The organism is Paenibacillus sp. ATY16 (assembly GCF_003399985.2).
Taxonomy (GTDB): Bacteria; Bacillota; Bacilli; order Paenibacillales; family Paenibacillaceae; genus Pristimantibacillus; species Pristimantibacillus glycanilyticus.
Map to the genome: position 1 here is coordinate 287,623 of NZ_NMOK02000002.1, position 56,763 is coordinate 344,385.

The 56,763-nt window shown below is 50.7% G+C and carries 66 protein-coding genes (2 of these 66 cut by a window edge); 65 read left to right on the top strand and 1 reads right to left on the bottom strand.

The features are described from left to right. From rpsA to CFI03_RS02435, 50 genes are all read left to right on the top strand, one after another. Positions 1-734, top strand: the 3' portion of a protein-coding gene (gene rpsA, locus CFI03_RS02190) for a 30S ribosomal protein S1 (protein WP_248756330.1). The gene continues 505 nt to the left of window position 1, outside the view; only the last 734 of its 1,239 coding nucleotides appear in the window; the start codon falls outside the window, past its left edge; its stop codon occupies positions 732-734. A 177-nt stretch (positions 735-911) separates the two neighbouring features. Then, a complete protein-coding gene (locus CFI03_RS02195) occupies positions 912-1,520 on the top strand; it encodes a YphA family membrane protein (RefSeq protein WP_248756331.1) in 609 nt (202 codons plus the stop codon). After that, on the top strand, positions 1,517-2,431 hold the full coding sequence (locus tag CFI03_RS02200; protein WP_201003570.1) for a YIEGIA family protein: 915 nt from the start codon (positions 1,517-1,519) through the stop codon (positions 2,429-2,431). Before CFI03_RS02195 ends, CFI03_RS02200 begins: the two co-directional genes overlap by 4 nt. After that, complete coding sequence (locus CFI03_RS02205) at positions 2,424-2,603, top strand: capping complex subunit for YIEGIA (RefSeq protein ID WP_248756332.1); 180 nt, start codon at positions 2,424-2,426, stop codon at positions 2,601-2,603. The genes CFI03_RS02200 and CFI03_RS02205 overlap by 8 nt, the downstream gene beginning before the upstream one ends. A gap of 80 nt (positions 2,604-2,683) precedes the next feature. Next, positions 2,684-4,006 carry a ribosome biogenesis GTPase Der gene (gene der / locus CFI03_RS02210; protein ID WP_127494203.1) on the top strand — a complete coding sequence of 441 codons (1,323 nt, stop codon included), beginning with the start codon at positions 2,684-2,686 and terminating at the stop codon, positions 4,004-4,006. Positions 4,007-4,018: 12 nt separating this feature from the next. Then, complete coding sequence (plsY, locus tag CFI03_RS02215; RefSeq protein WP_127494200.1) at positions 4,019-4,624, top strand: glycerol-3-phosphate 1-O-acyltransferase PlsY; 606 nt, start codon at positions 4,019-4,021, stop codon at positions 4,622-4,624. Positions 4,625-4,632: 8 nt separating this feature from the next. Then, positions 4,633-5,667, top strand: coding sequence for an NAD(P)H-dependent glycerol-3-phosphate dehydrogenase (locus tag CFI03_RS02220; RefSeq protein ID WP_201003568.1), 1,035 nt, complete (start codon positions 4,633-4,635; stop codon positions 5,665-5,667). A 94-nt stretch (positions 5,668-5,761) separates the two neighbouring features. Then, complete coding sequence (locus tag CFI03_RS02225; protein ID WP_174806545.1) at positions 5,762-6,034, top strand: stage VI sporulation protein F; 273 nt, start codon at positions 5,762-5,764, stop codon at positions 6,032-6,034. A 124-nt stretch (positions 6,035-6,158) separates the two neighbouring features. Further along, a complete protein-coding gene (locus tag CFI03_RS02230) occupies positions 6,159-6,338 on the top strand; it encodes a DUF2768 family protein (protein WP_015843993.1) in 180 nt (59 codons plus the stop codon). Positions 6,339-6,383: 45 nt separating this feature from the next. Then, a complete protein-coding gene (locus CFI03_RS02235; protein ID WP_127494194.1) occupies positions 6,384-6,680 on the top strand; it encodes a 2Fe-2S iron-sulfur cluster-binding protein in 297 nt (98 codons plus the stop codon). Positions 6,681-6,705: 25 nt separating this feature from the next. Further along, positions 6,706-7,320: a nucleotidyltransferase family protein gene (locus CFI03_RS02240; protein ID WP_248756333.1), complete on the top strand. Its 615-nt coding sequence runs from the start codon at positions 6,706-6,708 to the stop codon at positions 7,318-7,320. Then, positions 7,317-7,664, top strand: coding sequence for a 2Fe-2S iron-sulfur cluster-binding protein (locus CFI03_RS02245; protein WP_127494190.1), 348 nt, complete (start codon positions 7,317-7,319; stop codon positions 7,662-7,664). Before CFI03_RS02240 ends, CFI03_RS02245 begins: the two co-directional genes overlap by 4 nt. Before the next feature lie 66 nt (positions 7,665-7,730). Further along, positions 7,731-8,450 carry a DUF3939 domain-containing protein gene (locus tag CFI03_RS02250; RefSeq protein ID WP_248756334.1) on the top strand — a complete coding sequence of 240 codons (720 nt, stop codon included), beginning with the start codon at positions 7,731-7,733 and terminating at the stop codon, positions 8,448-8,450. Positions 8,451-8,722: 272 nt separating this feature from the next. Further along, positions 8,723-10,201, top strand: a complete 1,479-nt coding sequence (gene spoIVA / locus CFI03_RS02255) for a stage IV sporulation protein A (protein WP_127494186.1) — start codon at positions 8,723-8,725, stop codon at positions 10,199-10,201. A gap of 300 nt (positions 10,202-10,501) precedes the next feature. Continuing rightward, complete coding sequence (locus CFI03_RS02260; RefSeq protein WP_248756335.1) at positions 10,502-11,623, top strand: sugar ABC transporter substrate-binding protein; 1,122 nt, start codon at positions 10,502-10,504, stop codon at positions 11,621-11,623. Positions 11,624-11,706: 83 nt separating this feature from the next. Next, entirely contained in the window at positions 11,707-13,221 is a 1,515-nt protein-coding gene (locus CFI03_RS02265; RefSeq protein ID WP_248756336.1) for a sugar ABC transporter ATP-binding protein, read from the top strand. Then, positions 13,218-14,207, top strand: coding sequence for an ABC transporter permease (locus tag CFI03_RS02270; RefSeq protein ID WP_201003558.1), 990 nt, complete (start codon positions 13,218-13,220; stop codon positions 14,205-14,207). Before CFI03_RS02265 ends, CFI03_RS02270 begins: the two co-directional genes overlap by 4 nt. A gap of 164 nt (positions 14,208-14,371) precedes the next feature. Beyond that, positions 14,372-14,647 (top strand): HU family DNA-binding protein, encoded by a 276-nt coding sequence (locus CFI03_RS02275; RefSeq protein WP_127494178.1) that lies wholly within the window; start codon positions 14,372-14,374, stop codon positions 14,645-14,647. A 215-nt stretch (positions 14,648-14,862) separates the two neighbouring features. Beyond that, on the top strand, positions 14,863-15,084 hold the full coding sequence (mtrB, locus tag CFI03_RS02280) for a trp RNA-binding attenuation protein MtrB (RefSeq protein ID WP_127494174.1): 222 nt from the start codon (positions 14,863-14,865) through the stop codon (positions 15,082-15,084). 135 nt (positions 15,085-15,219) lie between these two features. Continuing rightward, positions 15,220-15,777, top strand: coding sequence for a hypothetical protein (locus CFI03_RS02285; RefSeq protein ID WP_248756337.1), 558 nt, complete (start codon positions 15,220-15,222; stop codon positions 15,775-15,777). 123 nt (positions 15,778-15,900) lie between these two features. Continuing rightward, positions 15,901-16,752, top strand: coding sequence for a heptaprenyl diphosphate synthase component 1 (locus CFI03_RS02290; protein WP_248756338.1), 852 nt, complete (start codon positions 15,901-15,903; stop codon positions 16,750-16,752). A gap of 20 nt (positions 16,753-16,772) precedes the next feature. Next, positions 16,773-17,519, top strand: coding sequence for a demethylmenaquinone methyltransferase (locus CFI03_RS02295; protein ID WP_248756339.1), 747 nt, complete (start codon positions 16,773-16,775; stop codon positions 17,517-17,519). Continuing rightward, positions 17,516-18,391 (top strand): UbiA-like polyprenyltransferase, encoded by an 876-nt coding sequence (locus tag CFI03_RS02300; RefSeq protein WP_248756340.1) that lies wholly within the window; start codon positions 17,516-17,518, stop codon positions 18,389-18,391. Before CFI03_RS02295 ends, CFI03_RS02300 begins: the two co-directional genes overlap by 4 nt. Then, a complete protein-coding gene (locus CFI03_RS02305; protein WP_248756341.1) occupies positions 18,385-19,014 on the top strand; it encodes a UbiX family flavin prenyltransferase in 630 nt (209 codons plus the stop codon). The genes CFI03_RS02300 and CFI03_RS02305 overlap by 7 nt, the downstream gene beginning before the upstream one ends. Continuing rightward, positions 19,011-19,868 carry a menaquinone biosynthesis protein gene (locus CFI03_RS02310; RefSeq protein WP_248756342.1) on the top strand — a complete coding sequence of 286 codons (858 nt, stop codon included), beginning with the start codon at positions 19,011-19,013 and terminating at the stop codon, positions 19,866-19,868. The genes CFI03_RS02305 and CFI03_RS02310 overlap by 4 nt, the downstream gene beginning before the upstream one ends. A gap of 4 nt (positions 19,869-19,872) precedes the next feature. Beyond that, positions 19,873-20,847: a polyprenyl synthetase family protein gene (locus CFI03_RS02315; protein ID WP_248756343.1), complete on the top strand. Its 975-nt coding sequence runs from the start codon at positions 19,873-19,875 to the stop codon at positions 20,845-20,847. A 127-nt stretch (positions 20,848-20,974) separates the two neighbouring features. Then, positions 20,975-21,418 carry a nucleoside-diphosphate kinase gene (gene ndk / locus CFI03_RS02320; RefSeq protein WP_248756344.1) on the top strand — a complete coding sequence of 148 codons (444 nt, stop codon included), beginning with the start codon at positions 20,975-20,977 and terminating at the stop codon, positions 21,416-21,418. Between the two features lie 37 nt (positions 21,419-21,455). Continuing rightward, positions 21,456-22,241, top strand: coding sequence for a CheR family methyltransferase (locus CFI03_RS02325; RefSeq protein WP_283094377.1), 786 nt, complete (start codon positions 21,456-21,458; stop codon positions 22,239-22,241). 62 nt (positions 22,242-22,303) lie between these two features. Beyond that, the gene (locus CFI03_RS02330; protein ID WP_164775437.1) at positions 22,304-22,465 is read left to right on the top strand and encodes a hypothetical protein; all 162 of its coding nucleotides are present in this window, start codon (positions 22,304-22,306) and stop codon (positions 22,463-22,465) included. Positions 22,466-22,642: 177 nt separating this feature from the next. After that, positions 22,643-23,737 carry a 3-dehydroquinate synthase gene (gene aroB / locus CFI03_RS02335; protein WP_248756345.1) on the top strand — a complete coding sequence of 365 codons (1,095 nt, stop codon included), beginning with the start codon at positions 22,643-22,645 and terminating at the stop codon, positions 23,735-23,737. 5 nt (positions 23,738-23,742) lie between these two features. Further along, positions 23,743-24,111 carry a chorismate mutase gene (gene aroH, locus CFI03_RS02340; RefSeq protein WP_127494152.1) on the top strand — a complete coding sequence of 123 codons (369 nt, stop codon included), beginning with the start codon at positions 23,743-23,745 and terminating at the stop codon, positions 24,109-24,111. A 383-nt stretch (positions 24,112-24,494) separates the two neighbouring features. After that, positions 24,495-26,057: an anthranilate synthase component I gene (gene trpE, locus CFI03_RS02345; protein WP_248756346.1), complete on the top strand. Its 1,563-nt coding sequence runs from the start codon at positions 24,495-24,497 to the stop codon at positions 26,055-26,057. A gap of 1 nt (position 26,058) precedes the next feature. After that, positions 26,059-27,111 carry an anthranilate phosphoribosyltransferase gene (gene trpD / locus CFI03_RS02350; protein WP_248756347.1) on the top strand — a complete coding sequence of 351 codons (1,053 nt, stop codon included), beginning with the start codon at positions 26,059-26,061 and terminating at the stop codon, positions 27,109-27,111. After that, a complete protein-coding gene (trpC, locus tag CFI03_RS02355; protein WP_248756348.1) occupies positions 27,101-27,898 on the top strand; it encodes an indole-3-glycerol phosphate synthase TrpC in 798 nt (265 codons plus the stop codon). Before trpD ends, trpC begins: the two co-directional genes overlap by 11 nt. Then, entirely contained in the window at positions 27,895-28,557 is a 663-nt protein-coding gene (locus CFI03_RS02360) for a phosphoribosylanthranilate isomerase (RefSeq protein WP_248756349.1), read from the top strand. Before trpC ends, CFI03_RS02360 begins: the two co-directional genes overlap by 4 nt. Beyond that, positions 28,554-29,750 carry a tryptophan synthase subunit beta gene (trpB, locus tag CFI03_RS02365; protein ID WP_248756350.1) on the top strand — a complete coding sequence of 399 codons (1,197 nt, stop codon included), beginning with the start codon at positions 28,554-28,556 and terminating at the stop codon, positions 29,748-29,750. The genes CFI03_RS02360 and trpB overlap by 4 nt, the downstream gene beginning before the upstream one ends. Further along, positions 29,747-30,553: a tryptophan synthase subunit alpha gene (gene trpA, locus CFI03_RS02370; protein WP_248756351.1), complete on the top strand. Its 807-nt coding sequence runs from the start codon at positions 29,747-29,749 to the stop codon at positions 30,551-30,553. Before trpB ends, trpA begins: the two co-directional genes overlap by 4 nt. 203 nt (positions 30,554-30,756) lie before the next feature. Then, positions 30,757-31,854: a histidinol-phosphate transaminase gene (gene hisC / locus CFI03_RS02375; RefSeq protein ID WP_248756352.1), complete on the top strand. Its 1,098-nt coding sequence runs from the start codon at positions 30,757-30,759 to the stop codon at positions 31,852-31,854. A 4-nt stretch (positions 31,855-31,858) separates the two neighbouring features. After that, positions 31,859-32,950: a prephenate dehydrogenase gene (locus tag CFI03_RS02380; protein ID WP_248756353.1), complete on the top strand. Its 1,092-nt coding sequence runs from the start codon at positions 31,859-31,861 to the stop codon at positions 32,948-32,950. A gap of 513 nt (positions 32,951-33,463) precedes the next feature. Next, positions 33,464-34,060, top strand: a complete 597-nt coding sequence (locus CFI03_RS02385; RefSeq protein ID WP_127494133.1) for an RNA polymerase sigma factor — start codon at positions 33,464-33,466, stop codon at positions 34,058-34,060. Beyond that, positions 34,057-34,659, top strand: a complete 603-nt coding sequence (locus tag CFI03_RS02390; protein WP_248756354.1) for an anti-sigma factor — start codon at positions 34,057-34,059, stop codon at positions 34,657-34,659. Before CFI03_RS02385 ends, CFI03_RS02390 begins: the two co-directional genes overlap by 4 nt. 113 nt (positions 34,660-34,772) lie before the next feature. Then, positions 34,773-35,372 (top strand): histidine phosphatase family protein, encoded by a 600-nt coding sequence (locus CFI03_RS02395; RefSeq protein WP_248756355.1) that lies wholly within the window; start codon positions 34,773-34,775, stop codon positions 35,370-35,372. A 620-nt stretch (positions 35,373-35,992) separates the two neighbouring features. Next, entirely contained in the window at positions 35,993-37,174 is a 1,182-nt protein-coding gene (locus tag CFI03_RS02400; RefSeq protein WP_248756356.1) for a hypothetical protein, read from the top strand. Positions 37,175-37,387: 213 nt separating this feature from the next. Next, a complete protein-coding gene (locus tag CFI03_RS02405; RefSeq protein WP_127494125.1) occupies positions 37,388-37,570 on the top strand; it encodes an IDEAL domain-containing protein in 183 nt (60 codons plus the stop codon). Positions 37,571-37,720: 150 nt separating this feature from the next. Then, positions 37,721-38,140, top strand: a complete 420-nt coding sequence (locus CFI03_RS02410; RefSeq protein ID WP_244935561.1) for a DUF2487 family protein — start codon at positions 37,721-37,723, stop codon at positions 38,138-38,140. 265 nt (positions 38,141-38,405) lie between these two features. Next, positions 38,406-38,936 carry a Rieske (2Fe-2S) protein gene (locus CFI03_RS02415; RefSeq protein ID WP_127494121.1) on the top strand — a complete coding sequence of 177 codons (531 nt, stop codon included), beginning with the start codon at positions 38,406-38,408 and terminating at the stop codon, positions 38,934-38,936. A gap of 14 nt (positions 38,937-38,950) precedes the next feature. Next, positions 38,951-39,622, top strand: a complete 672-nt coding sequence (gene qcrB, locus CFI03_RS02420) for a menaquinol-cytochrome c reductase cytochrome b subunit (protein WP_127494112.1) — start codon at positions 38,951-38,953, stop codon at positions 39,620-39,622. Positions 39,623-39,640: 18 nt separating this feature from the next. After that, a complete protein-coding gene (locus tag CFI03_RS02425) occupies positions 39,641-40,513 on the top strand; it encodes a menaquinol-cytochrome c reductase cytochrome b/c subunit (protein WP_127494110.1) in 873 nt (290 codons plus the stop codon). Between the two features lie 82 nt (positions 40,514-40,595). Continuing rightward, complete coding sequence (locus CFI03_RS02430) at positions 40,596-41,234, top strand: DUF1405 domain-containing protein (protein ID WP_127494108.1); 639 nt, start codon at positions 40,596-40,598, stop codon at positions 41,232-41,234. A 181-nt stretch (positions 41,235-41,415) separates the two neighbouring features. After that, complete coding sequence (locus tag CFI03_RS02435) at positions 41,416-42,153, top strand: sporulation protein YpjB (RefSeq protein ID WP_373312727.1); 738 nt, start codon at positions 41,416-41,418, stop codon at positions 42,151-42,153. 3 nt (positions 42,154-42,156) lie between these two features. Here CFI03_RS02435 and CFI03_RS02440 read toward each other — a convergent pair whose 3' ends face one another. After that, complete coding sequence (locus CFI03_RS02440) at positions 42,157-43,023, bottom strand: YitT family protein (RefSeq protein ID WP_248756357.1); 867 nt, start codon at positions 43,021-43,023, stop codon at positions 42,157-42,159. 145 nt (positions 43,024-43,168) lie between these two features. On the opposite strand from CFI03_RS02440, the gene CFI03_RS02445 reads away from it, so the two are divergent. The 15 genes from CFI03_RS02445 to CFI03_RS02515 form a co-directional block, all read left to right on the top strand. Then, positions 43,169-43,504 (top strand): nucleotide pyrophosphohydrolase, encoded by a 336-nt coding sequence (locus CFI03_RS02445; protein ID WP_127494102.1) that lies wholly within the window; start codon positions 43,169-43,171, stop codon positions 43,502-43,504. Between the two features lie 54 nt (positions 43,505-43,558). Further along, positions 43,559-44,101, top strand: coding sequence for a tetratricopeptide repeat protein (locus CFI03_RS02450; RefSeq protein WP_164775435.1), 543 nt, complete (start codon positions 43,559-43,561; stop codon positions 44,099-44,101). 48 nt (positions 44,102-44,149) lie between these two features. After that, positions 44,150-44,908 carry a 4-hydroxy-tetrahydrodipicolinate reductase gene (gene dapB, locus CFI03_RS02455; protein WP_373312726.1) on the top strand — a complete coding sequence of 253 codons (759 nt, stop codon included), beginning with the start codon at positions 44,150-44,152 and terminating at the stop codon, positions 44,906-44,908. Positions 44,909-44,943: 35 nt separating this feature from the next. Beyond that, on the top strand, positions 44,944-45,369 hold the full coding sequence (gene mgsA, locus CFI03_RS02460) for a methylglyoxal synthase (protein WP_127494098.1): 426 nt from the start codon (positions 44,944-44,946) through the stop codon (positions 45,367-45,369). Then, positions 45,366-46,064 carry a bacillithiol biosynthesis deacetylase BshB1 gene (gene bshB1 / locus CFI03_RS02465; protein ID WP_248756358.1) on the top strand — a complete coding sequence of 233 codons (699 nt, stop codon included), beginning with the start codon at positions 45,366-45,368 and terminating at the stop codon, positions 46,062-46,064. The genes mgsA and bshB1 overlap by 4 nt, the downstream gene beginning before the upstream one ends. Before the next feature lie 82 nt (positions 46,065-46,146). Continuing rightward, the gene (gene bshA, locus CFI03_RS02470) at positions 46,147-47,310 is read left to right on the top strand and encodes an N-acetyl-alpha-D-glucosaminyl L-malate synthase BshA (RefSeq protein ID WP_127494094.1); all 1,164 of its coding nucleotides are present in this window, start codon (positions 46,147-46,149) and stop codon (positions 47,308-47,310) included. 24 nt (positions 47,311-47,334) lie between these two features. Then, positions 47,335-48,588 carry a CCA tRNA nucleotidyltransferase gene (locus tag CFI03_RS02475; protein ID WP_248756359.1) on the top strand — a complete coding sequence of 418 codons (1,254 nt, stop codon included), beginning with the start codon at positions 47,335-47,337 and terminating at the stop codon, positions 48,586-48,588. Between the two features lie 2 nt (positions 48,589-48,590). After that, positions 48,591-49,571 (top strand): biotin--[acetyl-CoA-carboxylase] ligase, encoded by a 981-nt coding sequence (locus CFI03_RS02480; protein ID WP_248756360.1) that lies wholly within the window; start codon positions 48,591-48,593, stop codon positions 49,569-49,571. Between the two features lie 246 nt (positions 49,572-49,817). Then, on the top strand, positions 49,818-50,738 hold the full coding sequence (gene panB / locus CFI03_RS02485; protein WP_248756361.1) for a 3-methyl-2-oxobutanoate hydroxymethyltransferase: 921 nt from the start codon (positions 49,818-49,820) through the stop codon (positions 50,736-50,738). Further along, positions 50,713-51,606 carry a pantoate--beta-alanine ligase gene (gene panC / locus CFI03_RS02490; RefSeq protein ID WP_248756362.1) on the top strand — a complete coding sequence of 298 codons (894 nt, stop codon included), beginning with the start codon at positions 50,713-50,715 and terminating at the stop codon, positions 51,604-51,606. Before panB ends, panC begins: the two co-directional genes overlap by 26 nt. Next, on the top strand, positions 51,599-51,982 hold the full coding sequence (gene panD, locus CFI03_RS02495; protein ID WP_015844046.1) for an aspartate 1-decarboxylase: 384 nt from the start codon (positions 51,599-51,601) through the stop codon (positions 51,980-51,982). Before panC ends, panD begins: the two co-directional genes overlap by 8 nt. A gap of 109 nt (positions 51,983-52,091) precedes the next feature. Continuing rightward, entirely contained in the window at positions 52,092-52,937 is an 846-nt protein-coding gene (locus tag CFI03_RS02500) for a tetratricopeptide repeat protein (protein ID WP_248756363.1), read from the top strand. Positions 52,938-52,952: 15 nt separating this feature from the next. Next, positions 52,953-55,814, top strand: a complete 2,862-nt coding sequence (gene dinG / locus CFI03_RS02505) for an ATP-dependent DNA helicase DinG (RefSeq protein WP_248756364.1) — start codon at positions 52,953-52,955, stop codon at positions 55,812-55,814. After that, positions 55,811-56,470 carry a redox-sensing transcriptional repressor Rex gene (locus CFI03_RS02510; protein WP_127494080.1) on the top strand — a complete coding sequence of 220 codons (660 nt, stop codon included), beginning with the start codon at positions 55,811-55,813 and terminating at the stop codon, positions 56,468-56,470. The genes dinG and CFI03_RS02510 overlap by 4 nt, the downstream gene beginning before the upstream one ends. Beyond that, positions 56,439-56,763 carry the beginning of an amidohydrolase gene (locus CFI03_RS02515; RefSeq protein ID WP_481857645.1) on the top strand. Its footprint extends 989 nt past the window's final position, so the window shows 325 of its 1,314 coding nt (coding positions 1-325); the start codon lies at positions 56,439-56,441; its stop codon lies off the right edge, out of view. Before CFI03_RS02510 ends, CFI03_RS02515 begins: the two co-directional genes overlap by 32 nt.

The window sequence follows — 56,763 nt, forward strand, 5'->3', positions numbered from 1 at the left end:
TGATCCTGTCTGCAAAAGACGTGCTGGACGCTGAGTTCGAGCAAAACAAACAACAAGTCATTGCAGGCCTGCAAGTTGGCGCGCAATTGGAAGGCACTGTGCAACGCCTGACGCCGTTTGGCGCTTTCGTGGATATCGGCGGCATCGACGGTCTGGTTCACGTATCCGAGCTGTCCTGGCAGCATGTTGCTCATCCGAAGGATGTTGTATCCGAAGGCCAAAAGGTTACCGTTAAAGTACTTAAAGTTGATCCAGCGGCAGGCAAAATCAGCCTGAGCATCAAAGCTGCTCAACCGGGTCCTTGGGAATCCGCTGCCGGCCAATTCAACGTTGGCGACATCGTAACGGGTACAGTTCGCCGCCTTGTTACTTTCGGCGCATTCGTTGAAATCGCTCCGGGCGTTGAAGGCCTTGTGCACATCTCGCAAATCGCTCACCGTCACATCGCAACTCCTTTCGAAGTTCTGAAAGAGGGCCAAGAAGTGCAAGCGAAAGTGCTTGATTTCAACCCAGCTGAAAAACGCGTAAGCCTGAGCATCAAAGAAACGGAAGAAGCTCCAGAGCAGCCGGCTGCTGCTGAGCAAGCTCCTAAATCGGGCAGACCTCAACGCGAGCGTACTCCTCAGGTTAAGCCGGAAGATCTGGGCAATAACCCGAATGTCAGCTTGAACAGCTCCAGCATGAGCTACTCGCTGGCTGAGCGTTTCGGCGATAAGCTGAGCAAATTGAAATAATTTAATATCGATGTAATAGAGAGGCTGTTCCTGATGAAGTGTTAATCAGGAACAGCCTCTTTTTCTATTCCGGAATTGTCAAATACGGGAATAGCACCTTTTATTTGGAGCATAATAGGTCAACGAGAGGTGATTCTGCGAGTGAATGCCGGATATATTTCAATCTGGATTATGCTAATGGCTTTTATCTTACTATCAACGGGCTGGTCGGATTTTGTCGGATTAACGATTAAGCATAAAAGATGGGTCTTTGTCGCACTTGCCGCGTGTGCGGCGCTTCAGCCGATACAAGAAACCTTCCGGCTTGGACCCGTGCAGCTTCATGCTTTTGCGGGTACGATCCTGCTTATGCTAATCAGCCTGCTAGCGATGCGCGGGCCGCTTGTATGGGATTCGCGCGGCTATCTTCTTATCTGCGCCTTGCTGGCCGGGATGATCTGGGGGAGCGTAAGGAAGATGTACAGCGTTGATCCCGTGTTCTTCTGGCTTGATCCGATGCTTGACGGTCCCGTTGTTGCCGGCGTGCTGGCAGCGGCTTTCTCTTCGAAGGGGCAGCATCAATTAACCGTCCTGCTGTATGCCGGCGCTGCAGCAGAGCTTGTTCATGCCTTGCTGCAGCGCGGGGTTTACGAGGCGTCCGTCGGTTCGCTGCAGTGGTGGGACAGCATCTGGATTGCCTTTGTCGCTGCGCGCCTGATCAGCTTGCTGTTTATGCTCGTTCGCGCCGGCGTTACACGATTTATAGCCATCCCCTGGCGAAATAAAGGAGGAAGCTCACCCGAATGAATGCTTATCTTGTTGAGCACAAAATGCTGTTAGGCGTATTGCTCGGAATTGTATTCGGCATTGTATCACGGCTTCTTATGCTGACTACGGATTACAGGCAGTATCCGACTTATCCTCACGGGCGGATTATCCATATCTCCCTTGGCGTGATTGCCGCTGCGCTCGGTGCCGTTGCCGTTCCCGCCCTTTACAATAAGGACTATACGGCGATTACTTTCCTATCTCTTGCCGCCCAGCAATTCCGCGATGTGAGAAAGATGGAAAGAGAGACCTTGACCAAAATCGACGAACTGGAGCTTGTCAGCCGAGGCTCCACGTACATTGAAGGCATTGCCATGGTGTTCGAGGGACGGAACTATCTTGTTATTATGACGGCATTGGTAACAAGCCTGTTCTCAATCATCTGGAACATCTATTTAGGCTTTGCAGGCGGGATCCTATCCTTGCTCTTTGTCCGATTTCTGAAATCGGGCAAAACGATATCCCACATTTGCCGCACGGAGGGGGCGGAGGTTCGGGTTGACGGTCCGGACCTGTTCGTTGGCGACATCTATATCATGAACGTTGGCCTGCAGTCGAATCAGGAGATCATCAAAGAGCGGGGAATGGGCTTTATTCTGACTCCCTATAATCCGAATGGAAAAGTAACGATCGGCAACCTGGGCCAAAGACAGGCAATCCTGTACGATCTGTCCACGATTCTTGGCGTATACCGGGATGACGGAGAGCCGGCGCTTATTCCGATGGCCAAGCTGGATATGAAGGACGGACGTCTTGCCGTATTTTTCCTGCCGCAGGAGAGAGATATGTCCAAAGCGCTCCAGATTATCAACAAGGTGCCGATCCTGGAGTCAGCCGTCCGCATGCCTACGGAAGCTTCGGTTAATAAGGAGGCTCCGAACAATGGCTAAGATCATCGCGGTTGTAACCACTGAGCACGAGAAGGTTGGCGGAGGCGCGCCTATTTTCATTGAACCGGATGAGAAAGCGATGCAGCAGACCGCCTTCCTGCTCGAAAAAATATTGGATGCCAGCGCGCACGATTTGAAAAACGGCACGATTGTCATTGTAAACCATCATTAAAAGATGAAAAGTTCGCCAAGAACGTTGTTTTTTGCTATGATGATAGTCGTGAGTATTTCTGAAGGAGTGAGCATTGACCTATGGCAAGACCCGTTATTGCAATAGTTGGTCGCCCGAATGTGGGCAAATCCACCATTTTTAACCGGGTGGTTGGCGATCGGCTGGCAATCGTTGAAGATAAACCGGGCGTAACCCGGGACCGTCTTTATAGCCCAGGAGAATGGAATGGTAAAGCATTCAGCATCGTTGATACAGGCGGTATTGAAATCGATGGCGAAGATGAAATTATGAAATCCGTCCGCATGCAAGCGGAGCTTGCTATTGAGGAAGCGGACGTCATTATCTTTATGTGCGACGCGAAAGCAGGCGTTACGCATGCGGATGACGAAGTGGCGCAAATGCTGTTCCGTTCCCATAAGCCGGTCGTTCTCGCTGTCAACAAAGTGGACAACCTGAACCGGATGGACGAAATTTACGAATTTTACGGCTTGGGCTTCGGTACTCCGATTGCGGTATCCGGCTCGCATGGCCTCGGAATCGGCGACATGCTGGATGCGGCGATTGAGAAGCTTCCCGAGCTTGAGGATGACGGCTATGACGACGATGTTATCCGCGTAGCCTTGATCGGCCGCCCGAACGTCGGCAAATCGTCGCTTGTTAACGCGCTGCTTGGGGAAGAGCGTGTTATCGTCAGCAACGTTGCCGGAACTACCCGCGACGCGATCGATACGCCGTTCGAGCGCGACGGCCAGAAGTACGTGCTGATCGACACGGCCGGCATGCGCAAACGCGGCAAGGTTTACGAGTCTACGGAGAAATACAGCGTAATGCGCGCGTTAAAAGCAATCGAGCGTGCCGATGTTGTGCTCGTTCTGATTAATGGCGAGGAAGGCATCATCGAGCAGGATAAGCATATCGCCGGTTATGCGCATGAAGCGGGCAAGGCTTCGATCTTTGTCGTGAACAAATGGGATGTTGTCGAGAAGGATGACAAGACCATGCAGGAATTCACGCAAAATATCCGCGACCACTTCCTGTTCATGACTTACGCGCCAATCGTCTTTTTGTCTGCGAAGACAAAACAGCGCTTGCACAAGCTGCTTCCAGTCGTAAATCATGTATCGGAACAGCATGCCATGCGTATTCAGACCCATCTGCTTAACGATGTCGTGTCTGACGCGGTTGCTTACAATCCGCCTCCGACGGATAAAGGCAAGCGTCTCAAAATCAATTACGTGACTCAAGTGGCGACCAAGCCGCCTACCATCGTTATCTTCGTTAACAATCCGGAGATGATGCACTTCTCGTACGAGCGGTATCTCGAGAACAAGATCCGCGCGGCATTTGATTTTGAAGGAACGCCTGTCCGTTTGTTCACAAGAAAGAAATCGGATGAAGATTAGGGGAGAAGAAGCTTGATATACGCTGTAATCGCGGTTGTTCTGAGTTATTTGCTCGGCTCGGTATCGTTTAGCATCGTAATCGCAAGACTGGTGAAGGGCATAGATATCCGGGAGCATGGGAGCGGCAACGCAGGCGCTACCAATACGATCCGGGTTCTTGGAAAAGGGCCGGGGCTGCTTTGCTTCGTGCTTGATTTTGGTAAGGGGATTGCCGCGGTATTTATCGGTCGCTGGCTCGGATTGGACGGCGTTGACTGGACGCCCGCAATATGCGGCCTTGCGGCGATAATGGGACATAACTGGCCGATTTATTTCAACTTCAAAGGCGGCAAAGGAATTGCGACCACGATTGGCGCAATTGCGGCGCTTGCCTTTGTACCGGCTCTGATCGCCGGAGTAGTTACGATTATCGTCATTGCCATTACCCGTTACGTTTCGCTTGGATCGCTTATTTTCGCGGCTTTGACTCCCGTACTTATTTCGATTTTCTTCTATTCCGCGCCCGTATTAACAGTCAGTCTCATTCTATGCGTATTCGCGTTTGTACGGCATCGTACGAACATTGTTAAGCTGCTGCAAGGAACAGAGAACAAGCTTGGTGCTAAGAAAGGGTCGTGATCGGAAGGATGTCGCAAGTAAAGTCGGAACGTAAAGGGCGTGCGGCGGTATTGGTGGCAGGCAGCTGGGGAACCGCGCTTGCCGCCGTACTGGCCGGCAATGGTTACGATGTACAACTGTGGACACGGTCTGCCGAGCATGCGGACCAGATGAATGCCAGTCATAAGAACGAGAAGTATTTGCCTGGCGTTGCTCTGCCGGCGTCGCTCCATGCGACAACGGACATGCAGGAAGCTCTCAGGGATGTGGAGCTGGCTTTATTTGTCGCCCCTTCATCGGCAATGCGGGCCGTTGCGAAGCAAGCCGCTCCTTATTTGGCGAAAGAGACTTTGGTCGTTCATGCGACAAAAGGCTTTGAAGCAGAAACGCTGAAACGGATGACAACCGTATTGTCGGAAGAGCTGGACCGCCCTGCCGACAAGATTGTCGTGTTGTCGGGCCCAAGCCATGCCGAGGAAGTGATTCGCAAGCAGCCTACAACGGTGGTGGTTGCTTCCGCGGACATGAAAGCGGCGGAGCAGGCGCAGGACGCTTTCATGAGTACATATTTCCGCGTCTACACGAATCCGGATGTGGTTGGCGTGGAGGTGGCGGGCGCAATCAAAAATATTATCGCACTAGGAGCAGGCTTGTCAGACGGCCTTGGCTTTGGCGACAACGCGAAAGCGGCCTTGCTCACCCGGGGTCTTGCCGAGATCAGCCGTCTCGGAACGGCAATGGGCGCTAACCCGCTGACCTTTGCGGGTCTTGCGGGCGTTGGCGACCTGGTCGTAACCTGCACGAGTCAGCACAGCCGGAACTGGCGCGCAGGCTCCATGCTGGCGGACGGCACGCCGCTCGAGGAAGTGCTGGAGCGGATGGGCATGGTCGTGGAAGGCGTAAGAACGACCCGGGCAGCCAACGAGCTTGCAAAGCAATATGATGTGCAAATGCCCATTACGGCAGAGTTGTACAGCGTACTGTTTGCGAACAATTCTCCAAAGTCCGCGGTCGAGAATTTGATGGGCCGCTTAAAGACGCACGAAATTGAACAGTTAGGCTAAGACATGCGCCTATACCAAACATTTGCCCTCCTCATATGATGTTCCAAGGCTAACGCTTATGAGGTCTTCAGCGACATTGAAGGAGGGGAATGTAGTGGCAAAGGATCTTTCCAAAGATGTTCTTAATGCAATAAATAAAAAAACCGGAAAAAACATATCCGAGAATGCCGTAAAGAAACTGGCTAACGGTGTATCGGCTTCAACGATGCAGAACGAAGACGAGCTCCGGAAGCTGATTAAGAGTGTATCGGATATGGCGAAGGTTCCGGTATCGGACAAAACGATGAACGATATTGTTAAAGCCGTGAAAGCAAGCGGCATGAGTATAGGCGGTATCGAATCGTTGATCAAAATGATGATTAAGTAACGTAAGAGCCAAAAAATCTGCTTTCAACAAGCAGATTTTTTGGCTTTTTTTGTCCTTTTTTGAGCTTGATGTTATAATGAGTGTTGCATTTATTACCGTTTTCAACTAGGGAGTAGATTAGTTCATGGATCCAATGACGAAGATGTGGGTATCTTTAATCGGAATCGGACTTATGGCGATCGCCGCCGTAATCATTACGTTCGCCCGGTTAAAGACCAAAGGAATTATCAAGTTTACGTTATCCTTTGTTTCCTTTATTCTGCTTGTATTTGGTTTTCTATGCGGGCTGATTGCCATTGTCTAACAGAGAGGCCATACATATCGACAACGCGAAAGGAACCGTAGCCGCATGATTGAACTGAAGGGGCGAACAAAAACGGCGGTGGTTGAGCCAGAACTCGGGGCGACGCTCCTAAAGCTCGCGCTGAAAGCAAAGGTAGATTGGTCATCCAACTGCACCCGCGGAACATGCGCGAGATGCCGTTGCTTGATTGAAGAAGGGGCCGAAGCCCTTGAAGGAATTACGGATGCCGAATGGGACCGGATGGAGCCGGAGGAATTTGAAGACGGTTACCGGCTTGCCTGCCAAGCAGTCGTGAAGAACGGAGAGATCCCGGTAAAAGCCATAAACAAGCCGTATTTCTAGCTAAAACGCTGGGGGAGGATGTGCAGTGATGAACAAAGAAATATCCATAGAGAATTCTCTTGCTGCAATCGTCCGGCTGCTCGAGGGTACTCGTGCTGAATGGGTTCTTGGCGGAAGCGCAGGTCTAATGCTGCGTGGTCTGCCGCTACGGGATAAACCGAATGATATCGACTTGTATGCCGACGATGAAGATTACGATCTCATATACGAGCGGCTGAAGCCGTATGCTTCCGATACGAAGGAACTGAGCGAATGCGGTAATTACCGGTCCATCCTTAGTCATTTTGTCATTGAAGGCATTCCGGTAGAACTGGTCGGCGGCTTTGTCGTCCGTTCGGAAGGCTCGCGTTATATAACCGAAGTCCGTAAATTGCTGAAACCGTATTCGGAGCAATTTGTTGTCAAGAACGGGCAAGAGGAGCTGTATGTTCCGGTTGTTCCGCTTGCGCATGAGCTCTGGTTCAATAAACTGAGACAACGCGAAGACCGGCTGCAATTGATCGTGGATCATTACATTAAAGAGGAATCGCTGCATGAGGCCGCCCGATTGCTCCTTGAACAGCGGAATGTGTTTACTCTGGAGACCAAGAAGCAAATGAATCAACGGCTTTCCGGCAAACAGGCAGGTGCTCCCAAATGAGCGGAAGGATTACGTTCTGGCCTTCAGGCACTACGATTGAAGTAAAGCCGGGAACTCCGATCCTCTCGGCGGCGAGAAGGGCCGGCGTGCTCATTCAGACACGCTGCGGCGGTAACGCGGCCTGCTTTATGTGCAAGGTGAAAATACGTCCGGGAAGCGACCTGATGCCTATCGCGGATGAGGAGAAGCGTAAACTTGCCGGTCTGGAAGAAGAGGGCTACAGGCTTGCCTGCCAGGCTAAGGTAAGAGGAGTGGTTCAAGTCGACGTGCCGCTTGATCCGCTTCGAGCCGCCGTTCAGAAGCTTCTGGCGAAGCAGGCGGAAGAAAAAGACGAGTTGTGGTAGAACGAGGAGGAGCAGCAATTGATGCGGGTGAAAAAGAGAAATTCATTGTCTGGAGCTTCTGGCCGTATGGCAATGCTTACTATACTGATCGTGACCGTATTGTCACTAAGCGGCTGCATGTACCCCAAAAGCGAGCTTAAGCAAAATCAGGCCGCGCCAAAGGAAGCCGTCCGGAATGTCCAGGCGGCTATTGATCAATACCAGTCGGAGACCGGGATGCTGCCTATGAAAAACAGCAGCGCCGATACGCCGGTCTATGAAAAGTTCCAGGTTGATTTCACGCAGCTGAAGAACAAGGGATATCTAAGCTCGATACCAACCGCAGCTTTCGAGAATGGCGGCAATTATTATTTCCTGATCATTAACGAAGAGACTAAGCCGCAAATCAAGCTGATGAATCTGGTTACCTATCAGCAGATCAATGACATTCAAAGCTGGGTGAACGATTATAAGAAGAATCACGATAACGAGCTGCCGAAAGGCGAGGCCGCTTACCCAGGCTATTCTTATATCGATTATAAAGCGATGAACAAAAAGGCGCCGGAACTGCGCAGCGATTATTCCTTCCAGACGATATCGGCCATTATGGACGAGTCCGGCCAAGTGTATGCGGATTACGGAATCGACATTATGCAAGCCATGCAGAAGAAGGGCGACACGGGTATTTCGGCTGACACTGATCTACGTACCGTTCTGGTTGATTTCGATATGTTTGTACCGGTCAAGGCGCCGGTCTACCACTGGGTGAATAAAGAACCGCAGGCCGTTTCGGAGCAAGGCAAATAAGCGGAAAACACGAATCCTTATTACCATCCTATACGGACCGGTAGTGAGGATTTTTTGGTATAGAAATCTTTACATCTTCATATAACTCAATCTTGGAAGGGCAAGAGCGTGACTGACTTAAGGGAAAAATTGTGAAAGGAATCGGAATATTCGGTAGGCTAGGACAATATGATATTACTAGTCCAACAAGCTGTACGAGTTGCGTCGCTGGCCTGCCCTCTGAGTCCGGTGGAAGGCGGCGAACCGGAAAATCAATTGGGAGGGGATATTCAGTGGAGAAAGTGGACATTTTCAAGGATATAGCCGAACGTACCGGCGGGGATATTTACCTCGGGGTAGTAGGGGCTGTCCGTACGGGCAAATCAACGTTTATCAAGCGGTTTATGGAAACGGTCGTGCTTCCGAATATTGCAAGCGAAGCCGAACGCGTGAGAGCCGTTGATGAACTTCCTCAAAGCGCCGCGGGTAAAACAATCATGACAACTGAACCGAAGTTTGTACCGAATCAAGCGGTACAATTACGCGTCAGTGAAGGACTTGATGTAAACGTCAGGCTTGTGGACTGCGTTGGTTACGCCGTCGAAGGGGCGAAAGGCTATGAGGATGAGAACGGCCCTCGCATGATTACCACGCCTTGGTTCGACGAACCGATCCCGTTCCAAGAGGCGGCGGAGATCGGCACCAGAAAAGTGATTCAAGAGCATTCGACTCTTGGCGTTGTAGTGACAACGGATGGCTCCATCGCCGAAATCCCGCGCGCATCCTATGTAGAGGCAGAAGAGCGCGTGATCGGCGAATTGAAGGAAGTCGGCAAACCGTTCGTACTTATCATTAACTCCACACGTCCTCGCAGTGAAGAAGCGATTCAGCTTCGCGGGGAACTGCAGGCCAAATACGATATTCCGGTAATTACGATGAGCGTTGCGACTATGGGCGAAGAAGAAGTGATGTCCGTCCTGCGCGAAGTGCTCTACGAATTCCCGGTTCACGAAGTCAACGTTAATCTGCCAAGCTGGGTAATGGTTCTGAACGAGAACCATTGGCTGCGCAGCAACTACGAAAATTCCGTGCGCGATACAGTGAAAGATATTCGCAGACTGAGAGACGTCGACCGCGTTGTCTCGCAGTTCTCCGATTATGATTTCATTGCCAGAGCCGGCCTCAGCGGCATGAACATGGGCCAGGGCGTAGCGGAGATCGATCTCTTCGCGCCGGATGAACTGTATGACCGCATCCTGATGGAAGTAGTCGGAGTTGAAATCCGCGGCAAGGATCATCTGCTCCAGCTGATGCAGGAGTTCTCGCATGCGAAGCGGGAATACGACCGGTTCGCGGAAGCGCTCGAGATGGTTAAGGCTACAGGCTACGGGATTGCGGCGCCTACGCTTGCGGAGATGGCTCTGGATGAGCCGGAACTCATCCGTCAGGGCTCCCGCTTCGGCGTTAGGCTGAAAGCGACTGCGCCTTCGATACACATGATCCGCGTGGACGTTGAGTCCGAATTCGCGCCAATCATCGGGTCGGAGAAGCAGACCGAGGAGCTGGTCCGTTATTTGATGCAGGACTTCGAGGCAGATCCGATCAAGATCTGGGAGTCCGACATCTTCGGAAGATCGCTCCATTCCTTAGTTCGGGAAGGCATCCAGGGCAAGATCGCCATGATGCCGGACAATGCGCGCTACAAGCTGCAGGAGACCCTCGGAAGAATTATTAACGAAGGTTCCGGAGGACTCATTGCCATTATCCTTTAAAGCTAGATTAAGAGGACGGTTGAACCGGTGTAACGCCGGATCAGCCGTTCTTTTTGCGCTGTGCGGCGTTAAGCCGATGCTGTAACAAATTATTCATTGCAATTATCCGTTGTGATTAATATAATGGCAATTGTTGAACGTTTCGATCTTTTTCGACATTTTCATTCGTGTTTGTCGAGCTTTTCCCATTTTTATGAAAGTAATACTTAAATTCCGATTGACATACTTGGTAAAAATGATATGATTACAAATAGATCATTTCATCTATCATTTTGGTTAGATAAAAAGGGAGAGAAGAACATGAAAAAATGGGGTAAACTTTCTTTAACGCTGCTTGTTGCTATCGTTCTTGTCATTGCATCGGCATGCGGCAACAGCAAAAACAACAACTCTGCTAATTCCGAACCTAGCGGCAATGCGGCAGCTAACGCATCGGAAGCGCCTGCAGCATCGGGCAACAGCGAGCTTGACGCACTGAAAGGCAAGAAAGTAGCACTCGTTATGCAATTCAACACAGGCACATTTTCTTCGCAATACGTAGAAGGCGTGAAAGAGCAAGTTGAGAAGTTCGGCGGCTCTGTTCAAGTTTTCGCTTCCGATAATGACCTGGCTAAAATGTCTTCCAACCTTGACGCGGCTGTCAACCAAGGCTTCGACGGTATCCTGATCGACCATGGACAAGCAGGCGCTCTGGAACAAGGTATCAAGAAAGCACAAGAAAAAGGCATCAAAGTTGTCGTATTCGACGCAGACGTAAAAGTAGACGGCGTACCTGTTCTGCAGCAGGATGACCAATCGATGGCTAACCTTACGCTTGAACAGCTGGCTAAAGACGCTGGCGGCAAAGGCAACATCGTTAAAGTATGGGTAGCTGGCTTTGCTCCAATGGAACGCCGTGAAGTGGCTTACAAAGCGTTCCAAGAGAAATACCCTGACATTAAACAAATCGCGGCATTCGGCAACGCTAACAATCCTGCAATGGACACGCAAGCGCAAATGGAAGCGATTCTGAAGCAATATCCGAACAAAGGCGACATTACGGCTGTATGGGCGGCATGGGATGAATTCGCAAAAGGCGCCGCACGCGCAATTCAGCAAGCTGGCCGTACTGAAATCAAAGTATACGGTATCGACATGAGCGACGAGGATCTTCAAATGATCCAAGACAAGAACAGCCCTTGGATTGCTTCGGCTGCCGTAGATCCGAAAGATATCGGCCGCGTTCAAGTTCGTACCCTGTACAAAGAGTTTAAAGGCGAGGCTAACGATCCAATTACCGTGCTTAACGCCGTATACGTAAGTCGCGACGAGCTGCCAGCCGACAAAGTAAGCACAACTCAATTGTCCCAATATATCAATGGTTGGGGAAGCAGCACGCAAAACTATGAAGACTGGATGAAAGAGCTGGAAGGTTCGAAATAATCCAGAGGCTTAATGCTTGCGAAGCAAGAATGGCGACGCCATTCTTGCTTAGTCTTTAACGAAACGCTGGAGAGGTGCACAACATGAGTGTTGCAAAGCAATTGCAAATGAAGGGGATCCGGAAAGCCTTTTCCGGCGTCCCCGCCCTCCGCGACGTCGAATTTAACCTGCTAAGCGGCGAGGTTCACGCGCTGCTTGGTGCCAACGGCGCAGGTAAAAGTACCCTGATGAAAATTTTATCGGGTGCTTACAGCCAAGACGAAGGCACGATTACAATCGACGGGCGGCAAGTTCATATTGGTTCACCTGGGGATGCCAAACATTTGGGCATCCATTGTGTTTATCAGGAAGTCGACACGGCTCTTGTTCCGCAGCTGAGCGTGGCGGAGAACGTTATGCTTGACAGCATTTCCAGCAAAGGCAGCAGCCTATGGCTGAACTGGCGCAAGCTGGAGAAGCAGGCGGAAGCAACACTGGCGCGGCTTGGCGCATCGATTCCGGTCAAAAAGAAGGCAGGGGAGCTGACGCTCGCCGAGAAGCAGCTTGTGCTTATTGCCAGACTGCTGACGGAGAAAGCAAAATACGTTATTTTCGACGAACCGACCGCACCGCTGAGCCTGGAAGAAGCGGAGCGGTTATTCCGTGTTATCGGGCAGCTCAAAGAGGAAGGAATCGGTATCGTATTTATTTCCCACCGGCTTCCGGAAGTATTCCAGCTCTGCGATCGCATTACGGTTATGCGCGACGGTGAGCGCGTGTTGACCGAGTCCACTTCATCGTTAACGATTGATGACGTAGTCCAAGCTATGCTGGGCCGGGTATTCGAGGAAGAATTTCCGAAAACGGAGGTTCCGATCGGTGATCCGCTTCTTGAGGTGTCGGGCGTTACGCGCGCCCATCATGTCCGCAATGTAAGCTTTAATGCCCGCAGCGGTGAAGTCGTTGCCATTGTTGGTCTAGTCGGAGCAGGCAAGACAGAGCTGTCGAGAGTTTTGTTCGGCGCCGATAAGGCAGATAGGGGTAAAGTGACCATCGCGAAGAGGGCGGTTAACAACAGCGAACCGGCGGATGCCATAGCCGGCGGCATTGTGCTGGTGCCGGAGGAACGGCGGAAACAGGGCATTCTTGTAGGAGAATCGGTTCAGAACAACTTAAGCCTGCCGATTCTGAAGCTGCTGACGAGAAGCGGGTTCCTGTCGGGGAAGAAAGAGTCGAACAACGCTGCCGCGATTATCGGGAAGCTCGGGATCAAGACCTCTTCTCCCAATCAGAAAACCGGTCAGCTGAGCGGTGGCAACCAACAGAAAGTTTCCATAGGCAAGTGGCTTCCCACCGGTGCGGAGGTCTACCTGTTCGATGAGCCGACAAAAGGCGTGGATATCGGCGCAAAAAGCGATATTTTCCGGATTATCGGATCACTCGCCGAGCAAGGAAAAGCAATTGTTTACTTAACATGTGAATTTGCAGAAGCGATGGGTATCGCCGACCGAATCCTCGTCATGTGCGACGGCGCAATAGTGAAGGAATTTGGCCGGGGCGAAGCCACGCAAGAGCTGCTGATGCTTTATGCAAGCGGCGGCAAGGAGGAGCAGGCATGAGAGAGAAGTCACTAGATTTCATTTTTAAATTCGGATCATTACTTGTTATTGCCTTAGTCATCCTATTCTTCTCGATGTGGGATGAGCATTTCTTTACGTACGCGAATTTATCGGATATTTTACGGTCTATTTCGATTACGACCTTTGTTGCGATTGGCGTAACCTTCTCTCTGACGGTTGACGGCTTCGACTTGTCGGTAGGCTCTACCGTATCGTTGACGACGGTTGTCACGGCCGCCTTCATGGTCTGGTACGAGCAGCCGGTTGTCGTCGTTATTATTGTTGCTCTATTGATTGGCGCATTGGTAGGTTTGTTGAACGCGCTTCTGATCGTCAAAATCCGCATTCCGGACATGCTGGCCACATTGGCGGTCATGTACATCGTTGGCGGCATCCATAAGACCTATACAAAAGGTTATTCGATCTACAACAACATGCCGATGCCTGACGGATCTACCGCCCCGGGCAAGTTCAGCGAGTCGTTCCTGTGGCTTGGCCAAGGCAAGCTGCTTGGCATTCCGGTTCCGGTGGTGCTCATGATCATTGCCGTTATCGCGGTTCACCTGTTCTTTAAATACACCCGCTGGGGACGCCAGATGTATACAACGGGCGGCAACGAAGAAGCTGCTCGGCTGTCCGGCGTTCGTGTGCGCCGTATCCGTACGTTCGCTTACATCGCTTCCGGCATTTTTGCGGCTATCGGCGGCATTCTGTATGCGGCGCGTGTCGGCACGGGCCAGATTGATGCCGGCGCTCCGATGATGATGGAATCGGTCGCTGCCGTCTTTATCGGTTATTCCGTGCTTGGCGCGGGACGTCCTAACGTAATCGGTACGTTCTTTGGCGCGATCCTGATCGGCGTGCTTCTGAACGGCATGACGATGATGAAAGTACAGTACTATGCCAACGACATTGTCAAAGGCGTAGTTCTTGTCCTTGCGCTTGCCGTTACCTTTATTCATTTGTCCAGAAGACGAAGCGGCTAAAAAGAAAAATGGATGAAAGTACGCGGAACCTCTATAGGCTACTTGAAATTGGAAATCGGCTGTATTACTATAAGTTTGTTTGATGTTGAGGTATATTTTTCAAGTTTTCAGTAAATAAGAGGGATAAGATGACTCTTCATTTGCCTTTAGGGGAGGTGAAACAAATGAACAAGACCGATTTGATTAACAAAGTGGCTGAACTGTCCGATCTGTCGAAGAAGGATGCAACGAAAGCGGTTGATGCCGTATTCGAAGCCATCTCCGATGCCCTTCAAAGCGGAGACAAAGTACAACTGGTTGGCTTCGGTAACTTTGAAGTTCGCGAACGCCAAGCCCGTAAAGGACGCAATCCGCAAACAGGCGAAGAGATTGATATCGCTGCAAGCAAAATGCCTGCATTCAAGCCTGGCAAATCTCTTAAAGACCTCGTTTCCAATTAATTGCTTTCGTATAGCGCCCGAACGCCAACGCGTCCGGGCGCTTTCGTTTTTCGGTCGTATTGCCAAGTCTTGCATGTCGGAGCCGGTCTATAGTATAATCGAGCCCGATGCTAGAGCAGTCATCGCGGTGAGCGGCGAATGCTTACGAAGTAAGAATTATCACAATTGGCTGAAAGGAAGCAAATTGTGTGACAATTCTTTTTAGGAGGGTTAAGATGGAGCCGAATCAAGGCGATTACATCGTTATCAAAGCGAAGGATCAAGGCGTTCAGGTGATTGGCCTCACGCGTGGTCAGGATACCAAGTTCCATCATACGGAGAAGCTGGACAAGAATGAAATCTTGGTTGTTCAATTTACGGATCATACATCGGCAGTCAAAATCCGCGGCAAAGCTTCCGTCATGACCAAGCACGGTACGGTGGATACAGACCAGTAAAACATTGCTCGGACAAACTCCCTCGCGCATAATATGCGCGTTGGGAGTTTTTTTGTGCATAGCTTGGCAGCATCGGTTGTAAAATGGGATATAAGGGATTTTTGGAGCGTTTACTAGGATCGGAGGGATTCCGTTATGCGAAAGGCCTATTTGACGGCGCTGGGAGCGGCGCTTGCGGTAACGGCGGTGATTGGCCTAATGCCTCATTCCGGAATCGGTCCGGGTAAGGGAAAAGGCGAGGTGGCCGTCTTTCATCCCTCCGAGATGAAGAGGCTGACAAGCAGCAATCTGGTTGATGCCATCGTTGGCCTGCAGTTGACCGGAAGAGTAGGCAAGGTACAGTGGACCCAGGCCGTGCTGACCGTTGAAATGCGCGCGGACGACGAGAAGCAGACGGAGCGTTGGTACAGGGACATGGAGAAACTGATCAGACTGTCTTTCGACCAGATGGAAAACGTAAATCGGCTGCTGATCCGCTATGTCGACTCCAAATCGGACGGCCAGCTGCTGTTTGCGGCAGATGTCCGCAGAAATGACAATTGGCTTGGCGAGAACTTTAACGAGTTAAGCGACGCCGATCCTCTGCATGACGAGCTGTGGAGGAAGCGTCTGAGAATCGCGTATACCTCCTTGCTCGAGGAGAGGCTGGGACCAATTGATACCTATTCTACCGCACCCCTTCCAGCTTCCTGACGGAGTTGTAGCCAAATATTGAACAATTTGACCTTGGCGGCTTGTTTCGTATGCTCATGACCTAAAGTTGTGCTATAATAGTTTAGATTATTTAGCGGCAATATCTGTTCGGAGGCTTACCCCATGAAACCTTATCGTATCAACGAACTCGCATCCAAGTATGTCGAGTATGACATGATTCAAACTTACACCGAGCTGCCTGCTTTTCCCGACCCGAGGCTAAGGCTGCTTCATGCCGTGTTAAGCGAGCATGAATCCCTGGAGCCTAAGAGCGAACTCTACTCGCTTGTTGTATCGCTGGTACAGCTGGGGATGGATACGCATGACCTGATCGACACGGAGGAAACCCGGCGCTCAGAGAACGAGATGAGGTCAAGACAGCTGAAGGTACTGGCCGGCGATTACTTCAGCAGCCGTTTCTATCAGCTTTTGTCTCAAGCCGGGCAGATCGGAATGGTATCCAAGATCAGCGCCGCGGTATGCGAAGTAAACCGATTAAAGATGGATCTTTATACCAAGATGCAGAAATCCCAATTGAAGGCCGAAGAGTATTTGAACAAGCTGACGGAGCTGAGGAGCGAGATGTTCCAGCTGTTCAGCGGTATGATGGAAGGCGCGTTCGTGAAGCTTTGGCCGGAGATGCTGGAGGATGTAAGCCGTTGCGAGACGGTTTTGGATGAAATGAATCGCTTTGATTCACCATCCCGGTTTTATCAAAGCTGGGCTTATTGGCATGTCATGCAGGAAGGCACGCCGGAAGAACAGCAAAGCCTCTCCCGGAAGACGGAGCATTCGTTTATTCATGACCTGCGGGGCAAATACGAGCTTCAAAGCAGCCTGGTCTCCAAGCTGAAAGCCGCATCGGACAGTCTTCGCAGCACGGCGGCAAAGCTGGAGTCCGACCGGCTGAAGAACGTCATTCAGGAATTGGCGGATTCCTTCCTGGAGAAGATGGCAGCCCGCACCAGGGCTTAACGAAACGAGGGATATGACAGATGAATGCAAACACAAGCTCTGAATCAAGTTCAGGCTCCAGCTCGAAAGAACATGTGCATGCGCTATTCGAGAACATAGCGCCCAAATACGATATGATGAACGATCTGCTCAGCTTCCGCAGGCATAAGGCGTGGCGGAAATTTACGATGCGCAAGATGAGCGTGCAGCAAGGTCAGACCGCACTGGATTTGTGCTGCGGTACTTGCGACTGGACGATAGCGCTTGCGAAAGCAAGCGGCACGGGTCAGGTTACGGGACTCGACTTCAGCCAGAACATGCTGGACGTCGGTACCGTCAAGGTGAAGGGCGAAGGCTTGAATAAGCAGATCACGCTTGTGCAGGGCAACGCGATGGAGCTGCCTTTTGCCGATAATTCCTTCGATTTTGTTACGATCGGCTTTGGACTTCGCAACGTTCCGGATTACCTACAGGTGCTGAAGGAAATGGAACGGGTCGTGAAGCCGGGCGGCAAGGTGGTATGCCTCGAGCTTTCCAAGCCGTTGTGGCAGCCTTTCAAAGGCATGTATTACTTATACTTTGAACGGATGCTGCCGATGCTCGGCAAATGGGTGGCGAAGCGCTTTGACGAGTACAAGTGGCTTCCGGATTCCTTGAAGCTGTTCCCCGACGCCAACCAGTTATCCGAACTATTCCGGCAAGCCGGGCTTCGTGAAGTACAAGCCTATCCGCTTACTGGCGGAATCGCGGCACTTCACATCGGTACAAAGGAGAAATCGCAGCAATGATTCGCAAACTACGCATTATTTTGGAAATGATAAAATTTGAACATTCCGTATTTGCTCTTCCATTCGCTTTTCTGGGAGCCGTTCTCGGCACGTTAGCGGTTGAGAAGAGATTGCCTTCCTGGGGCGAGATTGGCTGGATTGCGCTTGCGATGGTTGGTGCCCGCAGCGCGGCCATGAGCCTGAACCGGGTTATCGACAAAGCAATCGACAAAGCCAACCCGAGAACGGCGCAGCGGGCATTGCCGGCAGGCTTATTGAAATCGTTCGAGGTTATCTTATTTATTATCGTCTCCTTTGCTTTGTTGTTTATAGCAGCGGCAAACCTGGATCCCATCGCGATGAAGCTGATGCCAATTGCGGTTGTGATGCTGGTTCTGTATTCTTATATGAAAAGAGTTACCTGGCTCTGCCATGTATTCCTTGGACTTACGATCGGCTTGTCTCCGCTTGGGGGCTGGGTTGCCGTAACGGGGTCGCTGAATGCCGCGGCATGGGTATTGTATTTCACCGTAGCCCTTTGGATCGCGGGCTTCGATATCGTATACGCAACGCAGGATTACGAGTATGACCGCGACAGCGGACTTCATTCGATTCCCGCACGATTTGGTCTCTCCGGCGCTTTGTGGATCGCTAGAGGCTTCCATGTAATAACGGCAATAGGGTTCTTCGCTTTGTTCTGGATGACCGAATTGAGCTGGGTGTACCTCATTGGCACGGTCGCATCGATTCTGATGCTCTTCTACCAGCACTGGCTGGTAAGACCAAATGATCTGTCCCGCGTGCAAATTGCCTTCTTCGGCATGAACGGAACGCTGAGCGTTGTGTTGTTCGTATTCGCGATGTTTGATCTGCTGGTGGTGCACCAATGGTAGAAGCAAGCGGCGCAACAAGACCTAAACGCTGGGTAGTCGGAATAACCGGGGCTAGCGGGGCTATCTACGGAATCCGGTTGATCGAAGAACTGCTTCAAGCGAATTACCTCGTTCATGTCATCGTGACGGAAGCGGGATGGCGGGTATTGAAAGAAGAACTCGGCTGGGATACATCTCGCCGCCAAGCTGCATTGGAGCATCGGTTCGGAGAAGCCGTAACGGCCGGCCGACTGGTCTTCCATCCGAATGCCGATATCGGCGCCAGCATCGCAAGCGGTTCCTTCCAGGTTGAAGGCATGGCGATTGTGCCTTGCTCGATGGGTTCTCTTGCCTCGATGGCGCGAGGCATTTCGGACGACTTGCTGACACGCGCGGCGGACGTCATGCTGAAGGAAGGTCGCAAGCTTATTATTGTTCCGCGCGAAACGCCTCTGCATGCTATACATTTGGAGAACATGCTTACGCTTGCCCGGCTTGGGGTAAGAATCATTCCGGCAATGCCGGCCTTTTATTATAAACCGCAATCGATGGATGAAATGATTAATTTCCTTGTCGGCAAAGTGCTCGATAGCATGTCGATCGAGCATCAATTATTCAGAAGATGGGGAGATGACCTTACATGACGGGCAGACTGAATCCACTCCGAGTAGGCCGGATTGATTATGCGAACGCATGGCCGCTTTTTCACTATTTAGAGGATTATACCGAGCATGCCGGCATCGATATCGTGCTGAAGGTGCCGGCGGAACTGAACCGGTTGCTGCGCGAAGGGGAGATCCAGGTTTCGGCCGTATCTTCCTTTGCTTACGGGATGAACGACAAGGATTATGTCCTTCTCCCGCATTTATCGGTAGGGTCGGAGGGTAAAGTAAATTCAATCCTTCTATTCCTTAAACAACCGATCGGGCAGTCGTCACCGCAGCGAATCGCTGTTACGACAACGTCGGCTACGTCGGTCAACCTGCTTAAAATATTAATGAAAAAGTATTACGAGCTTGATCCCGTATACGAACCGGCCGAGCCTGATCTTGACCGGATGCTGGAATGGGCCGACGGCGCTCTACTGATCGGCGATCCCGCTATCCGGGAGTCTTGGGAAGACAAAGGCTTGACCGTTATTGATCTCGGTGAAGTGTGGAATCAGTGGACGGGACTTGCGATGACGTACGCCGTTGTAGCTGCCCGCAAGGAAGCGGTGGAACAGTCGCCGGAAGCTTTCGAGCGATTGTTCCGGGCATTTACGGCTAGCAAGGAGAAAAGCGTAGGAGATCTTACGCCGCTTATCCAGAAGGCTATGGAACAGCTTGGCGGCGATCCGGCTTATTGGCAAATGTACTTCACTTGCCTAAATTACGACTTTGGACCAAAGCAGCAGGAAGGCCTTGCGTTGTATTTCCGCTATGCCAGCGAGCTTGGCTTGCTCGATCACGACGTGAACCTGCATTTTTATAAAGAAGAAACTCTGCCGAACAGGTGAAAGAATGAAACTATTAGACATTTTTGCAAAGTTGAAAGGCGATATGTCCCGAATCGAGCAAGAGCTGGAGCGAAGCATTTCGTTCGGCGACGAGCTGCTTAGCGAGACGTCTCTTCACCTGCTGAAGGCAGGGGGGAAACGGCTGCGCCCCGTATTTGTGCTTCTTGCGGGCAAATTCGGCCATTACGACCTTGATAAACTGACGAAGGTAGCCGTGCCGCTTGAACTCATCCATATGTCTTCCCTGGTGCATGACGATGTCATTGACGATGCATCCACTCGGCGCGGTCAGCTAACCGTCAAATCCAAATGGGATAACCGGATTGCCATGTATACGGGCGATTATATTTTCGGCAGGGCGCTCACGATAGTAACAGAGCTGGATGATCCGTTTATCCATCAGATGCTCTCGAAATCTCTCGTGCAGATGAGCATTGGAGAGATGGAGCAAATCCGGTATTTCTTCAATACCGAACAAACGATACGAGATTATTTGCTGCGCATTCGCCGCAAGACGGCGCTGCTGATCGCGATCAGCTGTCAGCTTGGCGCGGCTGCGGCAGGCGCGGACCGGGCGACGCTCAACCGTCTGTACCGTTACGGTTACAATGTCGGGATGACCTTCCAGATTCGTGACGATATGCTGGATTTGTTCGGCACCGAGAAGCAGATCGGCAAGCCTCCGGGCTCGGATATCCGGCAAGGAAACATTACGCTGCCCGTCATTCTCGCCTTGAAGGATGACAAGGTGCGCGAACCTTTGCTGGAGCAAATTCGGATTATCCGCGAGCATAACGGGAATGTTGATACCAAACCGGCTATTTCGCTGATCAAAAGCAGCAAAGGCATTCAGCTGGCTGACCAGCTGGCGAATGATTACGTCAAAAAAGCTTTGGCCGCTTTAGAGGGATTACCGGGTATTGGAGCGAAGAAGAATCTGATTGACATTGCGCATTTCGTAGGTAAGCGTAACTACTAGGGGATGCGGTGCTTGAATTTGTTCCGCACCATTCTTTTAGCGAATGCTTACGAAGCAAGAATTGTTTCACAATCGTTAAGCAGAGCTTACGAAAATGTTCCACACAATTCTTTTAGGAGGTAGCGTTATGGAAAGAACTTTTTTGATGATTAAACCAGATGGTGTACAACGCGGCCTTATCGGAGAGATTGTGTCGCGGTTTGAACGCAAAGGCTTGAAGCTGGTTGCCGCCAAATTTATGGTTGTGAGCAGAGAACTTGCGGAAACCCATTACGCCGAACATCAAGGCAAGCCCTTTTACGAGCCGTTGCTGAACTTTATTACCGCCGGGCCGGTTTTTGCCATGGTATGGCAGGGGGATAACGTGATTGCCCTAACTCGCGCCATGATTGGCAAGACGGATGCGGTAGATGCATTGCCAGGCACGATTCGTTCGGATTTTGCCGTACATACGAATTTGAATTTGATTCACGGTTCGGATTCCCCGGAAAGCGCCGCAAGGGAAATCGCTAATTTCTTCTCGCCCGAGCAGCTGGTGGAATACGAACATACCGTGCAGCGTTGGATCTAAGCCATACATAACGCTGTCGTTACAACAGGAGGCGTCCATGCCGGTGGATCTGGATTTCGATCTTTTTATCCAAAGAATGAAGGCTAAAACCAATATCGATTTGTCGCAGTACAAAGAAGCCCAGATGAAGCGCCGTCTGACGACGCTTCGCCAGAAGCACGGCTACCAGACGTTTGAGGCTTACTGGAAAGCGATCGAACAGGACCGGAGTTTGCTGAACGAATTTTTGGACCGGATGACCATTAACGTGTCCGAATTCTGGAGGAACCCGAACCGGTGGGAAGTGCTGCAAAGCCGCTTCCTGCCGGAAATGCTTCAGCGGGGAGAGCGGTTAAAGGTATGGAGTGCCGCTTGTTCGACGGGGGAAGAGCCGTACACGATCGCGATGATTCTGTCGGAGCTTGACGCTCTTGCCAAAACGTCTTTACTGGCGACTGACCTGGATTCCGTTGTATTGCAAAAAGCGAAGGAAGGGCAGTATCTGGAACGATCCTTGCGGGATGTTCCGGCTGCCTACAGGCAGAAGTATTTCGAGCCGGATCATGGAATGTACGCGGTATCGGAAAAGCTTAAAAACGCGATTACGTTTAAACAGCAGAATCTGCTTTACGATTCCTTTGAGCAGTCCTTCGATCTGATCGTCTGCCGGAACGTCATGATTTATTTCACGGAAGAAGCCAAGCACTTATTGTATCAGAAATTCGCAAGCGCGCTTCGGCCCGGCGGACTCCTGTTCGTCGGAAGCACCGAGCAGATTTTCTCTCCTTCGCAATACGGCTTTGAATCGGCCGATACCTTCTTCTACAGAAGAATTACCGGCTAATGTATACCGATTTCCATCCGCTCCAATACTAAGGACAACCGATCTTTAATTGGAGGATGAAAATGGACAAGCGACAAGTGATTCATGCTTACCGAAGCGGGATCATATCCATTCAAGAATGCGCTCAAATTCTCGGTTTGGACAGCCGTCAACTCCCTAATCTGATGAGTCAGATGGCAGTGAAGGCAGACAGGGAAACAAGCAAGCGCTTTGTGAACAGCTAACGCTTTCCATAGCCGCCCGAAAGGCGGATGCCGGGGCCAGAAATGGCTTTGGCATCCGCCTTTTTATTGCATTTAAGAGGTGCCGCTTTTCTTGTCAAAGACAGAAGCCTGTACTATAATGAGCAAAGATGTTTACATAAAAAGCCCGGAATATGAACAGTTAGGATGGTAGAGATCATGCGCGAACTGAAAGTTGAGCTAGGCGAACGCTCTTATCCCATTTATATCGGTGAAGGTCTTTTGCAGGAGGCGGCAGCTTATTTCAAGAAGCATCAGATCAGCCTGAAATCGCCGATGCTTATCATTACGGACGAACATGTTGCTCCTCAATACCTGGAGCCGCTCGAAAGTACGCTTCGTGAAGCAGGTTTTACAGTAGCTAGCACGGTTGTTCCTGCTGGCGAAAGCTCCAAATCGCTCTCCATGCTGGAAAGCCTCGTGACAAAAGCGCTTGAAGCCGGCCTTGACCGGAAGTCGACGATCGTTGCGCTTGGCGGCGGCGTTGTAGGGGATCTTGCCGGATTTGTGGCAGCTTCCTATATGCGCGGCGTTAAGTTTGTGCAGATTCCAACAACGATTCTTGCCCACGATTCAAGCGTTGGCGGCAAGGTAGCGGTGAATCATCCGCTTGCGAAGAACATTATCGGCGCATTCCATCAGCCCGAGATGGTGCTTTACGATCTGAATACGCTGCAGTCGCTGCCTCCGAGGGATGTCAGCGCGGGCTTATCGGAAGTTGTGAAGCACGGTTTAATCTGGGATGCGGAATTTACGGCATGGTGCGAAGAAAATGCGGAGCGCTTGCTCGCGCTTGAACCGGATGCGCTTGGCTACGCCCTTTACAAAGGCTGCAGCGTTAAGGCAGCCGTTGTCTCTCAAGATGAGCGCGAGAATGACCTGCGCGCGATTCTGAACCTTGGCCATACGATCGGCCACGCGCTGGAAGCGGTAGCCGGCTATGGCGAGCTTTTGCATGGGGAAGCCATCTCCATCGGCATGATCGGCTCGGCGAGACTGGGATTGCGCTACGGCGCGCCGGAAGAGGTGTATGCGACCACGAAGCGCGTGTTGTCCAAGGTAGGTCTTCCGGTGAAGCTTCCTGCGCATTACGACGTGGATGCGATTATGGACGCGATGATGCATGACAAGAAATTCAGCGAGAGCACGATGGTATTCGTAGTGCCAACCGAGATCGGCAAAGTGGAAATCAAGAAGGATGTTCAGTCCGCATGGGTAAGGGACATCGTTGAGCAATTGAAACTGGAGGCGTAAAAGGGATGACAGTTAGAGGGATTCGCGGTGCCATTACCGTTGACGTAAATGAGAAAGAGCCCATTTTACAGGCAACGCTTGAGCTGCTGCAAGAGGTTGTGAAACAAAACGATATCGTACCGGATGATATTGCGAGCGTGTTTATTACCGTTACGCAAGACCTGGACGCTACATTCCCGGCTATTGCGATCCGTCAGATGAGCGGCTGGGATCTTGTGCCTTTAATGTGCGCGCTGGAAGTGCCGGTGAAAGGCAGCCTTGAGCGCTGCGTTCGTTTTATGATTCATCTGAATACGGACAAAACTCAAGCCGAGATTAACCACGTCTATCTTGGAGGCGCGCGCGTGCTTCGTCCGGATTTGTCAAAATCCTGATTGACGCGTGGCCTAATCGGTAGTATATTGGGTACTAACAATAGTTAGGCAAGAGAAGAGTAGCAAGTTAAAAGACAGGTTTTTTAGAATGAAACTTGAAACGTCATCACAGGATGGCGCGGATGTTTCACCTTAGGTAGCAGGCTTTTAGTTGAGTTGAGATGAGTTAAGCAGAGACGAGTGCAGGACAGTTGAGAATAGAAGGCTTGATTACCGCAGCTAAGCGTAGCAGATAGCATAACTATCGTGCGCCTTAGGTCTATTCTTTATTTTGTTCGCAATCTTATTTGTCATCATCCATACATTCAACGCCCCTGCTCCCGGCAGGGGCTTTTTTAATGCCCTTCTAACCCATACGCGAGTACCAAGAGGAGGAACCCCCCATGACAAATGAATTGCAGCAAGTAACGAAGCTGGCCGACCAATACAATATTATTCCGATCGTACGCTATATGCTTGCGGATACGGAAACACCAATCAGGCTGTTCCAGCATTTTGCGAAGGAGCAGCACGCGTTCCTGCTTGAGAGCGTAGAGGGCGGAGTGAAATGGGCGAGATATTCATTTATCGGGACAGATCCTTTCATGATGCTCTACGGGAAGAACGGCAAGATGGTACTGGAGCATAACGGAGAGAAGCAAGTGTTCGACGAGAAGCCGATTGAGCTCTTGAAGGCTCAGCTGCGCGGCTTCCGCAGCCCGTCGCTTCCGGAGCTCCCGCCGTTTACGGGCGGTGCGATCGGATACTTCGGATACGATTTGCTCCAATATTACGAAAACCTCCCGGCGCACCGCATCGACGACTTGCAAATGAATGATTTGCAATTTATGTTCTGCGACCAGGTTATCGTATTTGACCACTTCAAGCAGCAGCTGCAAATTATCGGGAATGTTCATATTCCTCATGCGGCTACCAACGCGGATATCGAGAAGGCTTATAACCGTGCGGTAGCCAAGATCGAGGCAACAATCGAACGCGTGCAGCAGCCGATTACGGTTCCTGTAACATCGGGTTCGTCGATCCCGGTTGATCCCGAGCTTGGCGATGTACAGTCCAACCTGACGAAAGAACAGTTTATTTCGAACGTTGATCAGGCGAAGGAATATATCCGAGCCGGCGATATTTTCCAAGTCGTCTTGTCGCAGCGCTTCAGCATCGAAACCGAGGTTGATCCTCTTCACGTATACCGCGTGCTTCGCACGATGAACCCGTCTCCTTATATGTACTATTTGAAAATGGGAGATGAAGTGATCGTTGGCACATCGCCTGAAGCGCTCGTAAAGGTTAACGGCGACCGTAAAGTCGAGACACGCCCGATCGCCGGAACTAGGCCGCGCGGCAAGACGCCGGAGGAAGACAAAGCGCTTGAAACGGAATTGCTCGCCGACGAGAAGGAACGGGCGGAGCATCTGATGCTGGTTGACCTTGGACGCAACGATATCGGCCGCGTGTCGGAATTCGGCACGGTACGCTGCGACGCTTACATGGAGATTGAGCGTTACTCGCATGTCATGCACATCGTGTCCAACGTATCCGGCAAGCTTCGCGAGGACAAAGACTTCTTCGATGCTTTCCTGTCCTGTCTGCCGGCTGGGACGGTATCCGGCGCTCCCAAGCTTCGGGCGATGGAAATTATCGCCGAGCTTGAGAACGAAGCGCGCGGCGCTTACGCAGGGGCAATCGGTTATCTCGGATTTGGCGGATCGCTGGATACATGCATCACAATCCGGACCATTGTGTTCAAGAACGGCAAAGCCTATGTGCAGAGCGGAGCAGGGATCGTATGGGACTCCGTTCCGGAGAGCGAATATATGGAGACGGTTAATAAAGCAAAAGCGTGCCTTAAGGCGATCCGCGCTGCGGAAGCGGTTTTTGGCATACGGAAGAGCCCGGCTGAACAGGCGGTTAACGCGGACTACTATGTAACAAGCGGAGAGGTGTTGTAAAATGAGTTTGGTGACAGAACAGGTAACGATGCAAGGAGCTTTAAACAAGCTGATGAGCAGCACCGATCTGACGCGTGAAGAAGCCCGGTCGGTAATGGATATTATTATGAGCGGCAACGCAACTCCTTCGCAAATTGCGGGCGTAGCGACTGCCCTGCGCATGAAGGGCGAGACGAAGGACGAGATTACGGGATTTGCGGAAGTGATGCGCCAGCATTCCAGCCATGTCCAGACGAAGCAGGAAGGCTTGCTTGATACTTGCGGAACCGGCGGTTCCGGTATTCATAAATTCAATATTTCCACGGCTTCCGCAATTATCGCTTCGGCGGCCGGCATTCGCGTGGCGAAGCACGGCAACCGGGCGATGTCCGGCAAAGCAGGCAGCGCGGATGTACTCGAAGCACTTGGCGTGAACATTACGCTAACTCCGGAGCAAGCATCCGAATGCTTGAATCAGATTGGCATCTGCTTCATGTTCGCTCAGCTGTATCATCCGTCTCTCCGCCATGCGGCTGCGCCGCGCCGCGAGCTTGGCGTCCGCACGATCTTTAATATGCTGGGTCCATTAACGAATCCGGCTGGCGCCGATCGTCAGCTGATCGGTTTGTACGACCGTACCAAAACGTCCACGATCGCAGCCGTATTAAACGAGCTTGGCGTGAAACGGGCGATGGTTGTCAGCAGCGTAGACGGATTGGATGAGATCAGCATTTCGGCGCCAACCCAAATTTCCGAGCTGCGAAACGGCGAAGTGGTTACTTATGAACTGACTCCGGAAGAGCTGGGTCTCTCCCGCTATCCGATTTCCGAAGTGATCGGCGGAGATCCGGAGACGAATGCGGCGTTGATCCGTGCGATTTTCAACGGCGAACAACGCGGCGCGTACCGCGATATCGTGCTCGCTAACGCGGGAGCTTGCATTTATGTAGGCGGCTATGCGGATTCACTCCGCGAAGGCGTTGCGCTTGCAGCCAAAATGATTGATACCGGCATGGCAAATCAGCAATTGCAAAAGCTTATTCAGACGACAGGAGAGTTGACTCATGTTTCTTGATAAAATCGTAGTAACGAAGCGGGAAGAGGTTGCTCATCTCGCTTCGGGCTTCCAGTTATCCGAGTATGAACGCAAAATCGCATCGCTTCCCGAATGCCGCGGCTTCGAACGCGCGCTAACGGCCGGCCGCAAACGGGATGTCGGCCTGATCGCGGAAGTGAAGAAGGCATCCCCATCCAAAGGCCTTATCCGTCCTGATTTTCATCCTGCCGAACTTGCGGCGGCTTATGAGCGCGCAGGCGCGGACTGTATATCGGTGCTTACGGACCGCGATTATTTCCAAGGCTCCAATGAATACTTAACCCTGATCAAGGAGACGGTCAGCAATCCGCTTCTCCGCAAAGATTTTATTATCGATTACCGTCAGGTATACGAGGCTCGTGTTATTGGAGCGGATGCGGTACTATTAATAGCAGCCATTCTCACATCTTCCGAGCTGTCGGAGTTGTATGACACGGCAAAATCGCTTGGCATGGACGTTCTCGTTGAAGTTCATGACCGCGAGGAGCTGGAGCGGGTTCTGGAGCTTGATAAAGCAACTCTGATTGGCGTTAATAACCGTGACCTGAAATCCTTCGTAACCGATCTCCGTACGACTGAAGCACTTATTGATCTCATGCCAAAAGGAGTTACGGTTATAAGCGAAAGCGGCATTGCGGGTCGAAACGATATGGATTATCTTCAATCCGTCGGCGCGCAAGGCGTCCTGATCGGCGAACATTTCATGCGCCAGCCGGATGCCGGACAGGCTATTATCGACCTGATGGGTCCGGTGACGCGGGCATGACGGCATCGCCGAGAATCAAGATTTGCGGATTGAAGGATACCGCTACCATTGCGGAGATGAACGGGCTTCCTTTTCATGAGATCGGCTTCGTGTTTGCGCCAAGCAAACGCCAGGTCGATGCGGAAACCGCTGCAGCTCTAATTCAGGCAGCCAACCAGCTTCAGGCAGCTGAGGGTGTAGCGCCTCAAACGGTAGGCGTCTTCGTTAATCCCGGCATGGAGGAGCTGACAGCGATTGTTGCGAAAGCGCCTCTGGACGTCGTACAGCTGCATGGGCAGGAGACGCCGGAGTTTTGCCGTATGGTTAAGAACCGCTTGGATAAGAAGATATGGAAAGTATTCTCTATCGGAAAAGACGGCGCTGATGCACACGATCGCGTGTCCGCCTATGAGGGTGCCGTAGACGCCATACTGATCGACACAGCCGGCGGCGGTACGGGTCAAACTTTTGACTGGCAGCTCATAACGGACTATCAGAATGCGGCAGCGGCCATCGGTGTTCCTTTGTACGTGGCCGGAGGACTTCATCCCGGCAATGTGGAAGAGCTTCTGGCAGGCCATCCGGTTGACGGTATTGACGTATCGAGCGGTGTTGAGACGGACGGCCGTAAAGACATCGAGAAGATTAGACTATTCGTTGGAAAGGTGATAGAACGATGAACCAAGTACCAGACGAAAACGGGCGCTTCGGCAAATTCGGCGGCCGGTATGTACCGGAGACGCTGATGAACGCTTTGTTGGAGCTCGAAGAGGCTTATAAGTATTATTCGCAGGACGAATCTTTCAAGCAAGAGGTTCATGATCTTCTGCACAAATATTCGGGACGTCCTACGCCGCTTTATTATGCGGAACGGTTAAGCCAGCATCTTGGCGGCGCAAAGATTTACCTCAAGCGCGAAGATTTGAACCATACCGGCGCCCACAAAATCAATAATACGATCGGGCAGGCCGTGCTTGCCAAGCGCATGGGCAAAACAAAAATCATTGCCGAAACCGGCGCAGGCCAGCACGGCGTTGCATCGGCAACAGTTGCAGCATTGCTTGGACTGGAATGCAAAGTATTCATGGGCGAAGAAGACATGAAACGCCAGCAGCTGAACGTATTCCGCATGCAGCTGCTTGGAGCGGAGGTTGTTCCCGTTATGTCGGGCACCCGTACGCTCAAGGATGCCTGCAACGAGACGCTCCGCTATTGGGTCAGCCATGTAGACGATACGTTCTACATTCTGGGATCGGCAACGGGACCGCATCCTTACCCGATGATGGTCCGCGACTTCCAGCGTATTATCGGGGATGAATCCCGCAAGCAGATCGTCGAAGCGGAAGAGCGTCTTCCGGATTATGTGGTTGCGGCGGTTGGCGGCGGCAGCAATGCCATCGGTATTTTCTATCCGTTTATTAACGATGAGTCCGTCCGTCTTGTTGGGGTTGAAGCAGCGGGACGCGGTATTGATACGGAAGAGCACGCAGCGACGATGACTATGGGCAGCCACGGCGTATTCCAAGGCTCGATGAGCTACTTGCTGCAGGATAAATACGGCCAGGTTCAGCCTGCGCATTCCATCTCGGCGGGGCTTGACTATCCGGGCATCGGACCGGAGCATGCGTATTTGAAGGATTCCGGCCGCGCGGAATACTTCCCGATTACCGATGCGGAAGCGCTTGACGCTCTTCAACTGCTGTCTCGCACGGAAGGAATTATTCCGGCATTGGAATCCGCCCATGCGATTGCGCAGACGATTAAGCTGGCTCCAACCCTTGATAAAGACAAAATTGTCGTTGTCAGCTTGTCCGGACGAGGCGATAAAGACGTGGAAGCGATCATGGGTTATCTGGGAGGTACAGAGGCATGAATTTGATTGATGCTGCTTTTGCCAAATTAAAGCAAGAAGGAAAGACGGCGCTTATTCCGTTTCTGACGATTGGGGATCCGGATATCCCTACATCAATCGCTATTATTAAAGAGCTTGAAGCAGCGGGCGCGGATCTCGTGGAGCTTGGCGTCCCATATTCCGATCCGCTTGCAGACGGTCCCGTTATTCAACGGGCATCCGAACGCGCGCTTAAGAATCGCATATCGATTCTGGATTGCATCGAGACGGCTGCGCAAGCCCGCGAAGCCGGCGTCAAGCTGCCCTTTATTTTATTTACTTATTTCAATCCGGTGCTTCAATTCGGCCTGGAGGACTTTATGAATCTTGTCGTGGAGAAGGGGATCAGCGGGCTTATCATCCCGGATCTTCCGATTGAAGAGGATGAGGAAGTGCGTACGCTGGCCGAAGCGAAAGGCGTTCACCTTATTCCGCTGGTGGCTCCAACCTCGAAGGATCGCGTTATCCGCATTTCCAAGAAAGCGCGCGGCTTTGTCTATTGCGTTTCCTCCCTGGGCGTAACGGGAGTCCGTGCCGAATTCCACAGCGGCATTGACGATTTCCTTGCAACGGTTCGAGAAGCAACGGACCTGCCGATTGCCGTGGGCTTTGGCATTTCCAGCCGCGAGCAGGTGGAGCGCTTCGAGAAAACCTGCGACGGCGTAGTCGTAGGCAGCGCGATTGTGCGCAAAATCGAAGAAACGCTTCCTCTATTAAGTGATTCTTCGAAGCGGGAAGAGGGATTGGCCGAAATCCGCAGCTTTGTTGCCGGATTGAAGGGCTGATGCGAAAGGACAGAGCTTGCCGGCTCTGTCCTTTTTTATTTCAAGCATTTGCGCTGTCTGTAAAATGGATGGTAAAGCCTATTGGCCTAGTGAGCTCCAATTCCTATTTTACAAGACGACCCTTTAAAACCTTTACAAGATGTGAGACAATAGAAAACATGCGGTTAGCCAATATGGCCAATATGACAAAGAGGTGAATGGCGATGCAGCCAAAAAGCAATATCGTGCATCTCCCTGTTTATCAGCCGGGAAAACCGGTTGAAGACGTTAAGAGAGAGCTTGGATTAGACGAGGTTATCAAGCTTGCTTCCAACGAGAATCCGTTCGGTTACTCGGAACAGGCGAAAGCAGCTATCATAAATGAATTAGGTCAAATTTCAACCTATCCGGACGGTGCAAGCTTTGAGCTTACGGCAGCTGTAGCGGCAAAATACGGAGTAGAGTCCAATCAGATTATTTTTGGCACGGGCTCGAGCGACATTATCCTTATGCTGGCGAGAACCTATCTTGCTCCGGGCGACGAGACGGTTATGGCCGACGAAACGTTCTCCCAGTACAAACATAACGCGGAGATCGAAAATGCCCGCATTATTGAAGTGCCATTAAAGGACGGCAAACATGATCTTCCGGCGATGCTGGCCAAGATTACGGACCGTACGAAGCTGGTATGGGTATGCAATCCGAATAACCCGACCGGCACGATCGTCACGGAAGATGAACTTACCGCTTTCCTCGATCAGGTTCCTAAGGATGTTCTGGTCGTATTGGATGAAGCGTATTGCGAATTCGTGGAAGAGCCCGGTTTCCCGGACGGCATTAAGCTGTTGAAGAAATACCGGAACTTGATCGTGCTTCGCACCTTCTCGAAAATTTACGGTCTGGCCTCGCTGCGTATCGGTTACGGAATCGGCCACGCCGATGTCATTCAATATATGAACCAAATCAGAGAGCCGTTTAATACGACCCGCCTCGGACAAGTAGCGGCAAAAGCCTCTCTTGCCGACGATGATTTTATTGCGTTCTGCCGCAAGCAGAACCGCGAGGGAATCGAATACATGTCCAGTCAATTCGACCGTCTTGGCTTAAGCTACTTCCCGGCGTACGGCAACTTCGTTATGGTTGATACGAAGCTCCCTTCTGCTGACGTTTTCCAATCGCTCCTTCGTAAAGGAGTTATTGTTAGATCGCGCTGGACGTACTATCCGACCCACATCCGCGTCTCAGTGGGCACTCCGGAGCAAAACGAAAAGTTTATCGCGGCTCTTGAGCTAGTTCTGCAGGAAGCGGCGGTGCGCGGATAGCCTTATGACGAAGATCGCGATATTTGGGGTAGGATTGATTGGCGGTTCATTGGCGCTCTGCTTTAAAGGCAGGCCGGAGCTTACCGTTGTAGGTTACTCGAACCGTCAGTCCTCCGTTGAAAAATATATGAAGCGGGGAGTCGTCGATTACGCGACAACTTCCTTGCGCGAAGCTGCTGAGGGCGCCGATTTTATTTTTCTGTGCGTGCCGGTAGGCAAGCTTGAAGAATACGTAACGGAGCTCGGCAAGCTAAATTTGAAGCCAGGCTGCATCGTAACGGATGTAGGGAGTACGAAAGCTTCGGTGGCCGAATGCGGCAGAAGACTGGAGCAGAATGGCGTGTCGTTTATCGGCGGCCATCCAATGGCCGGTTCCGAACGCTCCGGCGTTGAAGCAGCCTCCACGAATCTGTTCGAGAACGCGTTCTATGTACTAACACCGGAAGAGACTACACCGCCGGAAGCTTTGGAACGGCTGAAAAACCTTCTGGTTCATACAAGAGCGCATCTTGTCAGCGTTGATGCCAATTCGCATGACGAGATTGTAGGGGCAATCAGCCATCTGCCGCATATGATCGCGGTAGCGCTCGTTAATCAGGTCCGCGGCTACAATGAGAATAACGGCTTGTACGAATTGCTGGCTGCCGGAGGCTTCCGGGACATTACGAGAATCGCGGCAAGCGATCCGATCGTCTGGCGCGATATTCTGATTAATAACCGCGAAGTTCTGCTGAAGCTTCTGAAGGATTGGAATTCGGAAGTGGAGAAGTTTGCGGTGATGCTGGAAGCTTTGAACGGCGATGCGATTGAGGAAGCCTTCCAGACAGCCGGAGAGTTCCGCAGCAAGCTGCCTGAGCGCCGGAAAGGCATGATTCATTCTTTATACGATTGTTATGTGGATGTACCCGATCATCCCGGCATTATCGGCAATATTGCCAGCGAGCTGGGCAGTGCCCGGATTAACCTTAGCAACATCAATATTATCGAGAGCAGGGAAGATGTTCCCGGCGTGCTTCGTTTATCGTTCCGGACTCAGGAAGATCTGGATCAAGCGATGGAGCTGCTCGGCAAAACCGGATATACCGTTCGTCAATAAAACCTCGAAAGAGGTTTTTTTGTTTGTTGGCGGATAAGAAATTTTACGGACAAAAAGTTTAAGCGTTTTCAAAAAAACCGTTGACATTGTGGAAGCGTATACATATAATAAAAGTACAGTATGGTTTCTCTCCACTCCTATCCAAAACTATAGCGTTCAATATGAATGCTGACCACTCTTCGGAGTGGTTTTTTTTTGTTCTTTTTTGTGGACACGCCGTTTGCTCCAATTCCGACAAAATCCTGCACGCTGGAAATTAGAGTTTATTTATTTTTTGAGACTAATGCAAAGAGGTATGTTACAATATCGAAGGACAGTGGGTATTGTTAAAATATGGATTAAAATCCTTTTTGTCGAAACAAGAAGGATTTTGGCTCTTGCGACTCGAATTACATACATCGTATTTATTGATATTTTTTATGATAATGACCGCAACTTTTCGCTTCCGGTTCGGTATAAGGATACATAATCGAACTGGGAAGAAGAATTCGCAGGTGAGGAGGTTCGCCTGTCATGACTGATTCCCAATTAATACGTGAGATTAAGGACGGTAACATCGAGCTCTATTCGGAGCTGATGCGCCGTTACCAACGCAAGATACTAGCATTTATCTATCATATGTTAAAGAGTGCCAAGCTGGAGCTGCTCGCTGAGGATTTGTGCTCGGAAACGTTTTATAAAGCATACCGCAGCCTCCATTCCTTCCGCGAAGTGGATGCTTCTTTTTCGACGTGGCTGTATACGATTGCACGAAATACCGTGCTTAGCGAACTGCGCAAGCAAAAGTCTGCCAACGTTCCTCTCGATGAGTCGAATATGATGCCGGCCGCTCCTCCGGATCAGGTGCCAGAACAGCATGTTCTGCGCAACGAACGGATGGCGATGGTCCGCGAAGCGATCAATAATTTACCTGAAAAACAACGCTCGGCACTCATTCTGCGGGAATATGACCAGTTAGACTATCAGGAGATCGCCAATATCCTGGGCCAAACGGTAAGTTCCGTAAAATCGTTGTTATTCCGGGCACGAGCCAGCGTAAAGTCGCAGCTTGAGCCTTACTTTGGCGAGACGCCGATGATGGAAGAATACGAAGGGATGAACACACGATGAAATGCGATGACGTACAAGACAAGTTCGATGTCTTCGGATGCTTATCAGAGGAAGATGCCGAACGTGAAGCGATGGAAGCCCATTTGCTCGACTGCGAGCATTGCGCGGAACAATACCGTCTGTGGGAAGAAAGCGAAGAATTGATCCTTCAGCTTTCGGAAGAGGAAGAAGTTGTTACCGCCCAGATGGAGCATGTCAATCGCAGCGTTATGGATCGCATTTATGCTGAACAATCGTGGTTAATGCCGGTTTCTCAGAAAAGCTATTATTTTTCGCCTGCTTTCAGGCGTAACCTTGCCATTGTGCTGTCCGCTTGTTTAGCCATATTCGCGTGTTCGCTTATTTTTTTCATCAAAGGCAACGAACACGGCACGCCGGAAGAAAAGATGGCTCAACTAACCGGATTAATGGATACGGCTAATGCGTCCGGCAGCGATTTTGTCATTAGCGCAGAATTTGAAGTTCCCGTCGCAAGCGTTAGCGATCCGTTCGTTCTGCAGGTCGTTCCAACCTACCCGCAATATTGGGTAGCTCTTTCGCTTCTTGGAGTTGTGATGACGTTGTTAATCTTGAACTGGTTGTCTAGAACGCGAAGCTAATGCGCAAGCTTAACTAAGGTGTTGTTTAGATATTCAACCTCTAACCGTGACCGTTTATTTCGGCGCCGCGATAGAGGTTTTCTCATTTATATTCGGAAAGGCAGGAATCGCAATTGATCATTGGCATGGTACGACACGGCAATACCGATTGGAATGCTTTAGGGAAGATTCAAGGCCAGACCGATATTCCGTTAAATGAGCTTGGAAAAAAGCAGGCGAATGCGCTAGCCTCGCGATTGAGCCAAGATGAGAAGCTGTGGGATGCGGTAATATCGAGCGATCTCCAGCGCGCTCGCCAGACGGCTGCCGTTATTGCGGATAAGCTGGATATTCCGCTGCTGGACGGCGATCCTCGGTTGCGCGAACGTAATTTCGGCGAAGTAGAGGGCCTGACCCTGCCCGAGAGAGTGGAACGTTGGGGCGAGAACTGGCGTGAAGTTGCGCAAGGATTGGAAACGGACGAGGAGGTCCGTGCCCGGGGATTGGCATTCCTGCAGGATTGGCAGAAGCAGCGGCCGGAAGGCAGGCTGCTCGTGGTATCCCATGGCGGGTTCCTGGCGCAGATGTTTGACACGCTTTGCGTCGACCTTGAGAAGCAGCATCTGGGCAATCTTTCTTATTCGATTCTCCAGTTTAAGGATGAACAATGGGCTCCGCTTCTATATAATTGCACTCGTCACCTAGAGGAGGAACAGGGAGTAACGACGAAATAATGGTGGGACCGAGCTTACCATTCTCGGAAATGTATCTCCTTCCGGCCGCTGTTGTCATTCTGAATATGGATTAGATTTTATAAGGTGTATTCAGAAGTGACAAAGGCGAACGCTTAAAAGCTTTCTGAAAGAAAGCTGCATCGGAAGCATACGCTTTCCTCCAAGAGATACATTCGCCGCTCGCTCCTCGTCAATTTATTTTTTACAACAATTCAGGCTGCCAAGTAAACGGCAGCCTCTTATTATGAACAGCAAGGGCTGCCAAGATCACTGGCAGCCCTATTTGCTGTCCCGCCTTTGAATTTTACAAGGCTTTTTTTGTGTGGAAAACGAGCAAGCGGAAGCGGAGCAAGCAAATGTTCATTGAGAAGCGCAGCGTTCGCTTTTGATTGCCGGATTCCCAACCACAACCACTTCTAATCGAGGGAATCCGGAATCAACGGCGATCGAAAGAACATTTGCTTGCGTAGCGCCTCCTAATCGCGAAATGTGAAGCTTTTTCACACAACTAGTTTTAAAATTCAAAATTCTTCCCATAATGGTACTAATTATTGCTAGCGAATCAAATAAGCTCGCGATCGAGACACAAACGGCGGGCAGTTGCGGAAAGGAGAGATACCATGAATTTGTCGGATATGTTGGGCTATGCGGATATTCAGCAGTTGAGCCGGATCGCCTCCGTGTATCAATGTGAGTGCAATGGCCACTCAAAAAATGATTTGATTCAGTCGATTCTCTCAACCGTCAGCCGGAAAGATGTATTTGAGGCGCAGATCAGCAGTATGAAACTGGACGAAATGCGGTTCTTGAACTCCCTGTTATTCGAATCGAGAGATTCCTTCAGCCTGGAAGAGCTGATTGCAAGGGTTCAGCAAAGCAAGTTTGGCGAGCTAGAGCCTCCAGCGGAAGAACCGCCGCAGAAGAAAACGAAACGCACGAAGAAGAAGCAAGCCGAGGCCGAAGCGCCCAAAGAATCCGGACCACGCGAGATGATCTCCAGGTTCAAGCATCAAGGATGGCTCTTTAACGGAGTAACAGGAACCAATCGTTATATGTTCCAGGTACCGCAGGATCTGAGAGTGAGATTCCGCGAGACGCTTCGCAAGAAGTTTACGGCAGAGCTGCATTACACGGATGAGCCGCATATGTACCGGGACGAACAAATGCTCGTGCAGGAAGACGTTTATCAGCTGCTTCATTATATTTATCACAATGAGGTTCAGTTGTCGGCGGACGGATCGATGTACAAACGGTTCAGCGGACAGATTCTGGAAAAGCTGGCCATCTCGGAAGAACTGCCGGGTAAGGGCGAATGGCGATTCGGGTACGGCAGACATTTTCACCATTATCCGAACCGGATGTCTCTCCTGTTTGACTATTGCAGCTATATGAAGTACTTCGTGGAAGATAGTCTGTTATTGGTCTTATCGCCGAGCGGCGAAGAGCGGTTGCGCAGCAAGCCGGCCAATGAAATGGAGCAGATTTACAAGTTCTGGCTGAAGCTGTACAAAGGGGCAATCCCCAACATTCATGCGCTCGTGCATTGGATGAACAGTTTGGCGGAGCAATGGGTAACGGCTGATTCACTCCGCAAAGTGCTTATCCCTTTCGTCAAACCGTTCTATTACGATTCAGCCGACAGGGTGCTGGATGTGCGGTTAATGGGAATGATGGTTCATCTGGGAATGTTACGGATCGGCGAGCATCAGGAGCATGGAACGGTTGTGCGGATGACCAAATTGGGAAGGGCCCTTGTCGCGGGAGTAAATCTCGAAGATCAGGATGGGATGTTTCTCTATTAGTTTTTCTATGAAACCAACTAGGCGATGGCATATTAATTGGAATGGGGGCAATCGTACTTATCGGCGCGCAGAATGGTGAATATGCTTAAAGTAGGAGCCGGTTCGATTGTGACTGAGAATGACGAGTTGACCTATACTCTTTCACTTGAATCACCGCGTGACGATAGTCGAAGACGATAGGATCTCTTTAACGCCGGTTTGGAGGTGTATCCTATGGACAAAATGAAAGTTGCTTATGAAGCAATGCTAGGATTAGCAGCGGAGATGGTATTAGATGAAGCCGTTCACAAGTTTCGCTCGGATCAGATCTACAAAGCGATCGATCAAGCGTTGGCCGTTGGAGACGAGGATACGTTCTACCGTTTAGCCGCTCAATTAAATCAATTAAAGAGCTAATTTGCGCGAATAGAAACTTCCGCCCTATGATGGAGGACTTAAGGCTCCGTTATAGCAGCGGGAGTTTTTTTGTTGTTTGGATTGGCAAAATCCCCCTTTATGGGTAACATAGAGATTACGGACGATTCTCAACAGGAAAGGGAGCAGGAAATGAAATTTAGCGACATTGCCGAGCAACAATGGGACGAGCTTAAGCCTTATCTCGACACATGCTTGCTGCCGGTCACCGGAATGACGGGATTGGAGCAGCCGTTTGAAGCAACGCTTGCACTTGAGCAGTTAAGGGACGTAATGGATCTCATAGAAATTCCTTTTAAAGGAAGAATAGTAACTTATCCGGCGATGCATTACATGAATGAAGATTCCGCAGGGGCACTCGTTTCGAAAACTTGCCGATCTTTAAAGGAAACCGGATTCCGGTTTGTCATCGTTATCTCCGCTAAGAATCAGGACGGTCTGGAATGCCCGGATGCCGATCTTGTGATCTGCCCGGACGGGGACGGGGAAGCGCCAACCGCCGCAAATGTGTCGAAAGCCGTGCAGGCTTTGTGGAACCGCGGCGACTCCTAAACGACAATAAAGCGCTGTCATCTTCAAAACCGGGGTATTTTTGAATAAAAAAAATGGGTTTTGGGGAAACAAAAGTTAAGGCAAGGTTAAATGTGACAAATTGCCAACAAATTTGTGAATGGCATTTTATAGGTAAATAAATCGCGAGCCATATTCTTGACGCTCCCAAGCGCCTAGGCTATTATAGTTTATGTCCTAGTTCGTCAAGCGTTTTGCCGTGTGGCTGAACGCGAGAAATGGTTGGCAAAGGGGGTTAGAACAGAAGATGAGTAACCACGAACATCAAGAAACCGCGCATCGTCCGGTTCAACGCAAAGAGATGTCCCGGCGTCAATTTTTGTCGTATACACTCGGCGGTACGACTGCATTTATGGTTGGTGGCGCGGTTTTGCCTATGGTCCGTTTTGCGGTTGATCCTCTCTTGGCAAAAAAAGCCGAGGGAACATGGGTTAAAGTAGTTGAAGAGAGCAAAATAACAACTGAGCCTCAAGAATTCAAGTTCCAAATTCATCAGGTCGATGGCTGGTATGTAAGCGATCCCGAACTTTCTGCCTGGATTACGAAGGACGCAAACAATCAGATTTTTGCGCTTTCTCCGGTATGTAAGCACCTCGGTTGTACGATCGGTTGGAATACGCTTGGCCATCACGAGTATGATTGTCCTTGCCACGGTGCACGTTATACCGTTGACGGGAAAAACCTTGCAGTTGCCCCACATCCATTAGATGAATATGAAGTGAAAGTTGAAAACGGTTTTGTGTACGTAGGTCCGATCAAAGCGAACTCTCGTGTATAGGAGGCTAATAGCAGATGTTTAAATCGATGTATAACTGGATTGACGAACGTCTTGATATTACGCCGCTCTGGCGGGATGTAGCGGACCATGAAGTACCGGAGCACGTTAACCCTGCTCACCACTTCTCGGCATTCGTTTACTGCTTCGGCGGTTTGACGTTCTTTATTACCGTAATTCAAATTTTGTCCGGCATGTTCCTTACGATGTACTATGTACCGGACATTATCAATGCTTATGCAAGCGTTGACTACTTGAACCATAAGGTTGCATTCGGCGGAATTGTTCGCGGCATGCATCACTTTGGTGCAAGTTTGGTTATCGTAATGATGTTTTTACATACCTTGCGTGTATTCTTCACGGGTTCCTACAAAGCGCCTCGTGAAATGAACTGGGTCGTAGGGATGCTGATCTTCTTCATTATGTTAGGACTTGGCTTCACGGGTTACCTGTTGCCTTGGGATAACAAAGCTTACTTCGCAACGAAGGTAGGCGTACAGATCGCAGAATCCGTGCCGTATATCGGTCCTTACATCGGTCAGTTCCTGTACGGCGGCGACATTGTAGGCGCGCAAACGCTAACACGCTTCTTCGCAATTCACGTATTTTTCCTGCCTGGCGCTCTGATTGCAATGCTTGCAGCGCACTTCCTGATGATTCGGAAGCAAGGCATTTCGGGACCACTTTAAGCGAAGGGAGGATTTATTATGGCGCACGGTCATAAATCGAACGAGAAGGTCGTATATGTTGGCGACTCGCGGGTGAAGAAAAGCAATCATCCAAACATTCCGCCTGATTATACGTCTTACCCCGGTAAATCGGAAGCGTTCATACCGAACTTCCTGCTTAAGGAATGGATGGTGGGCTGCGTAGTCCTGGTTGGTTTCCTGACTTGGACCATTGCGGAAGGTGCACCGCTTGGTTATCCTGCGGACCCTACGAACGCATCCTTTATTCCGATGCCGGACTGGTACTTCCTGTTCCTGTATCAGTTTTTGAAATATCCATGGGTTTCTGGCGACTACATCGTACTTGGTACGATGGGGGTTCCAGCTGTCATGTTTGGCGGCTTGCTGCTTGCTCCGTTCCTGGACACAGGTAAAGAGCGCCGGTTCTACCGCCGTCCAATCGCTTCATCGCTCATGTTCTTGTCCTTGATTGCCTGTGTGTACTTGACGGTTATCTCTTGGAGTCACTACACGCATGAGATGGAAGCTACGAACTCGATTCCGGAGCATAAGGTCCGCGAAGAGAAAGCCCGCGAAGCACATGAGAAAGGTCAAGAAGCTCCAAGCGCATCGAAGCCGGCTAAAACGGTTGCACTGGTTGACGCGAATGACCCGGCAATGGACATTGTCAAGAAAGCGCAATGCGTTGCCTGCCATGCTAACGATCTGAAGGGCAATCCGCCGCAAGTACCGGCTTTGACAGGCGTTGGCGACAGGTTGTCCAAGGAGGAACTGGTTGAAACCGTGACCAATGGCCGCGGTGGCATGCCAGCTTTCAAAGATCAGTTGTCCGCCGAAGAGATTGACCAATTAACAACTTGGCTTGCGAAGCAAAAAGCGCCGGCTGAATAATAGCACCGTTTAAAAACCTGATCGTATTTATGCGGTCAGGTTTTTTCGAATCTAAACGACGAAACAGGAGGCGTATATTTCTATGGGCGTACCGATATCTTGGTTCTGGAGCCGATCTTTTTTATTAAGTCGCCTCTTTTTATGGGTCATGTTTATCTTTAATTTCCTGGGTACCGTGTACGGCTACATCTGGTACGGCAATCAGATTGAAGATACGGTAAGCAATCATCCGTTATGGCAGGTTGTATTTGTCCCGGATAGTCCAACAGCAAGCTTGTTCTTTACTCTTACCTTGCTGTATTGGCTGTTTCCGCCGCAAGGCAACTCCCGCTTTGTCAACGGAGCGCGAATGATTATTGAAGGCCTCGCGGTTGTTACTTCTATTAAATATGGCATCTGGGCGGTTTCTATGATCGTTGCGGGAAGCATGCAGGGGGATCCGCTTCAATGGGAGCATTGGATGCTGATGGTCTCGCATACGGCAATGGCCGTGGAAGTGCTGTTATATGCCCGTTTTATGAGAGCTGGCGTAGGAGCGGCCGTAATTGGTACGTTATGGCTTTTGCTAAATGACACCGTAGACTATACGTATGATGTGTTTCCATGGCTTTCGGACAGGCTTATGGATGATTTGACGGCTGTCAAATGGTTTACATACAGCTTAACGATCTTCAGCTTTATTGTCGGCGCGCTTGCATTAAGGGCAAGAAAAGAGACATAAGTATGGACATCCCTTCATAAAGTGGTCATAGCAATTCTTTTTGAGGGGGATGACCATGAAGATACGAATTATTCTGCCTTTATTCTTATGTATCGTCATGACCGTCTGTTCGGTTACGGCTGCCAAAGCCTTTCCCGCGGACCTGCTTCGGACAGGCAATGCAAACGAATCGAGGAACGAGCTGCTTCGCTTAGACGAGACGGCCGCAGCTTTATACGAAGCTGCTTACATGAACAATCGCCAAGCCGGCTATAAATATGTCCAGCAGCTGGATAAGCTTGTGAACAAAAGCGATATCAGACAGGCGGGACAAGCTGCCGGATGGAAGCTGATGGAGGAGAGCATCAATTCGATTACCTACACGCTTAAAAGCGGGAAGGTAACTTCCGATTGGCTGACGGCAGCGGCACGCATTCATCTCACGACGGATGCATTGCTGCGTCCGGATCACGCTTTATGGCTGCAGTATGAGAAAGTGATGCTGGAGGATCTGGAGAGAGTGAACCGTTCCTGGAATAGGCAGACGGATGACGGGGCGATAGCGGCGAGAGCTGCGATGAATAGCTTTAATCAACATTTATCGCGAATAGAAGCCGCTGCTTCCATGCAGCGGCCAACGGAACGGATTAACGAATTGCGTGATCGGATGCATTATACGAACGTCCTGCTTGAAGCGGGGATGAAAGGGCAGACCAAGCAGGACTGGACGGACAATTCGATTTCGGATCTTGAGTTTTCGGTAAACCGGCTATTCGATAACGGTCATTCGCAGGACGAAGAACCGGTTGTGGCACCGGTCGGGGAAGCACATCCCATTAGTTGGATTTTGCTTCTCGGCGCCATTATTATGGCCGTTCTTACCTACACGGGCTGGAGAAAGTACAAGCAGCAGCCCTATGGCGTAAAGCCATTGTCCTAAGCTTTATTCTTCTTTGAATCCTTCGCCAAGCACATCGTGAACTTCGCTAATAACGGTAAACGCTTTGGGGTCGATACGGCGTATGATGTTCTTAAGACGGCGCATTTCTTGCCGCTGAACAACGCAGTAGACGACCTCTTTTGATTGTCCGGAAAAAGCGCCCCTTGCGGGCATTAAAGTTACGCCTCGGTCCAGCTCGGAAGTGATTTCGGCAGCCATCTCCCTGCCTTGCTCGGTAATAATGGAGAAGGACTTGGCTGAGTAAGCGCCATCCTGGATGAAATCAATCAGTCTGGACGCGACAAACACCGTGACTAACGTGTACAACACTTTTTCGATCGGTATGTACAATAAGGAAATCCCGATAATGACGGCATCCGAAATTAATATGAATTGCCCCATGCTAAACGCTTTGCGCCTTGATGCAATCCTCGCGATAATGTCAACGCCGCCGGTAGTTCCGCCTGCACGGAATACAATGCCTAATCCGCCTCCCAGGGTAACTCCTGCATAAAGAGCGGCAAGCAGGTAATCATGGGAGTTATGGAAGGTGACAATCCAGCCTTTGTCGATCATCCATTCCATAAGGGCGAGGAAGCCGGATAAGGACACGACACCAATCAATGTATAGGCCATCTCGCCAAGGCCTAATTTCCTCCAGCCAATCAAGAAAAGCGGTATGTTCAAAATCAGCGTGGAAAGAGACAATGGAACCTCGGCAGCATAATTAAGCAACACGCCTATGCCGGTTACGCCGCCTTCCATCAGCTGATTCGGAATTACGAAATAATGAAGACCAAAAGCATAGATGGCTGTACCGACCAAGATAGGCAGTACGGTTTGAAGCTGAAGCATGAATTTCCGGGACATAAAATAAACTCCTTTTAAGTTCTTGAACGGGCTATTTATGTATTATAGCTTAACAGACGGTTCAAAAAACATTGTTTTCATTGCTTCTTTACGTTAACATAGGTGATATTAGCGTTATACATAAGGAAGAAAGGGTCATTCACACATGGCAGAGAAATCTTTAGCCGATATCCAACGTGAGGTGGATGCTTACATCGGTCAATTCAAGGAAGGCTACTTCAGCCCGCTAGCGCTTATGGCGCGAATGAGCGAAGAGGTTGGCGAGCTCGCTAGGGAAGTAAATCACTATTACGGCGAGAAACCAAAAAAGCCGAATGAAGAAGAAAACTCCGTTGAGATGGAGCTTGGCGATATTTTGTTTATTTTGTCCTGTTTTGCGAATTCGCTCAACATTGATTTGACTGAAGCGCATAACAAAGTCATGAATAAATTCAATACCCGGGACGCTAACCGCTGGACGAGAAAAAACGGCGAACAGTAGAACGCACCTTTACATATGCTGTACCATCAACCTGTGTACAAGGAGGATGGGCAGATGGACGGGGAAAGCTGCGTGAAGAAGGCGTATGAGTTTATTCTTAACAGTGATTTTGAACAAGCGATTTATTGGTTCGAGCAAGCGATAGCGGCAGAACCTCTAAATGCGAGCTATCAACATATATGCGCGGTTTCATGCGCCAGAAGCGGGAAATGGACCAAGGCGCATCAATATGCGAAGCAAGCAGTAGAGCTTGACGGAAATCATCCCGAATATCAATACCATTTACAAACGATTGAATCGAGACTACTCGTGGCTGCGGCGGAGCACAAGCTTGCCGAAGAGCCATCGCAGTATACGGATGCAATACCTTTGCTGCAGCAAGCTGCAGATCTGGATCCGCTTAGCTTCGAGGCGTTTTATTTGCTTGCGTTGTCCTACTCGGAGATGGGGCGGTTGGAGGATTCCGTCATAAACGCCAGGGAAGCAATCAGATTAGATCCCGGTCATTCCGCGGCGCGCCGCTTATTCGCTGATGTGAATCGGAAGCGCAGAATGCTGCGCAAACGGGTGATGGGCAAACAACAACAGAAGGAATAGGTGATCTTGGTGGCAATTAAGGTAGCAGTAATCGGAGCAAGCGGCCGAATGGGCCGTGAAGTTGTGAAAATGGTGCTGGAGGACGAGGCGCTCGAGCTCGTTGCTGCCGTCGCTCCTTCAGCAGGTCCTGTGGACGCGGGCGTATTTGCTGGCAAAGCGAATACGGGAGTTACCGTTAGCGCAACCATTGAGGAAGCTTTAAGCAGCGCAAAGGCTGATGTTATGGTTGATTTCACCGTGCCGGCGCTTGCTTATCAGCATACCAAGGTCGCGATTGAGCACGGCGTTCGTCCCATCATGGGCACAACCGGTTTTACACCGGAACAAATCGAAGAGCTGGACAAGCTTTGCCAGGAAAAAGGAATTGGCGGGCTCATTGCTCCAAACTTCTCGATTGGCGCCATTCTGATGATGAAATTCGCTGCGGAAGCATCCAAATACATGCCGCATGTTGAAATTATCGAATATCACGGCGATCAAAAGCTGGATGCCCCGTCGGGCACTTCAATCAAAACCGCCGAATTGATCTCTCAGGTTCGCCAGGAGCTTCGTCAAGGCAACCCTAAAGAGGAAGAAGTCATTGAAGGCGCGCGTGGCGGTTATTATAACGGCTTCCGTATACATAGCGTTAGACTTCCAGGCGTATTTGCGCAGCAAGAAGTTGTGTTTGGCGGTTATGGCCAAACGTTGAAGATCCGTCATGATTCCTATGACCGTGCCGGTTACATGCCCGGCGTTAACGTAGCGGTCAAGAAAGTGATGGATTACAGCGGTTTGGTTTATGGTTTTGAACATTTGATGGACTAATCTATATACAGCCTAGAAAGAGTGGGGATTATAGGATGTTGAAAATTTCCTTTATCGCGCATGACCGTAAAAAAGAAGAAATGGTTAACTTTGTAACCGCCTATGAGAGTGTCTTTGCGCCGCATGAATTATATTCTACCGGTACAACGGGCAGCCGTATTATGGAGAAAACAAATCTTCAGATCCAACGGTTTATGTCCGGTCCGCTTGGAGGAGACCAACAGATTGGCGCTATGGTTGCCCAAAACGAGATGGATCTCATTATTTTCCTCCGGGATCCGCTTATGGCACAGCCTCACGAGCCGGACATTATCGCTTTGCTCCGTCTTTGCGACGTACAAGGCATTCCGGTTGCAACGAACGTGGCTACTGCGGAACTGCTTGTCCGAGCGCTTGCACGCGGCGATTTCGCATGGCGCGAGCTTGTACACAAATATAAGCCGGGTGTGGATGCGCCATGAGCGAACCGTTAGATATTCTCGTCTTTGGCGCGCATGCGGATGATGCGGAGATCGGGATGGGCGGTACGATCGCGAAGTATACGGCTGCCGGGAAAAGGGTAGGAATCTGTGATTTAACCGAAGCGGAAATGTCCTCAAACGGCACCGTGGAGCTAAGGAAGCAGGAAGCTTCCGCAGCTTCCTCGGTGCTTGGTTTATATACCCGGACCAATCTAGGATTGCCGGACCGCGGTCTCGAAATCAACAAGCCGCACATTGATGCGATTGTCGCGGAAATTCGCCGTTCCCGTCCGCGCATCGTATTCGCTCCGTATTGGGTGGACCGTCATCCGGATCACATCGCCTGCAGCAAGCTGGTTGAAGAGGCCGTATTTAATGCAAAGCTTCGCCGGTATATGCCGGAGCTGCCGGCCGTGCAGGTGGAACAATTCATCTATTATTACATAAACGATGTCGATAACGTCTCGCTTATGGTTGACGTATCGGATTTTTACGACCAAAAGAGACAATCTTTGATGGCGTACCAATCTCAATTTCAAACGGCTGCTCCCGGCGAAGACCGAGTGGCGACTCCTTTAACGGATCGTTATATCGAACGGGTTGAAGCCCGGGATAGTCTGCTTGGTCAAACTCGAGGCTGGAAATATGCGGAAGGCTTTGCCATCAAACGCCCGCATGCCATTGAGTGGTTTTAACAAAGATAAAAAAATCTCATAATCAAAATGATGTCGAATATATAGAATATCAGCATGTTACACGAGAGGGTGGACTTACGATATGGCACGTAAATTAAAAATCGGAATCACGTGTTATCCAACCCTGGGCGGTTCCGGCGTAGTGGCTACGGAGCTAGGCAAGTTGATGGCCGAACGCGGCCATGAAATTCATTTTATTACCCATAGCATACCGTTCCGTCTCGGGAAATTTCATAAAAACATCTTTTTCCATGAAGTTGAAGTTAACGATTATTACGTATTCCGTTATCCGCCGTATGATTTATCGCTAGCAAGCAAGATGGCCCAGGTAGCCAAAATGGAGAAGCTGGATCTTCTTCACGTGCATTACGCGGTTCCTCATGCCGTATGCGCGCATCTGGCCAAACAAATGATTGGCGACGGCTTCAAAACCGTTACGACGCTGCATGGCACGGACATTACCGTGCTTGCTCAGGATGAATCGCTGAAGGACTTGATTCGTCTGGCCATTAACGAAAGCGATGCCGTGACGGCCGTATCGCAGGACCTCATTAACGAAACAAGACAGCTCCTGGATATTACGCGCCCGATTGATCTGACGTACAATTTCGTAGACAAACGCGTTTATTATCCGCGCGACGCGGTATCTCTGCGGGCCGATTACGCGCAGCCTCATGAAAAAATACTTATGCATATTTCGAACTTCCGTCCCGTGAAGCGTGTTAGCGACGTTGTGGATGTTTTTGAACGCGTATCCTCGCAAATTCCAGCTAAGCTGCTGCTTGTTGGCGAAGGTCCGGAATTGTCCAAAATCCAATGCAAGATCCGTCAAATGGGTCTGGAAGACCGTGTCCATTTCCTTGGCAAGCAAGAAGACGTCGCGCAGGTTATTTCGATGGCTGACCTATTGCTCCTGCCTTCCGAGAAGGAGAGCTTTGGCCTTGTTGCGCTTGAAGCGATGGCCTGCGGAGTTCCAACCATTGGTTCAACTGCCGGGGGGATCCCTGAGCTTGTGACGCATGGCGAGACCGGTTATTTGTGCCCAATCGGCGATGTTGAAGGAATGGCTTCTTATGCCACTCAATTGCTCAAGGACGAGAAGCTCCATCAGTCGTTTAAGGAAGCTTGCTTGTTCCGAGCGCGCAACGAGTTCTGTAATGATGTGATTACCACGCAGTACGAACAAATCTATTATCGGGTTCTTGGAATGGAAGCCGATTTGCCGATGCCGGTATGCGAGGCCTAATACAGGAAGGAAGTGCTTAAGTCCATGGAAGTACGCTTCGCTTTGCCAAACCTCATGCTCCAGGCATTACCTGTGCTTGAAGCGCTTGTGCAGCAGGGCTTTGAAGCGTTTTTTGTCGGAGGCTGCGTGAGAGATACCGCAATGGGACTGCCGATTAAGGATGTAGATATTGCAACTTCGGCCAGACCCGAGCAGGTAATGTCGATTTTTCCGCGCTGCATTCCGACCGGGCTTCAGCACGGAACGGTAACGGTATTGCATGATGGTGAATCTTACGAAGTGACGACCTTCCGTACGGAATCGGAATACGAGAAGCATCGCCGCCCATTGCAGGTCGAATTCATCGACCGCCTGGACGGCGATTTGCTGCGCCGTGATTTAACCATTAATGCAATGGCAATGAATGCGGCCGGAGAATTATACGATCCTTTTCGCGGATTGGATGATCTCAATAAAAGAATGATTCGCTGCGTGGGCGACGCGGACGCCAGGTTTCAGGAGGATGCGCTAAGAATGCTGCGGACGGTCAGGTTTGCCTCGCAGTTTGAATTCGCGATTGCGCACTCTACCTGGAGAGCGCTTGTCAAGCATCGGGAGCTGCTTCGGCATATAGCCATGGAGCGGGTTCAAGCCGAATTAGACCGCATGATAGGCGGAGCTCATCCCGGCCGGGCATTGCAGCTTCTCGCAGCTTGTAAATTGCTTGACTATACGGGTACCGTCCTGCCTGCAGCACACAAGCTTGCACAAGGCCATACCGTTTATATCGGTCTAGACAAACTCGCTGACCCGGATACCCGTTACGCCGCGCTCCTAATGGAGGAAGGGATCACGATCCCCGACGCGGAAGAAACGTTAAAGGCGCTTCGTCTACCTACGCAAAAGATGAACGCCATATTGTCCGTTTTGTCCATTCAAACCGCCATGAAACAGTGGAACGGGAAGTCTGATTTGCGGCTTGTCTGGACAAGCCTGATCCTTCAATACGGGGAAGAAGCGTCTCGCAGATGGCTCTCGATCGCAGAGTGGGATCGCAAGAATAATCTGCATGACCAAACAGAGCTACTGGATAAATGGATGAACGGAATGCCCGCCATGACGTTAAAGCAGCTGAAGCTGAATGGCAAACAGCTTGCGGAAGGACTGCAGAGAGTACCTGGAACTTGGACAGGACAGCTGCTTAAGCAACTCCTGCTTGAGGTTGCGCTGGACAAGCTGCCAAACGAGAAGGAATTATTACTTAAGCAAGCCCAAATATGGAATGCCGAGGACCGATAACGATGTCAAATAATCGATTGCTTGAATTGTTTGAACTAAATCCCGGATCATACGTGTCGGGAGAAATGATCAGCCATGAGCTGGGCGTCAGCCGGACAGCCGTATGGAAGCAGATCAAGAAGCTGGAATCGCTGGGCTATGTCTTCGAAGCATCAAGACGGCTTGGTTATAAGCTCGTGTCACCGCCGGATACCTTGTCTGTACCTAAGCTGATAAGCGAACTGAAATCCAAGGTGTTCGGCAGCTCGATTGAGTGGCATGAAGCGGTGGACTCTACGCAAAATCTGGCGCAAAAGCTGGCGGAAGAAGGTGCGCCTGAAGGGACGCTGGTTATCGCGGAGCAGCAGCATAACGGGCGCGGCCGAATGGGACGCGGATGGGTATCGCCGCAAGGAAAGGGCATTTGGATGAGCATGGTGCTCCGCCCGTCCGTGCCGATTCATTTTGCTCCCCAGCTGACTCTTCTTACAGCGGTAGCCTTATGCCGGAGCTTGCGGCGAATCACTTCGCTGCCTATTGGGATCAAATGGCCCAACGATCTGTTGATCGAAGGAAAGAAGATTAGCGGCATTTTGCTGGAATCGACGGCGGAAGAGGAACGCCTACGCTATGTCATTGCCGGAATCGGCATCAGCGTTAACTTGGAGAAATCGGATTATCCGGAGGAAATCCTTGAGAAGGTTACTTCTCTTCGAATTGCCAATGGTGGGGACGGCTTTGACCGAATCACGGTTATATCCGATTTCTTGCAGGAATGGGAGCAGCTGTATTTGCTCTATCTGGATAAAGGATTTGCGCCGATTATTACGCTTTGGGAAGCGTTATCGGTATCCCTTAACCAGCCGGCGCGGCTAATCACCCCGCAAGGAACAATCGACGGCGTGCCGATTGGCCTTGACGCAAGCGGCGCATTAACCGTTCGCAAGGACGACGGCAGCACGGTTGTCGTATTCTCCGCCGAAATGGGCGAGCCCGTACGCTAAAAGCGTTTACGGGCACGCCTTTTTTTGCTACTATAAAGGAAGCAGGCGGTATCTGGTAAGAGCTGCACTGCGAAGGGTAATAGATGTTGTAAGCAAGCAAGGCACACTCTGCTCTGAGCCGTAGGGACCGAGACAGAAGGAAGCAATTATTTAGCATACGTTTCCTTTTTCGTTCGGGAACCTTTTTAGCAGCGGCTAAAAGGTTTTTTTGTGTTTATCCTAAAACTTAAAAGGGGATGAAGCGTAATGAGGAAACGTTTGACGATTACCAACCTCAAGAAGATGAAGCAGGACAAAAATCCGATCTCGATGCTGACCGCTTACGATTATCCGTCTGCCGTACTGGCAGAGGAGGCTGGACTGGACGTTATTCTGGTCGGCGATTCGCTGGGTAACGTTGTACTTGGTTATGACACCACGATACCGGTCACGCTCGATGATATGATTTATCATACACGCGCCGTTGCGCGCGGTGCCAAGAACACCTTTATCGTTACCGACATGCCGTTTATGACTTACGGCATCGGCAGGGAAACCACTCTCCGCAATGCAGCCCGTCTTATGCAGGAGGGCGGAGCCCAAGCGCTGAAGCTGGAGGGCGGAACGGAGATTGCGGCTGAAGTCGAAGCGCTCGTCAAAGCCGGCATTCCGGTGATGGGACATATCGGACTTACGCCGCAATCGGTGCACCAGCTTGGCGGCTACAAAGTGCAGGGCAAGCTGGAGAAGGAAGCCCAAAAGCTAATGGAAGATGCCAAAGCGCTGGAGGCTGCGGGAGCCTTCGCGATTGTTCTTGAGCTTGTGACAGAGCCAATCGCGGAAGCGATCAGCAAGGAACTGACGATTCCGACGATAGGAATCGGAGCCGGACGCGGCTGCGACGGTCAGGTTCTCGTGTATCACGATATTTTGCAATATTCTTCTCCTTATATGGAGAAAAAAATGGTCAAAACTTATGCGGATATCGGCTCCACAATCCGGAGCGCCATTAGCAGTTATGTCAATGAAGTGAAAGCGGGAGCTTTCCCGGCTGAGGAGCACACGTTTGGCGCCAAGCCGGCAGCGATCAATCATCTGTATGGCGCAGGAGAAGCAACAAATACAAACAACGGTCAGGCAAGCAGAGAGGAGTCTCCCAAGCGTGATTTTGTGTCGAACCATAGCTGAACTAAAAAACGAACTTATTCTTATTAAAAAATCAAACGACAATGCTACAATCGGCTTAGTGCCGACAATGGGATTCCTGCATGAAGGCCATGCCAGCCTGATGCGCCAATCGGTGTCGGAGAACACCGCTTCGGTCTTATCTATTTTTGTCAACCCGATGCAGTTTGGTCCTAACGAAGACTTCGAGCGTTATCCGCGAGACGAGGCGAGGGATCTTGCGATTGCGAAGGAGAACGGCATCGATATCGTCTTTATGCCGGATGTAAAGGAAATGTACCCTTCGAAGCCGCGCACTTCGGTTATTATAAGCCAGCTTACGGACCGTCTGTGCGGTGCCTCGAGACCGGGGCATTTCGACGGAGTGGGTCTCGTCGTCAGCAAGTTGTTCCATCTGGTTCAGCCCGACCGGGCGTATTTCGGCATGAAGGATGCCCAGCAGCTTGCGGTTATTCAGCAAATGACCGATGATCTGAACATTCCGGTTGAGATCGTGCCATGTCCGATTGTACGGGAGCCGGACGGTCTTGCGCTCAGCTCGCGCAATGTCTATTTGTCGGCTGAACAGCGCCAGCAGGCTGTCGTCTTATCCCAATCGTTAACCCTTGCGAAACAATGGATGAAAGAGAAAGGGATTACTCCCGAGGAACTGCTTGCAAGGGTAAAAGCGAAAATCAACGAAGCGAGCCAAGCTGACATTGACTACGTGGAATGGCTGACTTATCCTTCTCTGGAGCTTCCGGTTTGGAATGAGCCAATTGCTGCACAGAGCGGTAAATTTATTTTGGCGCTTGCCGTCAGATTTGGCTCCACGCGCTTGATTGACAATGCCTTATTCGTACCAATTACCGAGGTGAATGATCATGTATAGAACGATGATGAAATCGAAGCTGCACCGCGCAACCGTCACGGAAGCGAACCTGAACTATGTCGGCAGCATTACCATTGACGAGGATTTAATGGATGCGGCCGATATCTGGGAAAATGAAAAAGTGCAAATCGTAAATAACAACAACGGCGCGCGTTTTGAAACGTATGTCATTACGGGCAAACGCGGCTCCGGCGTTATTTGCCTGAACGGCGCGGCGGCGCGTCAGGTACAGCCGGGAGACCAGGTCATTATTATTTCTTATGCTTCCATGTCCAACGAAGAAGCGCGCGCTCACAAGCCGATCGTAACGATTCTGGACAGCGACAACCGTCCGCTGAAAAGCTTGTCCGAGGAAATTCACGCAACGGTTTTGTAAAGCACCGATTCCAGCGCTATGTAACGAATGGCATGGGGTATGAAAAGCACCCCCGAAACAAAGAATGAGCATAACACTCCTCAATTCTTTGGTGAAGGCGGGATGCGTAATGTTCCAACAAATGTTCGATGCCATGAACGAAATACTGGATCATCTGATTGAAGCCTATCCAACCGCAAGCGGCGAGCAGAAAGCCCAATTCGATGAGCAGCTTGTGATGCTTAAGAAAATGAGCGATTCCCTTGTCGAGCAGTGGATTGATTTCGAAGAAAAGTTTTCTTATTTTGTGGAGCAGCATGCAGCAACCTTGGAAGGTCCCGTGACGCAAATGATTCCGCCGCCCATGCTGGCGATGGAGAGCAGCGCAGAACTTGGCGAGCCGCCTGCTAAGCCTTCACCGGCAGCAGGGCCGGCTGCGCCGTCACCATCCAAGAAGCCAACTGCGCCGCCGCAGACTATGCATTCTGCTGCCAGCCAGGCAAAAGAACATCAATCAGTATCAGCCGAGGAAGCTTACAATGCGGAGCTTGATATGGAAGTGCCGTACGAATACGCGATGATGATTTCGAAGGGGCAGGGGTATTATAAATTATTTATGTTTTCCGATGCTGCCACTCATTTTCAATCTGCGGTTTCTTACCTTCCGGAATGTAATCTGGCCCGGCTGTATCTGGCAATGACGCATATGCATCTGCAAAATTGGAGTGAGGCGCAGCGGCATTTCCAATTGCTGGTTTCATTAACGGACTATCCGAAGTGGCGTGCTTTAGGCTATAATGCCCTTGGGTGCATTCAAGCGATTTATATGAATTTAGAGCAGGCGGAGCAATTTTTCATTAAAGCATACGAAACCTGCCCAAGCTTCAAGGACCCGTTAAACAATTTGAAATGTTGTAAAGAAACGCCGCAGCAATTATCCTTATTTTTCGGCAGTACCGAGCTTTGCTGCTTATGAGGGGATAGAAACGTAATGAAATTCGCAGTATTGGATTTGGAAACGACAGGACATAGCGTCAGCGACGATATTTTGCAGGTGGGTTTGGCCATGCTGAACGACAACCTCGAAATCGTTGAAACCTACAGCTCCTTTGTACGCCCTACAATAGAAATTCCGGCATTTATTACGCAGCTGACCGGCATCGACGCCGCTATGGTGGCGGATGCTCCGGAATTGGATGAGGTGCTTCTGCAGCTCATCCCTCATTTGGAGGATGCCGTGCTGGTCGCTCACAACGTTAACTTCGACGCCGGATTTTTGAATCAGGCGCTTGACCGTTGCGGCTACCATCCGTTTATCGGACGGCGGCTGGATACGATTGAGCTGCTAAGAATTTTGTATCCGTCGATAACGACGTACCAGCTGGGCGCCGTAACCGAGCTGTTCGGCATTGCGCATGATCAGCATCACCGTGCCGACAGCGACGCGGTAGCGACAGCCGAATTATTTGCTCAATCCGTACAAAAGCTCAGACAGTTGCCGCTGCTTACTTTGCAGCGGCTATCCTTTCTTATAGACAATGGGAGCGATCTGAGCTGGTTTATGGCCGAGACGTTGAAATATGCCGAGCTTCATACCTCTATCGACATGAATGCTTATCAATATTTCAATCAATTTGCCCTCAAAGCCGGGGAATGGACCGAGGAGCAGCCTGCCCGCGCCGACCAGGAGGAGGATCCGCTTAAAGACGTGTCCTTCGAGCAATATTTGGACGGTATCCGGCAGCGCTTTATGGAGAAGTATCCGAATTACGAAGAGCGTGAAGCGCAAACAACGATGTTCCGCGAGGTTTACGATTCCTTGTGCAATGACCGCCATCTGCTGATCGAAGCGGGCACGGGCACAGGCAAATCGCTAGGTTATTTGATTCCGGCGCTTTATTACGGTATTCAACAGGAAAGCAAAATCGTAGTCAGCACTCATACGATTAATCTGCAGGAACAGCTTCGTCAGCGGGACGTACCGCTGCTTCGCGAGATTTTACCTTTTGATTTCCGTGCTTCAATCTTCAAAGGCAGGGGCAATTATTTGTGTCTGCGGAAATTTGAAAGTAAAATCAATGCGAAGGATCTAGTTGCTCCCATTGATGATGCCATCACGGCATCGCAAATGGTCGTTTGGCTTAGCGAAACGGAAACCGGCGATCAGGAGGAACTGAACTTCGGCAATAAAGGCGCAGATTTCTGGTCTACCGTGGCAAGCGACGCGGATTCTTGCCTTAACCGTCAATGTCCGTGGTTTAAGCGCTGCTATTACCACCGCGCCAAGCATGAATCCAATATTGCAGATGTATGTATTACGAATCATTCCATGCTGTTTACGGATGTTCAAGCGGATCACCGTCTGCTGCCAAGCTACAGCCACCTGATTATTGATGAAGCGCATCACGTGGAAGAAGTGGCGGGCAAGCATCTTGGCATGCAATTAAATTATTTCTCCTTGACGCACCAGACAACAAGGCTGTTTAAGGATGCCCGTTCCGGCCTGCTTCCGGCGCTCAGACTTCGTCTTCAACAGGAGGATGACGAACGGGTTCAGGCATGGACGGAGACGATCGATACGGTTATTCCCGTGTTCCAGGACGTAAAGGAGCATTGGGATAAGCTCTTTGAGCTGCTGTATGCCTTTGTGGGAGAGTCGGGAGAGGCCGGCAATGATAACGGTCAGGCCGTATGCCGTTTGCGCAGCGATACCCCGCCAAAGGGCTGGGACGACGTTCTGACGATTGAGAACAATGTGCATACCGAGCTAAGCCGCGTTGTGAAGACGGTGGATAAGATGGCATCGGATATCAAGGACCGGCTTGACGATCAATCGATACAGGGACTGATTACGGATTTAAACGGCGTAGTCCGTGATTTGACTCGGGTCAAGGATGATCTCCGAACGTTCCTTAAGATGGAGCAGAACTCGGAAGTCTATTGGATTGAGGCAAGCACGACATACCGTTACCGTTCCGTTCATTTATACGCGGTACCGGTCGACGTAAGCAAGCAGCTTCAACAATATTTCTTCGACGTGAAGGACAGCATTATTCTTACATCCGCAACCTTATCCGTTCATAAATCGTTCCAATATGCGGAAGAGCAGCTTGGGCTGGAAGGCTTTGAAGAAAATAACCGGCTGAAAACCGTGCAGCTTCCGTCGCCCTTTAATTACCGGGAGCAGGCATTGGTTATTATCCCGCGTAATTTCCCGACCCTGAAGGGTTCGGCGGGCGACCCTCAATTCATCTCGATGCTGGTAAGCTCGCTTGCCGACTCTGCGGTTGAGACAAAAGGCCGCATGCTTGTGCTGTTCACTTCTTACCGGATGCTGAAGCAGGTCTACGAGCCGCTTAAGGAAGCTTTGGCCGGCTCCGGCATTCAAGTGCTCGGCCAAGGCATTGACAGCGGCAACCGGACGAAGCTGACGAGACGGTTCACCCAGCAGCCGGAGACGGTTCTGCTTGGCACAAGCAGCTTCTGGGAAGGGGTGGACATCCCGGGCGAAGCACTGACTTGCCTGGCTATCGTCCGCCTGCCGTTTCAGCCGCCTAATCATCCGCTTGTTGAAGCGAAGTCGGAGCTCTTGCAGAAGCAGAAGCAGAATCCTTTCATGAAGCTGTCCATTCCGCAAGCGGTTATCCGTTTTAAGCAAGGCTTCGGCAGACTTGTACGGACGGCGAAGGACAAAGGAATAGTTATTATCTACGACACACGCGTCATTGATACGTATTACGGCAAGCACTTCCTCTATTCGCTGCCCGGTCCGAAGATCGAAACGATGCATATCGACCAGATGGTACCGCGGATGCGGGAATGGCTGCAAACGGAAGAGGAGGAAATCGGGTGAAGCAGGCGAAAATATCGGAGGCCGTTGTGAGACGGCTTCCCATCTACCTGCAGGTGCTGAACGAATTGTATAACCGTGAAGTGCAGACGGTTTCGTCGCAGGAGCTAGGGCTTAAGCTGGACCTTAATCCAGCTCAAATCCGAAAGGATCTTGCCTATTTCGGGGACTTCGGCCGTAAAGGCATCGGTTACGACGTCTCTTACCTGATCGAGAAAATTCAGCAGATTCTAAAGCTCGACCAGCGGATTAACGTTGCGCTTGTTGGCGCCGGCAATCTCGGACATGCCTTGTGCAACTACAATAAGTACTCCAAGGACAACATGAAAATTGTCGCGGTCTTCGATGACCATCAGAACAAGATAGGCACGATGATCAACAATTTGACCATTCTGCCAATGGATAAGCTGAAGGAGACCGTTCAGGAGAACAATATCCGGATTGGCATTATTACGGTCCCGGGTCCGGAAGCGCAAAACGTGGCCAATCAATTCGTGGAGGCAGGAATCGAGGGCATCCTGAATTTTGCTCCGGCGATTTTGCGTTTGCCCGAGCATATCCGCATTCACCATGCGGACTTTACGAGAGAGTTGCTCAGCTTGGCTTATTATTTGGAGAAGGAAAGGAATGAGCAGGAAAATGGCGCAGTTGTGGATTGAGAACGGCCTGTTTGTAACAATGAACGATGCTAATGAGGTTTTCCGAGGCCACATGGTCGTTACGGACAACCGAATTACATATATCGGAGCGGAGGCTCCAACTGGCCTGGATGAGCAGGTTGAGCGCATTGACGGCAGTAAGCAGGCATTTATGCCGGGACTTATTAATACGCATGGCCATGCCGCCATGTCGCTGCTTCGCGGCTATTCGGACGACCAGAATCTGCAGGTATGGCTGGAGCAGAAGATGTGGCCGATGGAAGCCAAATACGTCGACCAGGATACGCGTGCTG

Coding starts and splice junctions, on each gene's coding strand:
- CFI03_RS02195 (WP_248756331.1), top strand. CDS start 912: ATGGCTTTTATCTTACTATCAACGGGCTGGTCGGATTTTGTCGGATTA.
- CFI03_RS02200 (WP_201003570.1), top strand. CDS start 1,517: ATGAATGCTTATCTTGTTGAGCACAAAATGCTGTTAGGCGTATTGCTC.
- CFI03_RS02205 (WP_248756332.1), top strand. CDS start 2,424: ATGGCTAAGATCATCGCGGTTGTAACCACTGAGCACGAGAAGGTTGGC.
- der (WP_127494203.1), top strand. CDS start 2,684: ATGGCAAGACCCGTTATTGCAATAGTTGGTCGCCCGAATGTGGGCAAA.
- CFI03_RS02220 (WP_201003568.1), top strand. CDS start 4,633: ATGTCGCAAGTAAAGTCGGAACGTAAAGGGCGTGCGGCGGTATTGGTG.
- CFI03_RS02230 (WP_015843993.1), top strand. CDS start 6,159: ATGGATCCAATGACGAAGATGTGGGTATCTTTAATCGGAATCGGACTT.
- CFI03_RS02235 (WP_127494194.1), top strand. CDS start 6,384: ATGATTGAACTGAAGGGGCGAACAAAAACGGCGGTGGTTGAGCCAGAA.
- CFI03_RS02245 (WP_127494190.1), top strand. CDS start 7,317: ATGAGCGGAAGGATTACGTTCTGGCCTTCAGGCACTACGATTGAAGTA.
- CFI03_RS02250 (WP_248756334.1), top strand. CDS start 7,731: ATGGCAATGCTTACTATACTGATCGTGACCGTATTGTCACTAAGCGGC.
- CFI03_RS02260 (WP_248756335.1), top strand. CDS start 10,502: ATGAAAAAATGGGGTAAACTTTCTTTAACGCTGCTTGTTGCTATCGTT.
- CFI03_RS02265 (WP_248756336.1), top strand. CDS start 11,707: ATGAGTGTTGCAAAGCAATTGCAAATGAAGGGGATCCGGAAAGCCTTT.
- CFI03_RS02270 (WP_201003558.1), top strand. CDS start 13,218: ATGAGAGAGAAGTCACTAGATTTCATTTTTAAATTCGGATCATTACTT.
- CFI03_RS02275 (WP_127494178.1), top strand. CDS start 14,372: ATGAACAAGACCGATTTGATTAACAAAGTGGCTGAACTGTCCGATCTG.
- mtrB (WP_127494174.1), top strand. CDS start 14,863: ATGGAGCCGAATCAAGGCGATTACATCGTTATCAAAGCGAAGGATCAA.
- CFI03_RS02285 (WP_248756337.1), top strand. CDS start 15,220: ATGCGAAAGGCCTATTTGACGGCGCTGGGAGCGGCGCTTGCGGTAACG.
- CFI03_RS02290 (WP_248756338.1), top strand. CDS start 15,901: ATGAAACCTTATCGTATCAACGAACTCGCATCCAAGTATGTCGAGTAT.
- CFI03_RS02295 (WP_248756339.1), top strand. CDS start 16,773: ATGAATGCAAACACAAGCTCTGAATCAAGTTCAGGCTCCAGCTCGAAA.
- CFI03_RS02300 (WP_248756340.1), top strand. CDS start 17,516: ATGATTCGCAAACTACGCATTATTTTGGAAATGATAAAATTTGAACAT.
- CFI03_RS02305 (WP_248756341.1), top strand. CDS start 18,385: ATGGTAGAAGCAAGCGGCGCAACAAGACCTAAACGCTGGGTAGTCGGA.
- CFI03_RS02310 (WP_248756342.1), top strand. CDS start 19,011: ATGACGGGCAGACTGAATCCACTCCGAGTAGGCCGGATTGATTATGCG.
- CFI03_RS02315 (WP_248756343.1), top strand. CDS start 19,873: ATGAAACTATTAGACATTTTTGCAAAGTTGAAAGGCGATATGTCCCGA.
- ndk (WP_248756344.1), top strand. CDS start 20,975: ATGGAAAGAACTTTTTTGATGATTAAACCAGATGGTGTACAACGCGGC.
- CFI03_RS02325 (WP_283094377.1), top strand. CDS start 21,456: ATGCCGGTGGATCTGGATTTCGATCTTTTTATCCAAAGAATGAAGGCT.
- CFI03_RS02330 (WP_164775437.1), top strand. CDS start 22,304: ATGGACAAGCGACAAGTGATTCATGCTTACCGAAGCGGGATCATATCC.
- aroB (WP_248756345.1), top strand. CDS start 22,643: ATGCGCGAACTGAAAGTTGAGCTAGGCGAACGCTCTTATCCCATTTAT.
- aroH (WP_127494152.1), top strand. CDS start 23,743: ATGACAGTTAGAGGGATTCGCGGTGCCATTACCGTTGACGTAAATGAG.
- trpE (WP_248756346.1), top strand. CDS start 24,495: ATGACAAATGAATTGCAGCAAGTAACGAAGCTGGCCGACCAATACAAT.
- trpD (WP_248756347.1), top strand. CDS start 26,059: ATGAGTTTGGTGACAGAACAGGTAACGATGCAAGGAGCTTTAAACAAG.
- trpC (WP_248756348.1), top strand. CDS start 27,101: ATGTTTCTTGATAAAATCGTAGTAACGAAGCGGGAAGAGGTTGCTCAT.
- CFI03_RS02360 (WP_248756349.1), top strand. CDS start 27,895: ATGACGGCATCGCCGAGAATCAAGATTTGCGGATTGAAGGATACCGCT.
- trpB (WP_248756350.1), top strand. CDS start 28,554: ATGAACCAAGTACCAGACGAAAACGGGCGCTTCGGCAAATTCGGCGGC.
- trpA (WP_248756351.1), top strand. CDS start 29,747: ATGAATTTGATTGATGCTGCTTTTGCCAAATTAAAGCAAGAAGGAAAG.
- hisC (WP_248756352.1), top strand. CDS start 30,757: ATGCAGCCAAAAAGCAATATCGTGCATCTCCCTGTTTATCAGCCGGGA.
- CFI03_RS02380 (WP_248756353.1), top strand. CDS start 31,859: ATGACGAAGATCGCGATATTTGGGGTAGGATTGATTGGCGGTTCATTG.
- CFI03_RS02385 (WP_127494133.1), top strand. CDS start 33,464: ATGACTGATTCCCAATTAATACGTGAGATTAAGGACGGTAACATCGAG.
- CFI03_RS02390 (WP_248756354.1), top strand. CDS start 34,057: ATGAAATGCGATGACGTACAAGACAAGTTCGATGTCTTCGGATGCTTA.
- CFI03_RS02400 (WP_248756356.1), top strand. CDS start 35,993: ATGAATTTGTCGGATATGTTGGGCTATGCGGATATTCAGCAGTTGAGC.
- CFI03_RS02405 (WP_127494125.1), top strand. CDS start 37,388: ATGGACAAAATGAAAGTTGCTTATGAAGCAATGCTAGGATTAGCAGCG.
- CFI03_RS02410 (WP_244935561.1), top strand. CDS start 37,721: ATGAAATTTAGCGACATTGCCGAGCAACAATGGGACGAGCTTAAGCCT.
- CFI03_RS02415 (WP_127494121.1), top strand. CDS start 38,406: ATGAGTAACCACGAACATCAAGAAACCGCGCATCGTCCGGTTCAACGC.
- qcrB (WP_127494112.1), top strand. CDS start 38,951: ATGTTTAAATCGATGTATAACTGGATTGACGAACGTCTTGATATTACG.
- CFI03_RS02425 (WP_127494110.1), top strand. CDS start 39,641: ATGGCGCACGGTCATAAATCGAACGAGAAGGTCGTATATGTTGGCGAC.
- CFI03_RS02430 (WP_127494108.1), top strand. CDS start 40,596: ATGGGCGTACCGATATCTTGGTTCTGGAGCCGATCTTTTTTATTAAGT.
- CFI03_RS02440 (WP_248756357.1), bottom strand. CDS start 43,023: ATGTCCCGGAAATTCATGCTTCAGCTTCAAACCGTACTGCCTATCTTG.
- CFI03_RS02445 (WP_127494102.1), top strand. CDS start 43,169: ATGGCAGAGAAATCTTTAGCCGATATCCAACGTGAGGTGGATGCTTAC.
- CFI03_RS02450 (WP_164775435.1), top strand. CDS start 43,559: ATGGACGGGGAAAGCTGCGTGAAGAAGGCGTATGAGTTTATTCTTAAC.
- dapB (WP_373312726.1), top strand. CDS start 44,150: ATGGGCCGTGAAGTTGTGAAAATGGTGCTGGAGGACGAGGCGCTCGAG.
- mgsA (WP_127494098.1), top strand. CDS start 44,944: ATGTTGAAAATTTCCTTTATCGCGCATGACCGTAAAAAAGAAGAAATG.
- bshB1 (WP_248756358.1), top strand. CDS start 45,366: ATGAGCGAACCGTTAGATATTCTCGTCTTTGGCGCGCATGCGGATGAT.
- bshA (WP_127494094.1), top strand. CDS start 46,147: ATGGCACGTAAATTAAAAATCGGAATCACGTGTTATCCAACCCTGGGC.
- CFI03_RS02475 (WP_248756359.1), top strand. CDS start 47,335: ATGGAAGTACGCTTCGCTTTGCCAAACCTCATGCTCCAGGCATTACCT.
- CFI03_RS02480 (WP_248756360.1), top strand. CDS start 48,591: ATGTCAAATAATCGATTGCTTGAATTGTTTGAACTAAATCCCGGATCA.
- panB (WP_248756361.1), top strand. CDS start 49,818: ATGAGGAAACGTTTGACGATTACCAACCTCAAGAAGATGAAGCAGGAC.
- panD (WP_015844046.1), top strand. CDS start 51,599: ATGTATAGAACGATGATGAAATCGAAGCTGCACCGCGCAACCGTCACG.
- CFI03_RS02500 (WP_248756363.1), top strand. CDS start 52,092: ATGTTCCAACAAATGTTCGATGCCATGAACGAAATACTGGATCATCTG.
- dinG (WP_248756364.1), top strand. CDS start 52,953: ATGAAATTCGCAGTATTGGATTTGGAAACGACAGGACATAGCGTCAGC.